46 protein-coding genes (1 of these 46 running past the window's edge) are annotated in these 57,671 nt (G+C 38.1%); 39 read left to right on the top strand and 7 right to left on the bottom strand.

Going from position 1 to position 57,671, the window contains the following annotated elements; all coding sequences use genetic code 11:
• The 34 genes from H3Z82_RS14265 to argH all read left to right on the top strand — a co-directional run.
• Nucleotides 1-943 carry the 3' portion of a beta-ketoacyl synthase N-terminal-like domain-containing protein gene (locus H3Z82_RS14265; protein ID WP_182206183.1) on the top strand. Its footprint begins 203 nt before the window's first position, so 943 of the gene's 1,146 nt are visible here — the last part of the coding sequence; the start codon falls outside the window, past its left edge; its stop codon occupies nucleotides 941-943.
• Nucleotides 944-949: 6 nt separating this feature from the next.
• Nucleotides 950-2,011, top strand: coding sequence for a methyltransferase (locus H3Z82_RS14260; RefSeq protein ID WP_182206182.1), 1,062 nt, complete (start codon nucleotides 950-952; stop codon nucleotides 2,009-2,011).
• Nucleotides 2,012-2,016: 5 nt separating this feature from the next.
• Nucleotides 2,017-2,634 carry a 3-oxoacyl-ACP synthase gene (locus H3Z82_RS14255; protein WP_182206181.1) on the top strand — a complete coding sequence of 206 codons (618 nt, stop codon included), beginning with the start codon at nucleotides 2,017-2,019 and terminating at the stop codon, nucleotides 2,632-2,634.
• The gene (locus tag H3Z82_RS14250) at nucleotides 2,631-2,888 is read left to right on the top strand and encodes a phosphopantetheine-binding protein (protein WP_182206180.1); all 258 of its coding nucleotides are present in this window, start codon (nucleotides 2,631-2,633) and stop codon (nucleotides 2,886-2,888) included. The genes H3Z82_RS14255 and H3Z82_RS14250 overlap by 4 nt, the downstream gene beginning before the upstream one ends.
• An 8-nt stretch (nucleotides 2,889-2,896) precedes the next feature.
• Nucleotides 2,897-4,087 carry a beta-ketoacyl-[acyl-carrier-protein] synthase family protein gene (locus tag H3Z82_RS14245; protein WP_182206179.1) on the top strand — a complete coding sequence of 397 codons (1,191 nt, stop codon included), beginning with the start codon at nucleotides 2,897-2,899 and terminating at the stop codon, nucleotides 4,085-4,087.
• Nucleotides 4,084-5,103: a beta-ketoacyl synthase chain length factor gene (locus H3Z82_RS14240; RefSeq protein WP_182206178.1), complete on the top strand. Its 1,020-nt coding sequence runs from the start codon at nucleotides 4,084-4,086 to the stop codon at nucleotides 5,101-5,103. The genes H3Z82_RS14245 and H3Z82_RS14240 overlap by 4 nt, the downstream gene beginning before the upstream one ends.
• The gene (locus H3Z82_RS14235; RefSeq protein ID WP_182206177.1) at nucleotides 5,100-5,867 is read left to right on the top strand and encodes a polysaccharide deacetylase family protein; all 768 of its coding nucleotides are present in this window, start codon (nucleotides 5,100-5,102) and stop codon (nucleotides 5,865-5,867) included. Before H3Z82_RS14240 ends, H3Z82_RS14235 begins: the two co-directional genes overlap by 4 nt.
• On the top strand, nucleotides 5,857-6,492 hold the full coding sequence (locus tag H3Z82_RS14230) for a LolA family protein (RefSeq protein WP_182206176.1): 636 nt from the start codon (nucleotides 5,857-5,859) through the stop codon (nucleotides 6,490-6,492). Before H3Z82_RS14235 ends, H3Z82_RS14230 begins: the two co-directional genes overlap by 11 nt.
• A gap of 137 nt (nucleotides 6,493-6,629) precedes the next feature.
• Nucleotides 6,630-7,001: a 3-hydroxyacyl-ACP dehydratase gene (locus tag H3Z82_RS14225; protein ID WP_182206175.1), complete on the top strand. Its 372-nt coding sequence runs from the start codon at nucleotides 6,630-6,632 to the stop codon at nucleotides 6,999-7,001.
• Nucleotides 7,002-7,016: 15 nt separating this feature from the next.
• The gene (locus H3Z82_RS14220) at nucleotides 7,017-8,216 is read left to right on the top strand and encodes a DUF2062 domain-containing protein (RefSeq protein WP_182206174.1); all 1,200 of its coding nucleotides are present in this window, start codon (nucleotides 7,017-7,019) and stop codon (nucleotides 8,214-8,216) included.
• Complete coding sequence (locus H3Z82_RS14215) at nucleotides 8,209-10,632, top strand: MMPL family transporter (protein WP_182206173.1); 2,424 nt, start codon at nucleotides 8,209-8,211, stop codon at nucleotides 10,630-10,632. The genes H3Z82_RS14220 and H3Z82_RS14215 overlap by 8 nt, the downstream gene beginning before the upstream one ends.
• A 138-nt stretch (nucleotides 10,633-10,770) precedes the next feature.
• Entirely contained in the window at nucleotides 10,771-11,655 is an 885-nt protein-coding gene (locus H3Z82_RS14210; RefSeq protein ID WP_182206172.1) for a cupin-like domain-containing protein, read from the top strand.
• Nucleotides 11,648-13,327: a C45 family autoproteolytic acyltransferase/hydolase gene (locus H3Z82_RS14205; protein ID WP_182206171.1), complete on the top strand. Its 1,680-nt coding sequence runs from the start codon at nucleotides 11,648-11,650 to the stop codon at nucleotides 13,325-13,327. The genes H3Z82_RS14210 and H3Z82_RS14205 overlap by 8 nt, the downstream gene beginning before the upstream one ends.
• The gene (locus H3Z82_RS14200; RefSeq protein ID WP_182206170.1) at nucleotides 13,324-14,613 is read left to right on the top strand and encodes a phenylacetate--CoA ligase family protein; all 1,290 of its coding nucleotides are present in this window, start codon (nucleotides 13,324-13,326) and stop codon (nucleotides 14,611-14,613) included. Before H3Z82_RS14205 ends, H3Z82_RS14200 begins: the two co-directional genes overlap by 4 nt.
• A gap of 21 nt (nucleotides 14,614-14,634) precedes the next feature.
• A complete protein-coding gene (locus tag H3Z82_RS14195) occupies nucleotides 14,635-15,474 on the top strand; it encodes an alpha/beta hydrolase family protein (protein ID WP_182206169.1) in 840 nt (279 codons plus the stop codon).
• Nucleotides 15,475-15,632: 158 nt separating this feature from the next.
• Nucleotides 15,633-19,340, top strand: coding sequence for a ShlB/FhaC/HecB family hemolysin secretion/activation protein (locus H3Z82_RS14190; RefSeq protein WP_182206168.1), 3,708 nt, complete (start codon nucleotides 15,633-15,635; stop codon nucleotides 19,338-19,340).
• A 22-nt stretch (nucleotides 19,341-19,362) separates the two neighbouring features.
• Nucleotides 19,363-21,186, top strand: a complete 1,824-nt coding sequence (locus H3Z82_RS14185; protein ID WP_182206167.1) for an SLC13 family permease — start codon at nucleotides 19,363-19,365, stop codon at nucleotides 21,184-21,186.
• 138 nt (nucleotides 21,187-21,324) lie between these two features.
• On the top strand, nucleotides 21,325-23,904 hold the full coding sequence (locus tag H3Z82_RS14180; protein WP_182206166.1) for a phosphoenolpyruvate carboxylase: 2,580 nt from the start codon (nucleotides 21,325-21,327) through the stop codon (nucleotides 23,902-23,904).
• Nucleotides 23,905-24,591: 687 nt separating this feature from the next.
• Complete coding sequence (locus H3Z82_RS14175) at nucleotides 24,592-25,491, top strand: branched-chain amino acid transaminase (RefSeq protein ID WP_182206165.1); 900 nt, start codon at nucleotides 24,592-24,594, stop codon at nucleotides 25,489-25,491.
• Nucleotides 25,488-27,167, top strand: a complete 1,680-nt coding sequence (ilvD, locus tag H3Z82_RS14170) for a dihydroxy-acid dehydratase (protein ID WP_182206164.1) — start codon at nucleotides 25,488-25,490, stop codon at nucleotides 27,165-27,167. The genes H3Z82_RS14175 and ilvD overlap by 4 nt, the downstream gene beginning before the upstream one ends.
• 45 nt (nucleotides 27,168-27,212) lie before the next feature.
• Nucleotides 27,213-28,949, top strand: coding sequence for a biosynthetic-type acetolactate synthase large subunit (gene ilvB, locus H3Z82_RS14165; RefSeq protein ID WP_182206163.1), 1,737 nt, complete (start codon nucleotides 27,213-27,215; stop codon nucleotides 28,947-28,949).
• Between the two features lie 128 nt (nucleotides 28,950-29,077).
• The gene (gene ilvN, locus H3Z82_RS14160; RefSeq protein WP_182206162.1) at nucleotides 29,078-29,608 is read left to right on the top strand and encodes an acetolactate synthase small subunit; all 531 of its coding nucleotides are present in this window, start codon (nucleotides 29,078-29,080) and stop codon (nucleotides 29,606-29,608) included.
• A gap of 13 nt (nucleotides 29,609-29,621) precedes the next feature.
• On the top strand, nucleotides 29,622-31,124 hold the full coding sequence (gene ilvC / locus H3Z82_RS14155; protein WP_182206161.1) for a ketol-acid reductoisomerase: 1,503 nt from the start codon (nucleotides 29,622-29,624) through the stop codon (nucleotides 31,122-31,124).
• 71 nt (nucleotides 31,125-31,195) lie between these two features.
• A complete protein-coding gene (ilvA, locus tag H3Z82_RS14150; protein ID WP_182206160.1) occupies nucleotides 31,196-32,461 on the top strand; it encodes a threonine ammonia-lyase IlvA in 1,266 nt (421 codons plus the stop codon).
• A 9-nt stretch (nucleotides 32,462-32,470) separates the two neighbouring features.
• Entirely contained in the window at nucleotides 32,471-34,051 is a 1,581-nt protein-coding gene (locus H3Z82_RS14145) for an NADP-dependent glyceraldehyde-3-phosphate dehydrogenase (protein ID WP_182206159.1), read from the top strand.
• 346 nt (nucleotides 34,052-34,397) lie between these two features.
• Nucleotides 34,398-35,015, top strand: a complete 618-nt coding sequence (locus H3Z82_RS14140; RefSeq protein ID WP_182206158.1) for a GNAT family N-acetyltransferase — start codon at nucleotides 34,398-34,400, stop codon at nucleotides 35,013-35,015.
• Entirely contained in the window at nucleotides 35,012-36,202 is a 1,191-nt protein-coding gene (locus H3Z82_RS14135) for an argininosuccinate synthase (RefSeq protein ID WP_182206157.1), read from the top strand. The genes H3Z82_RS14140 and H3Z82_RS14135 overlap by 4 nt, the downstream gene beginning before the upstream one ends.
• Nucleotides 36,199-37,176: an N-acetyl-gamma-glutamyl-phosphate reductase gene (gene argC, locus H3Z82_RS14130; protein WP_182206156.1), complete on the top strand. Its 978-nt coding sequence runs from the start codon at nucleotides 36,199-36,201 to the stop codon at nucleotides 37,174-37,176. The genes H3Z82_RS14135 and argC overlap by 4 nt, the downstream gene beginning before the upstream one ends.
• Before the next feature lie 69 nt (nucleotides 37,177-37,245).
• Nucleotides 37,246-38,046, top strand: coding sequence for a pyrroline-5-carboxylate reductase (proC, locus tag H3Z82_RS14125; RefSeq protein WP_182206155.1), 801 nt, complete (start codon nucleotides 37,246-37,248; stop codon nucleotides 38,044-38,046).
• A complete protein-coding gene (locus H3Z82_RS14120; protein WP_182206154.1) occupies nucleotides 38,043-39,191 on the top strand; it encodes an aspartate aminotransferase family protein in 1,149 nt (382 codons plus the stop codon). Before proC ends, H3Z82_RS14120 begins: the two co-directional genes overlap by 4 nt.
• A 395-nt stretch (nucleotides 39,192-39,586) precedes the next feature.
• On the top strand, nucleotides 39,587-40,522 hold the full coding sequence (locus H3Z82_RS14115) for an N-acetylornithine carbamoyltransferase (protein WP_182206153.1): 936 nt from the start codon (nucleotides 39,587-39,589) through the stop codon (nucleotides 40,520-40,522).
• Between the two features lie 86 nt (nucleotides 40,523-40,608).
• Nucleotides 40,609-41,385, top strand: coding sequence for an acetylglutamate kinase (gene argB / locus H3Z82_RS14110; protein WP_182206152.1), 777 nt, complete (start codon nucleotides 40,609-40,611; stop codon nucleotides 41,383-41,385).
• Complete coding sequence (locus H3Z82_RS14105; protein WP_182206151.1) at nucleotides 41,382-42,443, top strand: M20 family metallo-hydrolase; 1,062 nt, start codon at nucleotides 41,382-41,384, stop codon at nucleotides 42,441-42,443. Before argB ends, H3Z82_RS14105 begins: the two co-directional genes overlap by 4 nt.
• Nucleotides 42,444-42,561: 118 nt before the next feature.
• On the top strand, nucleotides 42,562-43,851 hold the full coding sequence (argH, locus tag H3Z82_RS14100) for an argininosuccinate lyase (protein ID WP_182206150.1): 1,290 nt from the start codon (nucleotides 42,562-42,564) through the stop codon (nucleotides 43,849-43,851).
• Nucleotides 43,852-43,905: 54 nt separating this feature from the next.
• Here the strand turns inward: argH and leuB are convergent, their stop codons facing one another.
• From leuB to H3Z82_RS14080, 4 genes are all read right to left on the bottom strand, one after another.
• A complete protein-coding gene (leuB, locus tag H3Z82_RS14095) occupies nucleotides 43,906-45,024 on the bottom strand; it encodes a 3-isopropylmalate dehydrogenase (protein WP_182206149.1) in 1,119 nt (372 codons plus the stop codon).
• 118 nt (nucleotides 45,025-45,142) lie between these two features.
• Nucleotides 45,143-45,736: a 3-isopropylmalate dehydratase small subunit gene (leuD, locus tag H3Z82_RS14090; protein ID WP_182206148.1), complete on the bottom strand. Its 594-nt coding sequence runs from the start codon at nucleotides 45,734-45,736 to the stop codon at nucleotides 45,143-45,145.
• Nucleotides 45,737-45,900: 164 nt separating this feature from the next.
• The gene (leuC, locus tag H3Z82_RS14085) at nucleotides 45,901-47,283 is read right to left on the bottom strand and encodes a 3-isopropylmalate dehydratase large subunit (RefSeq protein WP_182206147.1); all 1,383 of its coding nucleotides are present in this window, start codon (nucleotides 47,281-47,283) and stop codon (nucleotides 45,901-45,903) included.
• Between the two features lies 1 nt (nucleotide 47,284).
• Nucleotides 47,285-48,460, bottom strand: coding sequence for a 2-isopropylmalate synthase (locus tag H3Z82_RS14080; RefSeq protein ID WP_182206237.1), 1,176 nt, complete (start codon nucleotides 48,458-48,460; stop codon nucleotides 47,285-47,287).
• 147 nt (nucleotides 48,461-48,607) lie between these two features.
• On the opposite strand from H3Z82_RS14080, the gene H3Z82_RS14075 reads away from it, so the two are divergent.
• Together H3Z82_RS14075 and H3Z82_RS14070 are read left to right on the top strand one after the other, a co-directional pair.
• Nucleotides 48,608-50,155, top strand: coding sequence for a hypothetical protein (locus tag H3Z82_RS14075; RefSeq protein ID WP_182206146.1), 1,548 nt, complete (start codon nucleotides 48,608-48,610; stop codon nucleotides 50,153-50,155).
• A gap of 32 nt (nucleotides 50,156-50,187) precedes the next feature.
• On the top strand, nucleotides 50,188-51,090 hold the full coding sequence (locus H3Z82_RS14070) for a phospholipase A (protein ID WP_182206145.1): 903 nt from the start codon (nucleotides 50,188-50,190) through the stop codon (nucleotides 51,088-51,090).
• Nucleotides 51,091-51,136: 46 nt separating this feature from the next.
• Here H3Z82_RS14070 and H3Z82_RS14065 read toward each other — a convergent pair whose 3' ends face one another.
• Entirely contained in the window at nucleotides 51,137-52,363 is a 1,227-nt protein-coding gene (locus H3Z82_RS14065) for an exo-beta-N-acetylmuramidase NamZ family protein (RefSeq protein WP_182206144.1), read from the bottom strand.
• Nucleotides 52,364-52,927: 564 nt separating this feature from the next.
• Nucleotides 52,928-53,605 (bottom strand): SH3 domain-containing protein, encoded by a 678-nt coding sequence (locus tag H3Z82_RS14060; protein ID WP_182206143.1) that lies wholly within the window; start codon nucleotides 53,603-53,605, stop codon nucleotides 52,928-52,930.
• Nucleotides 53,606-53,980: 375 nt separating this feature from the next.
• Here H3Z82_RS14060 and H3Z82_RS14055 point away from each other — a divergent pair, with 375 nt between their 5' ends.
• Nucleotides 53,981-55,207, top strand: coding sequence for a site-specific integrase (locus H3Z82_RS14055; RefSeq protein ID WP_182206142.1), 1,227 nt, complete (start codon nucleotides 53,981-53,983; stop codon nucleotides 55,205-55,207).
• Between the two features lie 108 nt (nucleotides 55,208-55,315).
• Here the strand turns inward: H3Z82_RS14055 and H3Z82_RS14050 are convergent, their stop codons facing one another.
• Complete coding sequence (locus H3Z82_RS14050) at nucleotides 55,316-55,717, bottom strand: hypothetical protein (protein ID WP_182206141.1); 402 nt, start codon at nucleotides 55,715-55,717, stop codon at nucleotides 55,316-55,318.
• Between the two features lie 91 nt (nucleotides 55,718-55,808).
• Between H3Z82_RS14050 and xerA the strand changes: the two genes are divergently transcribed.
• A complete protein-coding gene (gene xerA / locus H3Z82_RS14045) occupies nucleotides 55,809-56,939 on the top strand; it encodes a site-specific tyrosine recombinase/integron integrase (RefSeq protein WP_182206140.1) in 1,131 nt (376 codons plus the stop codon).
• A gap of 96 nt (nucleotides 56,940-57,035) precedes the next feature.
• The gene (locus tag H3Z82_RS14040; RefSeq protein ID WP_182206139.1) at nucleotides 57,036-57,533 is read left to right on the top strand and encodes a hypothetical protein; all 498 of its coding nucleotides are present in this window, start codon (nucleotides 57,036-57,038) and stop codon (nucleotides 57,531-57,533) included.
• The last annotated feature ends 138 nt before the right edge of the window (nucleotides 57,534-57,671 follow it).

The raw sequence follows: 57,671 nt of genomic DNA, 5'->3' as shown, positions 1-57,671 counted from the left end.
ATTCACCCGTTTAGAAAAAATGTTGTTATTGTCGCTTTCAAAGACCATAAAAGCGTCTGGCATTGAAATCAATAATCGGGTCGGTCTCATTATTTCTACCACCAAGGGAAATATTGATGTTTTGGAAGATCAAAATCACTTTCCAAAAGACCGTGCCTATTTGGGTCAATTAGGGCAAATCATCAAGGATTATTTCAATTTTAAAAATGATGCCATCGTGATTTCCAATGCTTGTGTTTCTGGTATTTTATCCGTTGCCATCGCTAAACGTTACCTCCAAGAAGGTATTTATGACCACATCTTTATCGTAGCCGGAGACTTGATTTCCGATTTTGTGCTTTCAGGTTTCAACTCGTTTCACGCCATTAGTGACGCGCCTTGCCGTCCTTATGATCAAGATCGTGTAGGGATTAATTTAGGTGAAGCGGCTGTATCTGTTTTAGTAACTTCAGACAAAAATCATCTATCTGATGATGCCGTAGAAATCTTGGGAGAAGGGAGTTGCAATGATGCCAATCACATTTCCGGACCTTCGCGCACTGGCGAAGGCTTGTTCAGAAGCATCAAATCGGCATTAAAAGAAGCACATATCACACCAAATCAAATCGATTATCTATCCGCCCACGGCACCGCAACATTATTTAATGACGAAATGGAAGCCATTGCTTTTGATAGATTAGGATTAAACCATACGCCATTACATAGTTTAAAAGGCTATTTTGGACATACCTTGGGGGCATCAGGATTGTTGGAAACCATTATCGGAATGCAATCTTTATATCAAAACACCTTAATTGCTTCGGCAGGATTTAAAACTTTAGGTATTTCAAAACCGCTCCATATTATTACAGAAACAACACCAAAAAAGTTACGAACATTTTTAAAAACCGCATCTGGATTTGGAGGCTGCAATACTGCTGTTCTTTTCAGAAAAGTATCCTAATAATCTATGACAAAAAAAGCAATTAGAGCCGCAGACGCCCTATTGGAAGCACAAAAAATAGCTTTCGCACCTTTTATATTTCAATCGTCAGTAACTCTCAAAAAATTAGGAGTATTTGATCTGATTTTTGATAGTCGTGATCAAGGCGGTATTACCATTGATGACATCTCCAAAAAATTAGCCATCAGTCGCTACGGACTTGGCGTGCTTCTCGAATTTTCTGAAAGTGCGGATATCGTTTATAAATCTGAAAATGGCACCTACGAATTGACTAAAATTGGCTATTTTCTAAATTACGACAAAGCGGTCAATGTCAACCTTAACTTCACACATGATATATGTTATAAAGGGCTATTTCATTTAGATAAAGCTATTGAAACCGGCAAACCGTCGGGATTAAAAGAGTTGGGAGAATGGGACACTATTTATGAAGGGCTTTCGCAATTGACACCTCAAGAACAACAATCGTGGTTTGAATTTGATCATTATTATTCAGACGGGATTTTTCAAGAAGCCTTAAAACGCGTTTTCAAAAATCAACCGAAACTCTTGTTTGACATTGGTGGTAATACCGGAAAGTTTGCTTTGAAATGTTTTAATTATGATGAACATATCAAAGTTAAAATCATCGATCTGCCTGGTCAACTAAACAAAGCCTTAAAAAACATTCAAAATGCAGGATTTGAAAATCGCATCAGCGGACAGGAAATGAATTGGCTAAAACCCAATGCGAAAATTCCTATTGGTGCTGATGTCATTTGGATGAGTCAGTTTTTGGATTGTTTTTCAGAAGATGAAATCCTTAACATTCTGACCACCTGTGTCTCGGCTATGAATGCAGATACCGAATTGATGATCATTGAAACCTTTACGGATCGTCAAGAATTCCCCATGTCAAAATTTATTTTAGAAGCCACGTCGCTATATTTTACGGTAATGGCAAATGGCAACAGCAAAATGTATCCGTCTACGGTTTTTATAAATTTGATACAAAAAGCGGGGTTGACTATTACGGAAGATTTAAAACTTGGAGCGTATCACACCATGTTTGTTTGTAAAAAAGAATAAGGTTTTTGGATAAAACGTACCACATATCGTCCTATTGCCAGATTAAAAACAGTAGCATTTTGGTTGATGGAAAGCTGCTATTTTCGAGTCCGATTCTGGAATTTCAACCATTTATTAAAAGTGCAGCACAGCATCTGAACACCAAGTATTCGAAATTCTACAAAATGGACAATTTGAGCAAACTGGCATTTTTGGCGGCTGATATCCTATTAAAAAATGCAGAATTAGATGCCAATTCAGAGCATAATATCGCTATCGTTTTATCTAACAAAGCATCCAGTCTCGATACCGATAGAACTTACCAGACCTCTATAAATGATCCTGACAACTTCTTCCCGAGTCCCTCTGTATTTGTATATACCTTACCCAATATTTGTATTGGCGAAATAAGCATCAAACATCAACTCCATTCTGAGAATTGTTTTTTTATCTTTGACAGCTTTAATGCCGATCATTTATGGATCAATGCCCAAAGTCTTTTAAAGCTACAAAAAGCAGAAATGGTCTTGTGTGGCTGGGTTGATTTTGATGATAAAAACTACGAAGCTTTCTTATATTTGGTAGAAGAAAATGGTATTATTGCACATAGCCCAAATGAAATTAAGAGATTGTACAAAACATGACAGAATTAAGACAGGAATTAAAAGAGAAGATTATAGAGCAATTGAATTTGGAAGAATTTACCGTTGCCGATATTGCAGATGATGATGCCCTTTTTGGTGATGGATTGGGCTTGGATTCCATTGATGCATTAGAACTTATTGTGATGATGGATAAGGATTACGGCATCCAATTGACGGACCCAAAAGAAGGGAAGGAAATTTTTAAATCCATTGCTGTTCTGGCAGACTATATCACGAAGCACAGAAGCAAATAACTAAAAATATGGGCGTTGCAATTACCGGAATGGGTATTATTTCTGCGATAGGTCATTCTGTTGAAGAAAACAACACGTCTTTATTGACTTCAACAACGGGTATTGGTAATTTACAACATATCCAAACCATCCATTCCCAAGCGATTAAAGCAGGTGAAGTATCACTTTCCAACGCAGAATTAACTAGGCAACTACAACTTCCCGAGGTTCATAATTACACCAGAACTGGATTGTTAGGCCTCTTTGCTGCAACAGCTGCGCTCGAAAATGCAAACATTTCCGACCTATCAAAGTATAGAACAGGATTTATCTCTTCAACAACTGTGGGAGGAATGGATATGACCGAAAAATATATCAAGCAATTTGACAAGGATATCACAGCTCAAAAATATATAGCAACCCATCATGCCGGTGATTCTACCAGAAAAATAGCCGATGCTCTCGGAATTAAAGGATTGGTCACCACCATTAGTACGGCGTGTTCATCAGCTGCCAATGCCATAATGCTTGGCGCACGTTTAATAAAAGCAGGAAAGTTAGATCGTGTTATTGTTGGCGGCACTGATTCGCTCTCTAAATTTACCATCAACGGATTTAAAACCTTGATGATCCAATCAGACAGTATTTGTGCACCATTTGATGCCCATCGCAACGGATTGAACTTGGGAGAAGGAGCGGCATATTTGGTTTTGGAATCAGACGCGGTGATTCAAAAAGAAAAAAAAGAAGTACTCGCCTTCCTTTCTGGTTATGGCAATACCAATGATGCGTTTCATCAAACAGCATCTTCTGAAAATGGCGAAGGCGCATTTTTAGCGATGCAAAAAGCATTGGAAATAGCAAAATTGAACCCCAATCAAATCGATTATGTCAATGCCCACGGCACTGCAACACCCAACAACGACCTTTCGGAAAGTAGAGCCCTCCAACGTGTATTTGGAAAAAAGTTACCCGACTTCAGTTCCACAAAATCTTTTACAGGTCACACTTTGGCGGCTGCCGGTGCAGTAGAAGCAGTGTTTTCTATCTTAACACTTCAACAACAGTACATCTTTCCTAATCTCAACTTTAAAACACCAATGCCAGAAACGGGATTCAAACCCATAACTTCAGGAGTTAAAAAAGAGACCCAGCATGTCCTAACCAATTCTTTTGGTTTTGGTGGCAATTGCTCCACGCTTATTTTCTCGAAAGCATGAAAAAAGTCTACATCAATAGCGCCGTAACTATTTCAGCTCAGGATACTTTTGAGTCAGATCGATTTTTGAAGTCTGTTAAAAAATTATCAGGAAAAACCATCGTTGCCCGGTATCCAAATTATAAAGATTATATCGCTACAGCCAACTTAAGACGTATGGCTGAAGGTGTAAAAATGGGTGTTACTGCAGCAAGTAAAGCTTTAAAAGATGCTAAAATAACCCAACCTGACGCCATTATAACAGGAACAGGAATGGGTTGTATTGATGATACTGAAAAATTTCTGAACGCCATAATTTCCAACGACGAACAATTTTTAACACCCACTGCTTTTATCCAGTCCACTCATAATACCGTGGGCGCGCAAATTGCTTTGGGCTTGCAGTGTAAAGCCTATAACAACACGTATAGTCATGCGGCATTATCATTTGAATGGGCATTAATGGATGCACAATTACGCTTGCAACAAGAAGAAGCTGAAAACGTACTTGTTGGTGGTTACGAGGAGCTGGGCAAGGAAATCATCAATTACAGGCGCATGATGGAAGATGCTGACGGTTTCGGTATTCAAGTGCCGTATAGTGAAGGGGCATCGTTTTTTGTAGTGTCTTCGGAAAAAACAGAACATAGTGTAGAACTGATTGATATGGAGGCTCATAGCACCTTATCAACCACATCAATTCAGGACAGTTTAAAACAGTTTTTAGCAAAAAATAATGTTGATATATCTCAGATTGACGTTTTCGTAAGTGGTAGAAACGGCGATGTTTTTGACAGCTATTACGACTTAACCGCCGAACTTTTCGAAAATATTACTCAACTTCAATACAAACATCTCAGTGGCGAATTTTACACAGCTTCCGCTTTTGGACTGTGGACCGCTTATTCAATGCTTTCACGTCAAGAGATTCCAGAAGCAATGATCTTCAAAGGAGAAATCAAATTTGATAACCATATTATTTTAATTTACAATCAATTTAAAGGTCGAGATCACAGTTTTATTCTTTTGAAACGATGAAGAATTTTAGAATTCTAATAGCTTTAACCATCCTCTTATTTTTGCTTTTGGCAATTCTTGATACTTATGTTGGTATTGCATTATGGTGGTATGGTCTGTTGCTTCTATTATGGTTTTTAATGATGGCCATAGGATCATTTTCCATGAGCTGGAAATTCTATTTAAAACCAATCACTTCTAATAAAGTCCTTACGGACAAAAAAATTGCACTTACTTTCGACGACGGCCCAAATCCGGAATTTACATTAAAAGTGCTGCAGATTCTGAAAGATTACAATGCAAAAGCAACCTTTTTCTGCATCGGTCAACATATTGAAACCTATCCAGAAATTTTAAAAGCCATCGTCCAAGATGGTCACGACATTGGTAACCATTCATTTTCCCACAACTTGATGATCGATTTCAATTCCACAGAAAGATGGCTTCAAGAAATCAAACAAACCGACAATAGCATTCATAAAATCTCTGGTAAAAAAACGACCCTCTTCAGACCGCCTTTTGGCGTGACCACGCCAAAATTGGCGAGGGCATTAAAAGTTACCGAGCATAAAGTCATCGGTTGGAATATTCGGTCTTTTGATACGGTTATCAGTAATCCGCAAAAGATTCTAAAACGCATTACAAAACGCGTACATCCCGGAGCCATAATTCTCCTTCACGACAAACAATCAAATGTTTTGTTAGTTTTGGAACATTTATTGCAATTTCTCCAAGAACACAAGTATCACGCCGTGACCATAAATGAACTTCTCCATGACAACTAAAAATTACATCCTCATTTTAGCGTTTATCGTTCTAACTGTTTTCAACGGGATTTCACAAACAAAACTTTCGGAATCAGAACAAACGGAATTCAAGGCGAAAGTTCAAAAGACCGCGCAAAGGACAGAAACCATTGTCAGCGACTTTGTACAAACCAAGCATATTTCCGTTTTAGATAATGCAATCATTTCCGAAGGAAAACTGGTATTTAAAGCCCCTAATTTAGTGAAATGGGAATACATCAAACCTTATCACAACATCGCAATTTTTAAAGACGACCAACTGCTTGTCAACAACGAAGGGAAAAAACAAAACATCGATTTGGGAGCCAATAAAATGTTCAGAAGTCTAAATTCGTTGATTGTAAACAGTATTAAAGGGGATATGTTTGACGAATCGCAGTTTGATTTGGAATATTTTAAATTTGACCAGGGTTTTTTGGTGAAATTTATTCCGAAAGATAAACGGTTAAGAAAATTCATGGCTTCGTTTGAACTTAAGTTTTCAAGTACAACTGCAGAAGTTGAAGAGGTCAAATTGATTGAACCTAATGATGACTATACCTTGATTAGCTTTCAGAATAGAAAAGTAAATACGACGGTCAATGAAAGTGAATTTAAGAATTGAGTTGACAAAAAGGAGTGTTTTATTCCCGCAGAGGCGCGAAGGCGCAGAGGAAATTATCGTTTCAAAAACTCTGCGTCTCTGCGAGAGAAAAAATTCATGAAAAAGATCTCCTGAGAGAAAACCTGTGAAAAACAATTATGTTACTGACTAATTTCTACAAAATCCAAACGTCTGAAACTCTTGAGGATAATTCCTTTGAGACCATTATTGTCCTCCAAAATGAGCATCCAATCTTTAACGGTCATTTCCCTAATTTCCCAGTAACTCCAGGTGTGGCGATGTTGCAGATAATTAAAGAACTTACTGAAAATCAGCTTCAACAATCCTTGTTTTTAAAATCGGCATCCAATGTCAAATTCTTATCGTTGGTGGATCCAAATAAAAACGCCATCTTAAACTTCAGCATCACTTTAGAGGAAGATCATGAGCATGTCAAGGTGAAAAACACCACTTCTTTTACAGACGGAATGCCAGTATTGAAATGTTATATTACCTTTGACAAACGCTAATTACGTCTCAAATTTATGACGCTTTCTGAAATCCAATCTCAAATAAAATCTTTACGCTGTTGTGTGGTCTTACCTACTTACAACAACGAGAAGACTTTGGAGCGGGTTTTAAACGGTGCTCTACAATACACCACGGACATCATTGTCGTTAATGATGGATCAGATGATAGCACAGGAGAAATTTTATTAAACTACCCGCAAATAATCCAACTCCATCAGTCTCAAAACGTTGGAAAAGGAAATGCCCTAAAAATAGGATTCAAGCATGCCGTTGATTTGGGTTTTGATTATGCGATAACTTTAGACACTGACGGTCAGCATTTTCCGTCAGATATTCCTAATTTTATTGAAGCACTTGAAGCATCCGAAGACAAAAACATACTGATTATTGGGGACCGTAACATGAACACTGCCGATGTCTTGGCAAGAAGTGCCAAAGGCAATCGGGTATCTACATTTTGGATGAAAGCCGCGACAGGACTGAAACTTGAGGATTCACAATCTGGTTTTCGCTTGTATCCTATCAAGGAAATGGCCTCCATCAAATTCATGAAAGCCACTAAAAAATTTGAATTTGAAATTGAAGTCATCGTCAAGTCGTATTGGGCGGGTATTGAAATTGTACACGTTCCTATCAAAATACTTTATGACATGGACGAGCGTGTATCGCACTTCCGACCGTTTATGGATATTGCACGAATGGTCGTCCTATATACTTGGTTTTTACTTGTTAGACTGTTTTATATCACACCTCGTAATTTTTTCAGAAAACTAAAAAAAAAAGGTTTAAAACGATTTTTTTTTGAAGACTTTTTAAGAAATCAGGATTCTCCCAAAAAGAAAGCATTTTCCATCGCTCTGGGCGTTTTTCTTGGCTTGTCGCCTCTTTGGGGTTTTCATACCGTAATTGTCATATTCTTGGCCATTTTACTCAGGCTTAACAAGCTTATCGCCTTCGCTTTTTCTAATATCAGTTTTCCTCCATTTATTCCTTTTGTACTTTTATTGAGCTTACAAACCGGAAATTGGGTCTTAGGAATCGAATCGCATTACACTTTGGAAGGCATTCAAGAAAACTTTGATTTGATGGTACATTTAGAAGCCTATCTTGTTGGCAGTTTGGTGCTTTCTACTACTTCTGCTTTGATATTTGGCCTCTTGGGTTATGTGTTTTTTTTAATTATTGATACTAAAAAAGTATTGACGCATGGCTAAGTTTTTTTACACTTTATATCAAACACTTAAAAAGTACAAGCCGCTATTTGTAATAGCGTTGATTATTATCTTCGGACTGTTGATGTGGACGGCCTCTACCATTAAATTTGATGAAGACATCTCCAAATTAATCCCGAGCAATTCAGAAAACGAACACTTACAAAAAGTCTTAAAGACCGCACAATTTGCCGATAAAATCATCGTCAACATTGAAAAAGCTAAAGATGGAACTACAGATGATTTAACCGAATATGCCACTCAACTTTTAGATTCTCTTTCTACACAATCGAGTTCATTTATAAAAGATATTCAAGGCAAAATAGAAGACGAAACCATTTTTGAAACCATGGATTTCGTTTATAGCAATGTCCCTTTGTTTTTAAAAACCGAGGATTATAAGACCATTTCTAATAAATTACAACCCGATTCCATTGCTAAAATCACAGAAAACAATTATAAAACCTTGATTTCTCCTTCGGGAATTGTTTCCAAAAAAACCATTATAAAAGATCCGCTGGGCATCTCATTGATGGCTTTAAAGCATTTACAGCAATTAGGAATTTCAGATGATTTTATCCTAAAAGATGGATTTTTGGTCAGCAAAAATGAACGTCATTTGCTCCTATTCATAACGCCTGCATATCCCAGTAATAATACCACGGACAATGCGATGTTTTCCGAACAACTCTATAGATTTCAAGACGAATTAAATACCGTTTTCGAAGACAAGGCGCAAAGTTCCTATTTTGGTGGAACGCTGATTGCCGTCGCCAACGCCCAACAGATTAAAAACGACATTCAGATTACAGTATCCATTGCCATGGTTCTACTGATGACGCTTTTTATTGTGTTCTATAAAAAGTTGACCATTCCCATCATACTGTTCGTTCCTACCCTTTTTGGCGGACTTTTAGCCATCTCTGTTTTATCCGTGATTCGTTCTGAAATCTCTGCAATTTCGCTGGGGATTGGTGCCGTACTATTGGGCGTTACATTGGATTACTCGTTGCACATCCTGACCCATATCCGAAATAATGAAACGGCAAAAGAACTTTTCGATGGCGTTTCAAAACCTATTTTAATGAGTGGCTTGACAACCGCATTGGCATTTTTATGTTTAATGTTTGTAGATTCTTCTGCACTTCAAGATTTAGGCATTTTTGCAGCCATCAGTGTTATGGGTGCGTCTGTTTTTGCTTTGATTTTTATTCCGCAATTTTATAAAGGAAGTTCTACAAAGAATACAAAACGCTCTATAGTTGATAAAATAGCTTCGTACGATTTTCATAGAAATAAAATCCTAATCGGCAGTATTGTCGCGCTTCTAATTTTAAGCGGATTTAACTACCAACGTGCGACTTTTAACCATGATATTTCCAATTTGAATTTTCAACCTGAAACAATCAAATCTGCGGAAGCGAAACTGGACACATTGATCAATATTTCATCCAAATCATTATACGTTATCGCCTTTGGAAATAATGAGCAACAGGTTTTGGAAACCAACGATGAAATTTTCAATCAACTTCAAGATTTAGAAACAGAAAACAAGGTTCTAAGTTATAATTCGGTGGGTGCTTTGGTCGGCTCAGATAAGAAACAACAGGAATCTATCCGACATTGGAAGCGGTTCTGGACTTCAGAACTAAAAGCAGAAACTCAATCTGAATTAATTGAAAACGGAAGTAAATTCGGGTTTAAACCCAGCACATTTCAAGAATTCTACGCACTTTTAAATCACGAATTTCATCCTTTATCAATTGATGATTATAGAAAAATTAATGTGATCCCGATTTCCGATTTTATTGCCGAAGACGGAAATTTTATGACTATTACCTCAGTGGTCAATGTTAGAGATGAGAATATTGATGAGATTAAAAACACCTTTAAAGATTCGGAAAACACACTTGTTATTGATCGGCAAGCAATCAATGAAACGTTGTTGGGTCATCTTAAAAACGATTTTAACAAATTGTTGATCTACTGTGTTATTGTCGTTGTGCTGTTACTACTACTATTTTACAAAAACTTCAAATTGACTTTGGTAACGATCCTTCCTATTATCATAACTTGGTTTATTACTATTGGGATCATGGGACTTTTCCATTTGGAATTCAATATCTTCAACATCATCATTTCCAGCTTTATTTTTGGATTGGGAGTCGATTATAGTATTTTCATGACCAACGGAATGCGCTCAGGAAAATCATCCATGGCTACACATAAAACATCTATTATTTTGTCCGTTTTAACCACAATCTTGGGCGTTGGCGTATTGATTTTTGCCAAACATCCAGCATTGCATTCATTAGCGACCATTTCTATTATTGGAATTCTTACAGCCATGTTTATTTCGTTTGTATTGCAACCGATTTTGTATAATTTATTAATTTCAAAAAAATCTACTGAAAAATGATCTCTCGTAGATTTCGCAGATGAACGCAAACATAAATACAAGAAAATCTATCTGTGGAAATCAGCGTCATTCGCAAAAAAAAACAGTGGGAAATAATCCGAAAAACTTTAAGTAATTTGTCAAGCAAAATCCTTCATTATGGGAACCATCAAAACATCACCAATTACCAGAGTAAAATCCATCAGCAAGGAAGACTTCATCAACAACTATTTCAAGCCTCAAAAGCCGGTGTTAATCGAGGATCTTACGAAGGATTGGCCTGCATATAAAAAATGGAATTTAGATTATATCCAAAGTTTAGCCGGAGATCAAATTGTGCCTTTATATAATAATGAACCCACCAAAGGCCGTCAAAACTCTGTAGTGCCGGCAAAAAAAATGAAGCTATACGATTATATCGAAATTTTAAAAACGCAACCTACAGATTTAAGGATGTTTTTTTATAACGTGCTTCAAAAAATGCCTCAATTACTCAATGATTTCAACTATCCAGATATCGGATTACAATTTTTCAAAAAATTACCCGTCATGTTTTTTGGCGGTAAAGGCTCCAAAGTTCTGGCGCACTATGACATGGATTTGGCCGATTTGGTACATTTCCATTTCCACGGCCATAAAAAAGTCACTCTTTTTGCTCCAGACCAAGCAAAACATCTCTATAAAGTACCATTTACAGTTCACAACTTGGAAACTATTGATATGGACAACCCCGACTTTGAAAAATATCCAGCCTTACAACTGGCAAAAGGCATTTCAGTTGAAATGAAACACGGTGATGCCTTGTACATGCCAAGTGGCTATTGGCATTATATTACCTACATGGATGGTGGTTTTTCCATCACCCTACGTGCGTTTCCGAGAAAAGTGGGGCGTTTGGCAAAACTGTTTTCGAATATTGTTTTTATGCGGACTTTTGAAAATCTGATGCGACGAACCATCGGTCAAGGTTGGGTAGATTACAAAGAAAACCGAATGGTGAAACGCATGAACAAAAATTATAAAAAGAAGCATACAGATGCATAAAAGGCATCACATACTCTATTTTCTTTTCGGTGGGTTATTATTTTTAAGCCTCAGCTCCTGTGGAATTAAAAAATCACTTAACCACCTTCCGGATGTTTACGCCTATAATGCAAATATTCCCGAGCGTACAAAAATAAATGACTCTACGTTTTTTGTTGGCAATAATTTTCTGACTAAAAACAAACAGGGACTTTGGGAACTCTATGTGGAAGGCGATCCATTGGAACGCGGTCTCATTTCTGGACGTTTGTCTCAAGAGTTGATGTATGAACAAGAGGCTGTTTTTATGAATAAAATCAAAAGTTTGGTGCCATCGGAAGGCCAACAAAAATTCCTCAGAAAATTCCTGTCCTGGTACAATCGTAAAATGTACAAACACGTTCCCAACGAATATCAGTCTGAACTTTACGGAATTTCACGCTATATGTCGGACGATTATGATGCCATTGCAACGCCTTATTTGAGAGCAATGTATCTTCATGGTGCGCACGATATTGCTCACGCACTGCAAGATCTCGCCTTAGTTGGCTGCACCTCTTTTGCCGCTTGGGATGAAAAAACGGTGGACGGTGGACTCTTAATTGGTAGGAACTTTGATTTTTATGCCGGTGATGATTTTGCTGAAAATAAAGTGGTCTCATTCATCAATCCCGATGAGGGCTATAAATTCATGTCCATCTCGTGGAGCGGATTTATTGGCGTCGTTTCTGGAATGAATGAAAAAGGATTGACCGTGACCATTAACGCAGGGAAATCTAAAATTCCATGGGTTGCCAAAACACCAATTTCTATCGTAACACGAGAGATTTTGCAATATGCTTCTAACATTGAAGAAGCCATTGCTATCGCCAAAAAGCGTGAAGTATTTGTGTCAGAGGCCATCATGGTGGGTAGCGCGATCGACCATAAAGCAGTTTTGATAGAAGTTTCTCCAAAGGACTTTGGGGTTTACGATGTCGAAAATTCAGATGAGTTGATTTGTGCCAACCATTTTCAAAGTGACACCTATAAAAAAGACCGTCGCAATAAAAAAACCATCCAAAATAGCCATTCGCAATACCGATACGATCGGATGGCACAATTGCTTTTAGAAAAAGATAAAATCAATGCAGAGCGCGCCGTTTCAATATTGAGAAATACGAAAGGATTGGACGATAAAGAGATTGGTTATGGCAACGAAAAAGCTTTAAATCAACTATTGGCGCATCACGGCATTGTTTTTAAACCCGAAGAGTTAAAAGTATGGGTGTCCGCCAATCCGTACCAATTGGGTGAATTTGTGGCTTATGATTTGAGTACAGTGTTTCGTCAGAGACAAGGAAATCCTTCAGCAATGACGGTATCCAATCCAAAATTGAACATTCCTGCAGATCCCTTTTTATCTACAGAAGCTTATAAAAATTATGAAGCCTATCGGACATTGGAAGCTAAAGTAGAACATGCTTTGAACACTAAAGAAAAACTCGACGACGGGATTGTTGAGAATTTGTCCGAATTGAACCCGAAGTATTGGAAAGCCTATTATCTTGCAGGACTTTCTTTTTACAATCAAAAAGACTATCAGAAGGCATACAAAAATTTTGAAACAGCGTCCAATCTGGAAATAACCACCCGGCCTGACGCAGAAAAAGTGGCCAAATATCTTAAAAAATCCAAAAGAAAATCACGATGATTCCTGACATAGAAACCAAGTCTGCAGCAGAAATAAAATCGTTTCAGGAAGCTAAGCTCAAAATCGCCCTGAACTATCTTTCAGAGCATTCTCCGTTTTACAAACGGCATTTTGATGAGCATCAGATTACGGTATCAGAAATTAAAACGCTTGAGGATCTGACAAAAATTCCCGTGACCACTAAAGACGACCTCCAACAATTTAATGATGATTTTATCTGCGTACCAAAATCTAAAATCATTGATTATGTAACGACTTCCGGAACTTTGGGAGATCCCGTGACCTTCGCCCTTACCGACGCCGATTTGGAGCGTTTGGCTTATAACGAAGCCATGTCTTTTGCTTGTGCAGGGGTCACTTCAAGTGATGTAATACAGCTAATGACCACTATGGACCGTCGTTTTATGGCAGGTTTAGCTTACTTTTTAGGCGTCAGAAAATTGGGAGCCAGCATTATTAGAGTCGGTGCGGGGGTGCCAGAATTGCAATGGGATTCCATCATCAAATTTAAACCCACCTACCTCATCGTTGTGCCATCGTTTTTGTTGAAACTGATCGAATATGCCCAACAGCATGACATCGATTTAAATGCTTCAGGTATAAAAGGCGCTATTTGCATTGGGGAATCTTTCAGGAATGATGATTTCACCCTAAATACTTTAGGCGAAAAAATCACAGAACATTGGCAAATCGATTTGTTTTCAACTTACGCCTCCACTGAAATGAGCACGGCCTTTACCGAATGCAAAGCACAGCAAGGCGGCCACCTCCATCCAGAACTCATTATTGTTGAACTTTTAGATGACAACGACCAATCTGTAAAGAATGGTGAAATTGGTGAACTTACCATCACCACTTTAGGTATTGAAGCCATGCCTTTATTGCGTTTTAAAACGGGCGATATGATGAAAGCTCATACCCAACCTTGTTCTTGCGGAAGAACGACGTTGCGACTGGGGCCAATTGCAGGCCGTAAGAAACAAATGATTAAATATAAGGGCACCACATTATATCCGCCAGCTATGGAAAACATTCTCAATAACTTCACCGCTTTAGAGTGTTTTGTTATTGAAATCAGCCACAACGCCATTGGAACAGATGAAATTTTAATTAAAATTGCCTCAGCCACGCCATCAAACCAGTTATTAGGGCAAATAAAAGATCATTTTAGGGCCAAATTGAGGGTCACTCCGATGATAGAATGGTCGGATAAAAATGTGATCGACGCCTTGCGTTTTCCTAAATTAAGTCGAAAACCCATTCTTGTCATTGATAAACGAAAATAATGGCCTATTTTTATAGATACCATGACAGAAAAAAATATCATTTTAAAAAGATCACATAAAAAGCCCATCCTTTGGGACGCTTTCTTTAACGCAACGAACGCTCAAAAACCATTGGTCATCTTTTGTCATGGTTACAAAGGATTTAAAGATTGGGGCGCTTGGGATTTAGTGGCAGAGGCCTTTGCCAAAGCGAATTTATTTTTTGTGAAATTTAATTTTTCGCATAATGGTGGGACTATGGAACAGCCCATTGATTTTCCTGATCTGGAAGCCTTTGCAGAAAATAATTATTCAAAGGAACTTGAAGATTTGGATGACCTTATTAAGTTTTTGCAATCAACATCCAACCCTTTTCAAGCAGAAATTAATCCTAACCAGCTTATTATTATCGGACATTCTCGCGGCGGTGGTATTGCAACTATTAAAGCTTCTGAAGACTCAAGAATCACTCAGTTGATTACATGGGCAAGTGTGAGCGATTTCGGTAAAAGAACTGCAACTTCTGGTGAACTCGAGCAATGGAAAAAAGACGGTGTTAAATACGTGCTTAACGGTAGGACAAAACAGCAATTACCGCACAATTATCAGTTTTATGAGGATTTCAAAGCGAATGAAACGCGATTAAACATCAAGCGGGCGGTAAAAAAGCTAAGCATTCCTCATCTGATCATCCATGCCAAAGACGATCCTTCAGTTAAATATAGTGAAGCAGAAGCATTACACGCTTGGAATCCTAAAAGCATCCTATTTCCTATAAAAAACAGTGATCATGTTTTTGGAGCATCACATCCTTGGCTAGACAGCACGCTTCCAAAGCCATTAAAAATGGTCGTTCAAAAAAGTATTGGATTTATCAATTAATTTGGATTGACTCGTACGTAAAATTTGTTTCTAAACTATGCAGTCAACAATTATGTCAAATGGGTACGCTCATGATTGAAACAATTTATAATATGCACATCTATGAATCTTTATGAATTTTCAGTAAGGATTCTATAATTTAGAACCCACTATTTTCTATGATAACTACTATTTTTAAGCGTCCTATGACTAAGATTTTGATGTTCTTGTCTGTTTTTGTACTGGTATCCTGTGCCACTTACAAACCACAATCAAAAATTTCTGCTCAGGATACCAATTCCACAACAAATCCCACCCATTCATTCTATGTTGTTGGCGGATTGGGAACTGTAGATGTTGACGCCAATCCTCAACTTCAATCACTCCTAAAGTCCTATTTAGATAAAGCTGATAAGAAAAGCACCTTACTTTATACTGGTGATTATCTTCCTGAAAAAGCAACCAAGCATGAAAGAGAAGCTTATATAAAAGCACAAGTTGATCTGGCCAAGGATTTCAAGGGTAAAACTGTTTTTGTTCCTGGACATCATGAATGGAGCAGTGGCAATACTAAGGAAATTGAATGGGTTGAAGATTATTTAAAAGACAATAATATCAAAAATTTTGAAGTGCAGCCTACCAATGTCTGTCCGTTAGAATACGTTGAAGTTGATGAAACCCTCGATATTCTATATGTAGATTCAAATTGGCTAGAAACCAATTGGGATTACGTGGAAGGCATGAACAGAAAGTGTACGGATATTAACACCAAACGCCGGTTTAATGAAGAGTTTGAAGGCTATGTTAAGGACTCTAGAGGAAAAAACCTTTTGATTGTAATGCACCACCCTATTTTTAGCAATGGGAAATATGCGGGTAAAAAAACCTTTCTAGAAAGCATCATACCTTTGCCAATACTGGGCAACATTGTCAATGAGGTCATTGACCTGGGAGGTTTTTCAAAACAAAAACTTACCTCGCTTCGCTATTATTACTTACGTAACGTTATCAGCTCCTTAGTGCAGGACAATGATCGTGTGACCATTGTTTCAGGACATGAAGAAAGTTTACAATATCTGGCAAGTGATAATATTCGTCAAGTCATAAGTGGATCCATAGGGTCCCGTACAGGAACAAAACTATCTAAAGGAACCATTGCTAATATAGGTGGGTCTTTAGATTTTGAGGGTAAATTCACCTATGGTGAAAAGGGTTTTGCAATTGTTAACTACTACGCTGATGGGTCCTCGGATGTGCGCTTTATTACTGAAAATGACACCTATGCATTTGATCTCAATGCGAAGTTACCAGAAAAAAAAGAAGAGTATCCAATCCCATCCTTTACTGAAACTCAGAAAACACTTCCCATAACTACAGATAAGGATAAACTGGACAAATCAGGGTTTTATAAGTTTGTTTGGGGAGATCGTTATCGCTCCTACTTAGGAACACCGGTTACCGCAAAAATTGCAATTCTAGACACCCTATATTCAGGTTTGAAAGTCACTCAGAAAGGTGGTGGCCACCAATCCTTTTCTGCACGTCTTGAAGATATTGATGGAAAGGAATATGCCATGAGGGGACTTGAAAAAGACGCTTTAAAATTCTTAAGATTCAAAGTACCAGGCATTGCCTACGTAGAAGAAGACTTTAAAGACACCTTTGCTGAAGATGTGGTTTATGACTTCTTTAGCACCGCGCATCCTTACATGCAATTGGTGGTAGAGCCCTTGGCAAAATCGGCAGGCATCAACCATGCCAACACCCAATTGTACTATGTGCCAAAACAACCGGGTTTTAAATTCTTGGGACCTGATTATGGCGACCAATTGTATTTTATTGAAGAACGTCCCATGATGGCGCAAAGAGACTATGAAGGCTATACACGTGCAAACCCTAAAGAAAAAGGAGAAGCCGTAAATTTTGAAAGCACCACAGATGTTCTTGAAAAATTAAATAGAGACGAAAAGTACACCATTGACCAACGTGCTTACATCCGTGCCCGATTGTTTGATATGTTGCTTGGTGATTGGGACCGGCATGCAGATCAGTGGCGCTGGGTACAATATGAAATCAATGATGATGACGTCCGCTTCATTCCCATCCCTCGAGACAGAGATGCCGTTTTTTCTAAATTTGACGGTGTCGCCATTCCCCTAATCAAAATGTTGATGCCTGACCTCAGATTTTGGCAGTCTTACGATACGGATATCAAGAATGTAAAATGGTTTAACGCTGAACCCAATAATCTGGATGTTGCATTTTTGAATAAATATGATGCTTCGGTTTGGGTGGAGGAAGCCAAAATAATCCAATCCAATATAACTGATGAAGTTATTGAGCAAGCTTTTAATAGATTACCAACCGAGATCCAAGATGAAACTTCTGAAGATATCAAGCGTAAACTTAAGGGCCGATTGAAAAATCTGGATGACATTGCCAAACGTTATGGTGATATAATGCAAAAAACTGTAGTCATCCACGGCACCAATAAAGATGATAAAATAGAAATTACACGATTGCCACAAGGGAAAACCAAAGTTGTTTTAAAACGATTAAAAACCGATGCGCCAAATCCGATATTTTTTGAACGTACATTTGACCGAAAAGCGACAAAAGAACTCTGGATTTATGGTTTAAATGACGACGACATCTTTGAAGTTTCTGGAGAAGGGGATCACGAAATCATGGTACGTTTAATTGGTGGCCACGGCGATGACGTATTTGGAGTCAGTAATCGTAAAAAACTAAAAGTGTACGATTGGAAACACGAAAAAGCAGAGTTTACAGATAAAACGCCAAGAAAACATTTTACGCCACTTTACGAAACCAACACCTTTATTTATAGAGAATTTATTGAGAATAGTAATGTTCTTTTTCCAAGTGCAGGTTACAAATCAGACAATGGTATCTTTTTAGGTTTGAAAGATACTTACACCAATCATGGATTTAATGGTGAGGATTTTAGATATAAGCACTCACTTTCTGCCAATTACTTTTTTAACTTTGGTGCTATCGAAGCAGAATACGTAGGTCTGTTTGCCAACATTATCCCCAACTGGGATTTTGAAACTATAGCTTATTTTACGAGTTCAAGGTTTGTTAACAACTATTTTGGTCTCGGTAATGATACAGAATATGATAAAGATGCGGTGAGCAAAGATTTTAATAGAGCCCGAATCCGACAATTTAAATTTAGAAGTGGCATTAGCTACCGAAGTATTCATTTTCATGCGCTTTTCGAGAATTTTAAGGTAGAGGAAAATTCAAACCGTTTCTTTACCTCCGATAATTTTGGCGAAGATATTTTTAAAAGTCAGAGTTATGTAGGAGCTGAGGCCGATATCTTGTACGAAAACGCCGATGCCATGGATTTTCCAACCCGTGGACTTTATTTCAAAGCAGTACTCGGATTTAAGAAAAACTTAAAATTAGAGAATAACCAATTTGGTTATGCCGCCTTGAAATTAGGCTTTGATAAGCGATTAATTCCTTCAGGAGATTTGGTGTTGGGATCAAAAGCGGAAATCAGAACCAACTTTGGGGATAATTATTTATTTTACCATGCTCAATCCATCGGTGGAAATTCTGGATTGAGAGGCTATAGAAATGATCGTTTTTCAGGAAAATCATCCTTCTATCACAGTACCGATCTAAAATGGCGGATAAAAGAATACATTACTGCCGTAACGCCAATAACCATTGGGCTGTACGGTGGATTTGATTACGGAAGGGTGTGGCTGGCCGATGACGCCTCCAACACTTGGCATAATTCTTATGGGGGCGGCTTCTGGATAGGAAGTTTAAACGCTTTTTCAGTCAATGCCGGATATTTCCGATCTGAAGAAGATGCCATAATTCAAATAGGTTTTGGCTTTGCTTTTTAATAGAGTTTAAAAAAGTGTTGCAATGAGTTTTGAGATCATCCTTGTATTTATCATTCTTGGAGTAACCATCCTACTCTTTGCAACAGAAGCTCTGCCCATTGATAAGATTGCATTCCTTATCATTGTGGCCCTTGTTTTATCTGGCTTGACAACCCCTGAAGAGGCTATCAGTGGTTTTTCAAGTTCTGCCACCATTACCATCCTTATGCTCATGATTTTGGCCATAGGATTAGAAGATAATGGTGTGATTGATCTTTTGACCCAATCCATTAAAAAATTGAAAATCCTGCCGATGGTTTTAATGGTTCCGGCCTTCATGCTGATTTCGGCGTCTATTTCATCATTTATTAGTACTACTGCAGTAGTAGTTATTTTTATTAAGATTATTGCCCAGCTTTCAGAAAAGTATAATTTTTCAGCCCCAAAATTATTGATGCCCATTTCCTTTGCAGGCATCTTAGGCGGCAGCTGTACCTTAATGGGAACCTCCACTAACCTCTTAGTGAATTCAGTTGCACAAAAATTAGGTGCAGAACAGTTCTCATTCTTTGAATTTACGCTTTACGGCCTTATTCTATTAGCTACCGGCATCGTATATATGACTTTTGCAAGCCGATGGTTACCAAAATCCAATAATAATGATCTTACTGAAACGTTAGTTGATAACACTTTTATGTTTTCGTTGACCTTAAAACCTGAATCAAAGCTTATTGGGACGCCAATTTCGGATGCTAAATTTTATAAAAATCCTGATATCCGCGTTCTAAAATTGATTCGTAATGATATTGTCAATGACAACCCTGGCCCAAATACCACCCTAAGAGTTAATGATAAATTGGTAGTTTTAAGTGATGTCAAAGCCTATGCGTCCATATCAAAAGAGGATTTTAGACTAACTGCCGAGAAAGAATTGTCGTTTCCTGAAAATATAAATGAGGATGAAGAGAATGATACTGATAAAACAACCTATAGCTATGTAGAGTTATTGATACTTCCTGGATCAGAATTTATAGACAAATCTTTTTCGGAAATTAAAAACTTGCTCTATAATGTGGCCCGACCATTGGGCATTCAGAACAGAAGACAGTTTCAAAAAGGAATGCGCTTAAATCTTCCTAAAATCATAAAAAACACTAATTTACAGGCTGGAGACAAATTACTTTTAAAAGCAAAAGAAGAAGAAATCAATCATCTTTACTCCATAGACAATACCATTGTTCTACTGCATCATGAGGAAGATTATAATATCAACCCCACTAAAAGAACTTTAAGTTTAATAGCGTTAATTATGGTGGTGGGTTTAGCTGCAAGTGGTGTGCTATCTATACTTTCTAGTGCATTGGCCGGTGTAGGTTTGCTTCTCATTACCAATTGCATTAACTTATCAAAGATTTACAAAAAAGTGAACTGGCAGATCATCTTTTTATTGGCAGGTATGATTCCGTTAGGGGTTGCCATGCACAATTCCAAAACGGATATTTGGATTTCTGAAGTGCTTCTGAATGCTCTTACAGGTCAGGACAACCTCATCGTTTTAGGGGTTCTTTTTGGCATCACCATGATTTTAAGCGGCTTCATATCCAATAATGCCACTGCGGTTATCATAACCCCCATAGCCATCACCCTTGCTGCTGGATTAAATTTACCGGCAAAGCCATTTATTCTTGCCGTCATGTTTGCGGCCAATTTTAGTTTTTTCACCCCTATGGGTTACCAAACCAATACTCTGATTTATGGAACCGGCATTTATAAGTTCAGGCACTTTTTTATCATTGGAGGATTATTATCTATTCTCTTATTAATTGTAGGCACACTTCTACTATCAACCATGCTGCCCGACCTATAAATTCAATATTATAGTTCCGTTTAATTGCGATATCCTAAAATGAGCCCCCTATTATATCGTTATTCGGTAAAAATTTCAAATTTCGCAGGTGTTACGCTTAGCTTTAGTAATTTTAAGGTTTCAAACAAATTTTTAAAAATGTCAAAACAACCAAAATTAACACGCTTTAATCAAAGTGTTTTATCAAAATATCAAATCTATAACGGAATTTTCATGACCTTGCCATTTGATGCCGTCACGAAAACCGGTGTCCTATTGCCATTATTTCATGAGACTTGCCAAAAAGGCTTTAATGCCGGCGATGACCCTACCACGATAGTCAATTCCTTTTTCAAAAAATACCAAGCCCGACGTAGTCCAGAAAGCCAAATCAACTTGCTGTTTCGTTTCATCCAATACATTGAGCGACAAGTCGTATTGTTTGATGCCATAGAAGATGCCGCATTCCCAGTTGTTAATAATATGGATGGAATTGGCACCCTAAGAAGTTTGAAGGAAAGTGTTTCTGCCGACAATAAATTGGATCTCCTAAAAAAATATTTGGAAGAGTTTAAGGTGCGAATCGTTCTAACCGCTCACCCTACACAATTTTATCCAGGTTCAGTTTTGGGAATTATTACAGACCTCACTGAAGCCATTCGAGAAAACGATTTACTGCGCATCAACGATTTATTGGCACAATTAGGAAAAACACCCTTCTTTAAGCGTGAAAAACCAACCCCTTACGATGAAGCGGTCAGTTTAATCTGGTATTTAGAGAACGTTTTCTACAAATCATTTGGCGAAATCTTTGACTACATCCAAGAAAATGTATTTGACGGCAAACAAATTGACAATAACATCATCAATATCGGATTTTGGCCAGGCGGCGACAGAGATGGCAATCCTTTTGTAACCCCTGAAATTACACTCAAAGTAGCTGCACGTTTAAAGGAAACTATCATTAAGAATTACTATAGAGATGTGAGAAGTCTAAAACGAAAACTCACTTTTAGAGGCATAGAAGATAGTATGTCATTCCTTGAAAAAGAGCTCTATGAACTTATGATTGGGAATGCTTCTGAATTGACTTTAGAATCTTTTAGAGCAGAACTGATTTCTATTAAGGAGGTTATTGTCAAAAAACATCAGTCGCTATATATTTCTGAAATTAACAGCTTGCTCAACAAGATCCATCTCTTCGGATTCCATTTTTCAACTTTGGATATCCGTCAGGACAGTCGCGCACACGACAAAGTATTTACAAATTTAGTGCAAACCCTATTGGACAATGGCAGTACTATTTTTCCGAAAAACTATTTAGAACTCTCAGAAAAGGAACAGGTAGAGGTGTTATCAAAAGTTAATGGAGAAATTGATTTTTCAATAATTAAAGATGCTGAAACGCTCAAAACCTTAGAGATTATTGAGGCGATCAAAACCATTCAGGAGCGTAATGGCGAACAAGCTTGCAACAGATACATCATAAGTAACAACCAAAGCACACTGCATGTCATGCAACTGTTTGCCATGTTAAAACTCGTTGCCTTCCAAGATGAAATGCCAATTGATATCGGTCCGCTTTTTGAAACCATTACCGATTTGGAAAATGCGCATCTCGTCATGGAAGAGTTGTATACCAATCCGGCCTATAGCGCCCATTTAAAATCGAGAAACAATAAACAAACCATTATGCTTGGGTTTAGTGACGGCACCAAAGACGGGGGTTATTTAATGGCCAATTGGGCTATCTATAAAGCAAAAGAACGTCTCACCGAAGTATCGCGTAAGTATGATGTAACCGTAATTTTCTTTGATGGCCGAGGTGGACCACCTGCTCGTGGCGGCGGAAAAACTCATAATTTTTATGCCTCATTAGGCCCAACCATTGAAGATAAAGAAGTACAATTGACCATACAGGGACAGACCATTAGCTCCAATTTTGGAACATTGGATTCATCACAATATAACTTGGAACAGTTGATCAGTTCTGGTATTCACAACAGTTTAAGTGATACCGATTTACGCATGGTACCAGAAAACAGAGAGGTCATGGGCAATTTGGCAACCTTAAGCCATAAAGCATACGTCGATTTTAAAGCGCATCCTAAGTTCATTTCGTACTTAGAGAATATGAGTACCCTGAAATATTATTCAAAAACGAATATTGGAAGCAGACCGACCAAACGCGGCAAATCTGAAGGACTTGTTTTTGAAGATTTGAGAGCTATCCCTTTCGTTGGATCTTGGAGCCAGCTCAAGCAAAATGTTCCTGGTTTTTTTGGCGTGGGCACGGCTTTAAAACATTATGAAGATGCCAATGAATTTGAAAAGGTACAGCACCTCTTCAAAACCTCAAGCTTCTTTAAAACCTTGATCGAAAACAGTATGATGTCTCTTTCAAAATCCTTCTTTGATTTGACCAAATACATGTCTGACGATCCTGAATACGGCGAATTCTGGAATATTATCCACGATGAATACTTGACCACAAAACGATTGATTCTAAAACTAACAGGCTACACTGAATTGATGCAGGAAGAACCTTCTGGAAAAGCCTCAATTAGAATACGTGAGTCTATTGTACTACCACTCTTGACCATCCAACAGTATGCCTTAAAGAAAATTCAGGAATTGGAGAAAGAATCACCAAGGGACGAAGCACAAATAAAAATTTACGAGAAAATCGTAACGCGTTCTTTATTTGGAAATATTAATGCGAGTAGAAATTCGGCTTAAAATTAAGTACATCCTCTAAAGCCTTGCTATTGAAAAATAATTAAGTAACTCATAACCACATGTTTGTTGCTGATTTTTTATCAGAAAACGATGAGTATAAAAAACATATTTAAATATTCTTCGTAAAAACATTAGGTTTTAAGATAATAAATTTTGATTTTTGACAGACAAATGAAAAAACAAAACTTAAATATTATTTCTATTATTAGCGCTGTGATTATTTCACAACGGTGAGGAATGGTACATTAAGTTTAACTATATAACTAAAGCCTTCCTCTTAATTGGAAGGCTTTTTTAGTACAATTCTGTTTTGAAGAATTACGAAGTAATAAGTTCAAAACAGATAGTTGAACTAATCCCACTCCCGATAACTATCGGGATGGCGGGATCTCAATTATAAATAAAGATTATTAAAATTATGAATCAAAATATTATCATTATTAGCGTGATTATTATTAACTCCAGTTAGTTGATACAGAATGCTATTTCCATAAAAAGCCTGTATCAATTATGATACAGGCTTTTTTAATGCGAAAGTTTAGCATTTTGAACGTCATAAATAAATCGACCTAAATAACTGATCATCAACATCATGAACATCAAACTCAAACACTGAGTTTAGTCTTAAACAGTAAATCCAAAACCTTGAAACCATTCGATATTGTATTTTTAAAACTTTAAATGATTATGAACGCGTATTCCAACAACCAAACGGTTATTTTCCACAACGGTGAATTTTTAAAACCTGAAACAGCCAAGAGTAATTTATATAGCCAAACATTACACTATGGCAATGGAGTTTTTGAAGGCATTAGATCTTATAAAACTCCTGAAGGCACCAAGATTTTCAAAGCTAAAGAGCACTACGAGCGTCTCAAATATGGCGCTGAGGTTATGGGCATCCCTTTCCATTATACTGTTGAAGAACTGACGGCTATTACCTATGATTTATTAGAACGCAACAATCTGGCAGATGCCTACATCCGTCCGTTAATCACAACCGGTGCCAATATGGGGTTATATACTTCAAAAGAATCTGTTTTGACCATGCAGTGCTGGGAATGGGGAAAATTGATGGGCGATAAATTATTGCGTGTGATGACCTCTTCGTTTGAACGTCCAAATCCAAAATCCTGTTTTGTTGAAGCTAAAGTAACCGGACATTATACCAACTCTATTTTATCAACCAATGAAGCTAAAGATGCCGGTTATGATGAAGCATTGTTATTGGATATGCACGGCAACGTTGCTGAATGTTCAGGTGCCAACATCTTTATGGAAAAAGACGGGAAATTATATACCCCTAAAAAAGGGAACATTATGGCAGGAATTACACGTTCTACCATCTTAGAAATTTGTAAGGAGGAAGGCATCCCAGTTGAAGAAAAGCATTTTAAATTGGATGAACTCAAGCAAGCAGATAGTTCGTTTTTTACAGGAACGGCAGCTGAAGTTGTTGGTCTCAAATCTTTGGATGATTATGAGTTCCCTCTAAAATGGGCCGATTCACTAGGTTTTAAATTAATGCAGTTGTACCAACAAGAAGTTTTAGGGCAACGAAACAATAAATTATCACAAGTATTATGAGTAATCTAAATAAATACAGCAAAACAGTCACCCAAGACCCTACGCAACCTGCTGCACAAGCCATGTTGCATGCCATTGGATTAACGACGGAGGATTTTTTCAAACCCATGATTGGGATTGCCAGTACAGGTTATGAAGGCAACCCGTGCAACATGCACCTGAATGATTTGGCTAAATTGGTGAAGGAAGGCACAAAGAATGAAGATGTCATCGGATTAATTTTTAATACCATTGGCGTCAGCGACGGTATTTCAATGGGAACTCCAGGAATGCGATACTCATTGCCTTCTCGGGATATTATTGCCGATTCTATGGAAACTGTCGTACAAGCCATGAGTTATGATGGTTTGGTCACTGTAGTAGGATGCGATAAAAATATGCCAGGGGCCTTGATGGCGATGATTCGATTGAATCGTCCGAGCATCTTAGTATATGGCGGCACTATAGACTCTGGATGTCACAACGGAAAAAAATTGGATATCGTTTCGGCATTTGAAGCATGGGGCGGCAAGGTTGCGGGCACCATGTCAGAAACCGAATACCAAAATATAGTTGAGAAAGCGTGTCCGGGTGCTGGTGCATGTGGTGGAATGTACACTGCAAACACAATGGCTTCCGCAATCGAAGCCTTAGGAATGACCTTACCTTTTAATTCATCAAATCCTGCCTTAAGCAAAGACAAACAACAAGAATCGGTTAAGGCTGGTGAGGCCATGCGACTCTTATTGGAAAAAGATATCAAACCTTCGGACATCATTACCAGAAAATCTTTGGAGAATGCCGTTAGACTGGTCACCATCCTTGGCGGTTCCACGAATGCAATTCTTCATTTCTTAGCCATTGCGAGAGCGGCACAAATAGACTTTACACTTAAAGACTTTCAAAATATAAGTGATAACACACCATTTTTGGCCGATTTGAAACCAAGCGGTAAATATCTTATGGAAGATGTACATGCTGTTGGTGGTATCCCTGCTGTTTTAAAATATCTCCTGAAAAAAGGAATGCTCCACGGCGATTGTATGACCGTTACCGGGAAAACAATGGCAGAAAACCTACTGGAGGTTGACGATTTAAAAGAAGACCAAGATGTGATCATGCCCATAGAAAAGCCAATTAAGATTTCTGGACATTTACGTATGCTCTATGGCAATTTAGCTCCAGAAGGAAGTGTGGCCAAAATAACCGGAAAAGAAGGCTTGAGATTTATTGGAAAAGCTAAAGTATTTGAAGGTGAATACGCAGCAAACGATGGCATCAGAGATGGGAAGGTAGAAAAAGGAGATGTTGTTGTTATTCGCTATGAAGGACCAAAAGGTGGTCCGGGAATGCCTGAAATGTTAAAACCAACTGCGGCCATCATTGGCGCAGGATTAGGTCAAGATGTCGCATTGATTACCGATGGACGATTTTCAGGAGGGACCCATGGTTTTGTGGTGGGGCATATTACACCTGAAGCACAAGAGGGTGGGCCGATTGCCTTAGTCAAGGACGGTGATATGATTATCATTGACGCCGAAACCAACACCATAACCTTAGAAGTATCAGAAGAAGAGCTGCAAGACAGACACTCAAAATGGGAGGCACCTGCGTTAAAATTTGATCGAGGGGTGCTATATAAATATGCAAGAACAGTATCATCGGCATCAAAAGGATGTGTTACCGATGAATTCTAAACAAATTCCTGCACAGTCAGGGATCTTATTAATTGAAGTAAGATTATGAAAGACACACAAACATTGAATAAAGAAGAAAAATCAGTAACTACTACCGAACGTATCTCAGGTAGCGAAGCCATCATCAGATGTCTTCTAGCTGAAGGCGTGGACCTGCTTTATGGATATCCAGGCGGAGCCATCATGCCAGTTTATGATGAGCTTTATAAATTTAGAGATCAAATTCACCACGTTTTGGCGCGTCATGAACAAGGCGCTGCCCATGCTGCCCAAGGCTATGCACGCATTTCAGGAAAAGTTGGTGTGGCCATTGCCACTTCCGGACCTGGAGCTACAAACCTCATTACGGGCATTGCCGATGCACAAATAGATTCTACACCATTGGTGTGCATTACTGGTCAAGTAGCCTCACATTTATTGGGTAGCGATGCGTTTCAGGAAACAGATATCATTGGTATCTCCACCCCAGTTACCAAATGGAATCATCAAATAACCAAGGCCTCGCAAATTCCTGAAGTCATTGCCAAGGCATTTTATATTGCGAGAAGCGGACGTCCAGGACCAGTACTGATTGACATTACAAAAGATGCCCAATTTGAAGAGTTCGATTTTTCCTATGAAAAATGCAAAGGCGTTAGAAGTTATAATCCTGTTCCAGAAACGGATATTGACGATGTGAAAGCCGCAGCACTTTTAATAAACTCAGCTAAAAAACCATTAATTGTCTGGGGACAAGGTGTTATTTTAAGTGAAGCCGAAAAGGAATTGATGGCAGTTATTGAAAAAGCCGGCATCCCATCGGCGTGGACCATTCTTGGTGCTTCTGCCGTTCCAACAACACACCCACTAAATGTAGGTATGGTGGGAATGCACGGTAATTATGCTCCTAATGTGTTGACCAATGAGTGTGATGTTCTGATCGCTATTGGAATGCGATTTGACGATCGCGTGACCGGAAATCTGGATACCTATGCCAAACAAGCAAAAATTATTCACTTTGAAATTGATCCGGCTGAGATTGACAAAAACGTAAAAACCGACGTAGCTGTTTTGGGTGATGCCAAAGACAGTCTTTCAAAACTATTGCCATTGCTAAATCCAAATTCCCATTCAGAATGGCACCAACAATTTAAAGATCTCTATGCTATAGAATACAATAAAGTAATCAAGGACGATTTGCATCCTACAAAGGAAGGTCTGACTATGGGCGAAGTGCTCAAGGAGATCAATGTCCAGTCTCAAGGAAACGCAGCCATTGTAACTGACGTTGGGCAACACCAAATGATTGCCTGCCGTTATGCTGAATTTACCACTACCAGAAGTAATATTACATCTGGCGGATTGGGAACAATGGGCTTTGCCCTTCCGGCAGCCATCGGTGCAAAAATGTCGGCGCCAGAGCGCGATGTTGTTGCAATTATTGGCGATGGTGGGTTTCAAATGAACATTCAGGAACTGGGCACCATATTTCAACAAAAAGTACCGGTTAAGATTGTGGTTTTAAACAACGAGTTTTTAGGGATGGTACGCCAATGGCAACAATTGTTTTTTGACAAGCGCTATGCATCGACAGAAATGATCAATCCCGATTTTATTGCCATTGCTAAGGGCTATTATATTGATGCTCAAAAAGTGACCAAAAGAACCGATTTGAAAAAAGCTGTTGAAGAAATGATGACTTCCGAAGGCCCTTACTTTTTAGAGGTAGCCGTAGAAAAAGAAGATAATGTCTTTCCTATGATTCCGAGTGGCGCTAGTGTTTCTGATGTGCGATTGGAATAATTGGAAGTGTAAAACATAACGTTTGAAAAACATATTTAACAGAGAAAAGAGCCTAAGAATACAGATTAAAACGTGAATAAAAAACGCAAATCTATTTTCTGTGCGCTAACATCAAATATTCAAAAATAATGAGTGAAGAAAAAAAACTATATACCGTTTCTGTTTACACCGAAAATAACATCGGTTTACTAAATCGTATCTCGGCTATTTTTCAAAGACGCCATCTCAATCTGGACAGCATTAACATTTCCACCTCAGAGATTGAAAACGTTTCAAAGTGGACCATTGTATTACAACTTTCGGAAGAACGCGTAAAGAAAGTCATTGGTCAAATCGAGAAACAAATTGAGGTTATCAAAGCGTATTACCATACCGAGGAAGAGACCATCTATCAAGAGTCTTGCTTGTTTAAAATCAAATCGCATTTACTTTTTGACGAACGTCAAATTCAAAACATCATTAAAGAAAGCAATGCGCGGATTGTTACCGTGAACAAAGAGTTTTTTGTCATTGAAAAATCTGGTCGAAAAGAAGAAATAGAATTATTACATCGTGAATTAAGTGTTTTTGGAATCATGCAATTTACCCGTTCGGGACGCATTGCTGTGACCAAGGACGAAATGAAAATATCAAAAATGCTCGAAGCATTTCAACATTAAAAATCAAAATAAAATGTCAAATTATTTCAACACATTACCGTTAAGATTACAATTGGAGCAATTAGGAAAATGCCGATTTATGGAGGCTTCAGAATTTGAAGATGGCATCAATGCACTCAAAGGAAAGAAAATAGTAATTGTAGGCTGTGGCGCACAAGGATTAAACCAAGGTTTAAACATGCGCGATTCCGGTCTGGATATTTCTTATGCTTTGCGCGACGCTGCCATTAAAGAGCAACGTGCGTCGTATAAAAACGCAACGTCCAACGGATTTACCGCTGGCACTTATGAAGAGTTGATCCCGACCGCAGATTTAGTCTTAAATCTTACACCAGACAAGCAGCATACCGATGTTGTGAAAACAGTTATGCCATTCATGAAAAAAGGCGCTACCCTAAGCTATTCACATGGTTTTAATATTGTAGAAGAAGGCACGAAAATTCGTGAGGATCTTACGGTTATCATGGTAGCGCCAAAGTGTCCGGGCACAGAGGTTCGCGAAGAGTATAAGCGCGGTTTTGGTGTGCCTACCTTAATTGCAGTACATCCTGAAAACGACCCAGAACAAAAAGGTCTGGAACAGGCAAAAGCCTATGCCGTTGCTACTGGAGGCGATAGAGCGGGTGTTTTGGAATCCTCATTCATAGCTGAAGTAAAGAGTGACTTAATGGGTGAACAGACCATTCTTTGTGGTGTGCTTCAAACGGGCTCTATCCTTGCATTCGACAAAATGGTTGAAGAAGGTGTCGATGCCAATTACGCGGCTAAATTGATTCAATTGGGTTGGGAGACCATCACTGAAGCCTTGAAACATGGCGGGATTACCAATATGATGGACCGTTTATCAAACCCTGCAAAGATCAAAGCCTTTAAAATGGCTGAGGAATTAAAGACCATTATGAAACCCCTGTTTGAAAAACACATGGACGATATCATTTCCGGTCACTTCTCACAAACCATGATGGAGGATTGGGCCAATGATGATGTCAATCTTTTAAAATGGCGTGCTGCAACTGGCGAAACTGCATTTGAGAAAACAGAATTGACCACCGATCATATTTCAGAGCAAACCTATTTTGATCACGGTGTACTCATGGTAGCTTTCGTGAAATCGGGAGTAGAATTAGCGTTTGATACTATGGTAAGTGCTGGTATTATTGAAGATTCAGCTTATTACGAATCCTTACATGAACTACCATTGATTGCCAATACCATCGCAAGAAAAAAACTATTCGAGATGAACCGTGTTATTTCTGACACGGCAGAATACGGCTGTTATTTATTTGATCATGCCGCCAAACCTCTGTTGGTAGATTTCATGAAGAGTGTCGATCCAAAAACGATTGGAACGTCGTTTTCAACCTCAAATGCAGTTGACAATCAAGAGCTAATTGCCGTTAATGATGCCATCAGAAACCATCCAATTGAAACGGTTGGGAAGCGATTAAGAGCAGCAATGACCGCAATGAAAGTTATAAAAACTGATGCTGAAGTTGAAGATTCAGTTTTAGCATAAAAGAATTTAGCATCCCATGGATGTGTTTAACATAAAAGGCAGGAGAAATCTCCTGCCTCTAAAGAACTGTGATGAAGATTGAAACCAAAATATATTACCCAACTATGGCGGCGGTTGAAGAAGCCGCCAGAAAACTACAAGATGTTGCTGAGGTCACACCGTTGACCACTAGCAAGCGCTATTCAAAGGAATTTGAATCTAACATATTATTTAAACGCGAGGATTTACAGCAGGTGCGTTCTTATAAAGTGAGAGGTGCTTACAACAAAATGGCATCCTTGAGCCCTACGCAAATAGAAAATGGCATCGTGTGCGCCAGTGCTGGCAACCATGCCCAAGGTGTGGCTCTATCTTGTAAGTTATTGAAAATTAAAGGCACTATTTTCATGCCCGCTCCCACGCCTAAACAAAAAATTGAGCAAGTCAATATGTTTGGTGAGGATTATACCGAAGTGGTTTTGGTTGGCGACACGTTTGACGATGCCAACGCTGCCGCAATGGAGGAATGCAAGCGCTTAGACAAAACTTTTATCCATCCGTTTAACGATGAAAAAGTAATTGAAGGCCAAGCTACCATGGCTCTCGAAATTATTGACCAAGCCCAACATCCCATCCATTATGTCTTTGTTCCTGTTGGCGGCGGCGGATTATCGGCTGGATTGTCATCTGTGTTCAAGGAATTTTCCCCAAACACTAAAATTATAGGTGTAGAACCTAAAGGCGCACCGTCCATGTCTACCTCAATTCAGAATCAACGAAATACTGAGTTAAACAAAATTGAGAATTTTGTTGATGGGGCTTCAGTAAAACGCGTTGGCGACCTAAATTTTGCAATTTGTCAACGGAATTTAGATGCCATGATCACCGTAGATGAAGGTAAAGTCTGTGAAGTTATGCTCGATCTGTATAATAAAGATGCGATTATTGTTGAACCGGCAGGTGCTTTAAGTATTGCGGCTTTAGATCAGTACGCCGATGAAATCAAGGGGAAAAACGTCATCTGCATTGTAAGCGGCAGCAATAATGATATTACCAGAACTGCCGAAATAAAAGAGCGTGCCCTATTATACGCCAATCTCAAACATTATTTTATCATCAAGTTTCCGCAACGTGCCGGTGCACTCCGTGAGTTTGTGGTAGATATTTTAGGCCCAGATGATGATATCACTTATTTTGAATACACCAAAAAAACAAATCGTGACAATGGTGCCGCCGTTGTGGGATTAGAATTAAAATCAGCCGATGATTTAGAGCCTTTGATCTCCAAAATGAAACGTCGAAATTTCTATGGCGATTACCTAAACGATAAACCAGATTTATTTCAATTTTTAGTATAAAACAATCTTATGAACAATATTCCAGAACAGTATCAAATTAAATCACTAATCCATCAAAACAGCTATTTAGTAGACGGCGAACTAAAATCCTGGTCTGGAGAAAGCTCAGAAGTTTATTCTACTATTTCGTCAACAGAAACCTATAAGCCTACATTGTTGGGCTCCATACCAACCTTAGGCGAAAAAGAAGCCTTAGAAGCTTTGGATGCTGCGGTAAATGCCTATGACAAAGGTCAAGGGTTATGGCCAACCATGAAGGTCAAAGACCGAATTGACTGTATGGAGAAGTTTGTCACCCAAATGAAAACCAAACGTGAGGAAATTGTAAAATTACTCATGTGGGAAATTGGCAAGACCCTTCCTGATTCAGAAAAAGAATTTGATAGAACGGTAGATTATATTTATGATACCATTGAAGAGTACAAGCAATTGGACCGGGATAATGCCAAATTTGAAAAAAATGATGGTGTTTACGCACATATTAGAAGAGGACCACTTGGGGTTGTCTTGTGTTTAGGCCCCTACAACTATCCTTTAAATGAAACTTTTGCACTGTTGATTCCTGCATTGATCATGGGCAATACCGTCATTTTTAAACCTGCAAAATATGGAGTTTTATTGATTTCGCCATTATTGGAGGCCTTCCAAAGCAGCTTTCCAAAAGGTGCCGTTAATATTCTTTACGGACGTGGAAGAACCGTTGCAACTCCAATTATGCAGTCTGGAAAAGTTGATGTTCTAGCACTTATCGGGAATAGTAAATCGGCCAATGCCTTACAAAACCAACATCCAAAAAGCAATAGGTTACGATTGGTTTTGGGCTTGGAAGCTAAAAACCCGGCCATTGTATTACCAGATGCTGATTTGGACTTGGCCATCGATGAGTGTATCGCTGGTACAACGTCATTCAACGGACAACGCTGTACGGCGCTTAAAATAGTTTATGTCCATGAAGATATCGTTGACGAATTCAATAAGCGGTTCTCAGCAAGAGTTGACGCTTTAAAATTTGGCAATCCTTGGGATCCTGGTGCTAAATTAACCCCATTACCTGAATCAGATAAACCACAATACATACAAGAGTTAATTGATGATGCACTTGAAAAAGGTGCGAAAATATTAAATGAGAAAGGGGGTGAAACCACTGAAAACTATATTTTCCCAGCTGTCTTGTATCCCGTCAACAAAGAGATGCGCGTTTTTCAAGAGGAGCAATTTGGCCCTGTAATTCCAGTACTTTCATTTAAAGACATCAATGAACCTTTAGACGATATGGCAGAATCCAATTACGGACAGCAGGTGAGTTTGTTTGGAAGTGATGTCAAAACCTTGGCGCCGTTGATTGATACTTTAGTGAACTTGGTATGTCGGGTCAATTTAAATAGTTCTTGTCAACGCGGACCGGATGTCTATCCGTTTACCGGCAGAAAAGATTCAGCTGTGGCGACTTTAAGTGTGCATGACGCTTTACGTTCCTTTTCCATTCGGACTTTTGTAGCCTCTAAAGACAATACATATAACAATGCCATTTTAAAGAACTTATTAGATAGTAAAGGCTCAAATTTTGTGAGTACGGACTATATTCTTTAAAAAAGGTTAAAAATTATTTGAAATATTAAATTAATTGTTACATTTGATCTATGCTTATAATGAAAAATAAAATACGTCCATCAAGTCCCGCAATGGTATTGCGCAGACGCTGTGCATTCTAACCTAAAAAGAAGTCGCTAACGTATATTTATTTTTTCACCTTGATCACATCACCACACATAATTTACTTTTCAAATTCAGTTGTTACAATTAACAGCCGTTTTAGGATATGTCCTGTTTTGTTCCGTCGCCCTTAAGGGTGCGTACTATTTATGGAACCTAGGTGAGTCCGGTTCTTCTTTTCGACAACTTAATCTTAATTATTTTTAATCAAAACTTCAAAACAATGGACATTGTTATTGCTAATAAATCTCATGTTATTTATGCTCAGATCATTTGCGACACCATTGCAGAATCAGCAAAAGTAAGAGGCACAGGCATTGCAAAACGTACCCCGGAGTATATCATTTCTAAATTAGAGAATGGAAATGCTGTAATCGCTTTAGATGGCGATACCTTTGCAGGCTTTTGCTACATTGAAGCTTGGGGCCATGGCAAATTTGTTGCCAATTCCGGATTGATAGTACATCCTGACTATAGAGAACAAGGCTTAGCCAAGAAAATAAAAGCACGTATTTTTCAGCATTCCAGAGAAAAATTTCCGGATTCTAAAATATTCAGTATCACAACTGGATTGGCGGTTATGAAAATGAATAGTGAATTGGGCTATAAGCCTGTAACTTTTTCTGAATTGACAGATGATCAGAGTTTCTGGAAAGGCTGTCAGACCTGTAAAAACTACGACATTCTTCAGCGTATGGAGCAGCGTATGTGTTTGTGCACCGGAATGCTTTACGACCCGAAGGCCATAGATAGAGATGAGCCAAAAACAGTAAAAACAAAGACCTTTCAAAGATTAAAACAGATTAAACAGAATTTGTTTTTAAAAAAAGATAAATCATGAGCAAAAAATTAGTTTTAGCCTATAGCGGCGGATTGGATACGTCTTACTGTGCCGTCCATTTGAGTAAAGACTTAGGCTATGAAGTACATGCGGTAAGTGTCAATACTGGCGGATTTACTTCTGAAGAAATCAAAAACATAGAATCCAATGCCTATAAAATGGGCGTTGCCACTTATAAAAACCTTGATGCCGTGGCTTCTTATTACGAGAAAGTCGTCAAATATTTGATCTATGGAAATGTGTTAAAAAACAATACCTATCCCTTATCTGTAAGTGCGGAACGTATCATTCAAGCCATTGAAATTGTTGAATATGCCAAAAGTATCAACGCCGGATTTATTGCCCATGGTAGCACGGGTGCGGGTAACGATCAAGTACGATTTGATATGATTTTTCAAACCTTGGCACCACATATTGAAATCATCACGCCAATTAGAGATCTGAAATTGTCCAGACAGGAAGAAATCGATTATCTAAAAAGTAATGGTGTAGATATGTCTTGGGATAAAGCCAAATATTCCGTTAACAAAGGACTTTGGGGCACAAGCGTTGGCGGTGAAGAAACATTGACTTCAGAAAAACCTTTGCCAGAACATGCTTATCCGTCTCAATTGGAGAAACAAGGTTCAGAAAAAGCAACCTTGACTTTCAAAAAAGGACAATTTGTAGCACTCAATGGGCAGGCCAATTCACCAGAGAAGAATATTGAAGCACTACATACCTTGGCATCAGCTTATGCTATCGGACGCGATATTCATGTTGGTGATACCATAGTTGGTATTAAAGGCCGTGTTGGTTTTGAAGCCGCAGCAGCACTCATTACGATAAAAGCACATCACTTATTGGAAAAACATACACTTACAAAATGGCAATTGCAGCATAAGGAATACCTCTCAAGTTTTTATGGCATGCATTTGCACGAAGGCCAATATTTGGACCCAGTGATGCGCAACATAGAAGCGTTTTTAGAGAGCAGCCAACAAAACGTATCAGGAGATGTTGTGGTCACCTTAAAACCTTACCATTTTATGTTAGATGGCATCACTTCTGAACATGATTTGATGAACGCCAAGTTTGGTAGCTATGGCGAAATGAATAAAGGATGGACCTCAGATGAAGCCAAAGGCTTTATTAAAATAATTGGCAATCAGAATAAAATATATCACCAAGTAAATTCGGAATCATGATTGACGTAGGGATTATTGGAGGTGCCGGTTATACGGCAGGCGAGCTGATCCGCCTACTCTTGAACCATCCAAAAACAAAACTCAATTTTATTTATAGCACTTCCAATGCCGGAAATAAGGTGCACAAAGTACATCAGGATTTGGTGGGCAGCACCGATTTGGAGTTTTCAAGTACTATCAATCCAGAGGTAGATGTTTTGTTCCTGTGCCTGGGGCATGGCAATTCAAAAGCATTTTTGGAAAGTCACAAGTTTTCGTCCAAAACTAAAATCATCGATTTAAGCAATGATTTCAGATTGGAAAAAGATCGTGATTTTCAAGACATGCATTTTGTTTACGGCTTGCCGGAATTGAACAAAGAGACCATTAAAAAAGCTGACTATATTGCAAACCCTGGATGCTTTGCTACGGGAATTCAATTGGCACTTTTACCCTTGGCTGCACATCATCTTTTAAATAACGATGTCCACGTCAACGCCGTTACAGGTGCAACGGGCGCAGGAACCTCATTGTCTGATACGACCCATTTTTCATGGCGAGACAATAACTTCTCGCATTATAAGGCCTTTTCGCATCAACATTTGGGAGAAATCAATGAAAGCATTTTTGCACTGCAAAAAGATGCGACTTCCGAAATCATTCTTGTGCCCAATCGCGGAAACTTTTCACGAGGAATATTTACGACGGCTTACACCCATTTTGACGGAAGTTTGGAGGATGCCAAAAGTTTGTATAAAACCTATTATAAAGATGCAGTATTTACGATTGTTTCTGACGAAGAAATTCATTTAAAACAAGTGGTCAATACCAATAAATGCCTCCTTCATTTATACAAGTACGACAACAAATTGTTAATCACGAGTATTGTGGATAACCTATTGAAAGGGGCTTCGGGACAAGCCATTCAAAACATGAATTTGATGTTTGGTTATGAAGAATCGCAAGGATTAAAATTAAAAGCGAACTTTTTTTAATATTACCTAAACCTGTCAGTCCCGAAAATTTTAGGGATGAAACCTGACCGGTCTTAACACATTTCAAGTATGAAAATAGCAATAATAGGAACAGGAAATTTAGGAAAATCAATCGCAAAAGGTTTGATTAATACTAATGCGATCACAACGCTCTATCTCACGAAAAGAAACACGGACAGCATCGCTGAATTTGACGGATACAAAAACGTAAACCTCACCACGGACAACGCATTGGCCGTTAAAAACTCCGATATCATCATTTTAGCCGTTCAGCCATCACATTTAGAAGGTGTTTTAAAAGGAATCTCTTCTCTTCTTACTGAAAATCATGTACTGATTTCAACCGTCACCGGATTTAGTATTGATAAAATCGAGACTATTGTTGGTGCTGATCAATTTATTATCAGAGCCATGCCAAATACGGCGATAGCGGTAGGCAAATCAATGACCTGTATTTGTAGCAACCTTAAAGGGACCAAACGGATTAAAGTTGCAGAGGCTATTTTTAATCGCTTAGGACATTCATTGGTCATTCCAGAATCCCAAATGCAAGCTGCAACAGTAGTGTGTGCCAGTGGGATTGCATTTTGGATGCGATTGATTCGCGCCACCACGCAAGCCGCCATTCAATTAGGTTTTGACGCCAAGGAAGCTCAAGAATTGGCCATGCATACCAGTGAAGGTGCCGCAAGTTTATTGATTGCCAATGGTCATCATCCAGAAGAGGAAATTGATCGGGTGACCACGCCAAAAGGCTGTACCATTGAGGGCTTAAATGAAATGGAGCACAAGGGTTTAAGTTCGTCGTTGATACAAGGAATGATAGCTTCTTACAACAAAATCAGTAATATTAGAAAAGAACAAGTATGAGTTTATTTAATGTCTATCCGCTTTTTGATATCACGCCGGTACGAGCCAAAGACCTTGCTGTTTTTGATGATCAAGGCGTCGAATATTTAGATTTATACGGTGGCCATGCCGTAATTTCCATAGGCCATTCACACCCAGAATATGTATCGGCTATTTCGAATCAAGTAAAGAATCTGGGGTTCTATAGCAATGCCATTCAAAATCCGCTGCAAGAATCCTTAGCCAAAGAACTTGGGCGCATTTCAGAATGCCAAGACTACCAATTGTTTTTATGTAACTCTGGTGCTGAAGCCAATGAAAACGCGCTCAAATTAGCGTCTTTTCACACAGGAAAGAAGAATATCCTTGCGTTTAAGAACTCCTTTCACGGACGTACCTCAGCAGCCGTTGCCGCCACTGATGATCCAAAGATTGTTGCCCCATTAAACGCACAACAACACGTGGATTTTGTGGCTTTGGGCGATTTGCAAGCCGTAGAAAACATTTTGAAAAAAGAGGAAACATGTGCCGTTATTATTGAATGCATCCAAGGTGTGGGTGGATTGGATGAAAGTACAGAGGCGTTTCACCAAGGTTTGGAAAAGTTATGCAGAACGTACAACGTCATGTTAATTGCAGATGAGGTCCAATCTGGCTTTGGAAGAACCGGCGATTTCTTTGCATTTCAAAAATACGGGTGGACACCAGATATTATTTCCATGGCCAAAGGTATGGGCAACGGATTTCCAATTGGTGGCATCTTGATCCACCCAGATATTAAAGCCTCGTTTGGATTGTTAGGAACTACATTTGGTGGCAATCACTTGGCTTGTGCAGCTTCTTTAGCCGTACTAAAAGTTTTGGAATCCGAAAATTTGATGGAAAATGCTGAGGAGATGTCGGCGTATTTTATTCAGAAAGCCCAAAACCTACCCCATTTAAAAAGCATTAAGGGACGCGGATTAATGCTGGGATTGGAATTTGATTTTGCAGTGGCAGAATTGCGAAAAAAACTCATCCACACCCATAAGATATTTACCGGAAGTGCTAAAAATCCTAATTTAATCAGAATTCTTCCACCATTGACGATTCAGAAAAAACATATCGATTTGTTTTTTGAAGCCTTGAAACAGGAGTTAATGGTAATGAATGGGAGTCAGCAATAACGAACCGAACCTCTCAGGTTTTTGAAACTTGAGAGGTTTAAACAACGCACCAACCTGCAAGTAGGTTTGAATAGAAAATTAATAAATACCTTCCCGATAGCAATCGGGATCGCAGATATAATGAGATCACCTCCCGATAACTATTTGAATCGCGAGGTTAGAGAACAGCCCCGAAGGGGTGGAATATCAATAGAAAACGAATTGATAAACCATAAAAGCCCTGAAGGGGCGAAATATATTAGAAAACGCATAAACAAATACCCAAAGTCCTGTAAGGACGACATATCAATCTCCAAGGTTTCAAAAACTTGGTGGTTTATAGAAGAGATTAAGTCGAATTAAAAAGATTCTCGCTGGAGTTTATCTTGAGCGGAGTCGAAAGACGGGAAATAAAGATGAAAAAATACACCGAAATAAATGATATTTCCAACCTCTCAGAGATGATAAAGGAAGCTATTTTACTCAAAATGCAACCTTCTGAATTTTCGGATTTGGGAAAGCACAAAACTTTAGTCATGTTGTTTTTCAACTCAAGTTTAAGAACTCGATTGAGCACAGAAAAAGCAGCGCGACATTTAGGAATGCACGTGAGTATTCTCAATATCAATGACGCTTGGAATATTGAATTTGAAGATGGAAGCATCATGAATGCAGGCAGCTCTGAACACATCAAGGAAGCCGCCCAAGTGATCTCACAATATGCCGATATTATCGCGGTCCGTGCGTTTCCAACGCTTACCGATAAAGCTAAGGACGCTTCCGAGTATATTGTAAATAGTTTTATAAAATATGCCACGGTACCAATTGTGAATATGGAAAGTGCTACGGCGCATCCCTTGCAAGCTTTGGCTGATGCAATTACCATAACTGAGCTTTCTGAAAAGCACAAACCAAAAGTTGTGTTGTCATGGGCGCCACATCCAAAAGCATTGCCACAAGCTGTGGCCAATTCGTTTGTTGAAATGATGCAAAAGATGGACGTCGATTTGACCATCACCCATCCGGAAGGCTATGAACTTGATGAGAACATCACCAAAAACACACCAATTAATCACAATCAAGAAGAAGCTTTAAAAAACGCCGATTTTGTTTATGTGAAAAACTGGAGCAATTATAAAGACTACGGAAAAGTCTTAAATCAAGACCCCAATTGGATGATGACCAAAGAAAAATTGGGCAATGCCAAATTCATGCATTGCTTACCGGTTAGACGGAATGTGGTGGTGGAAGATGCGGTTTTAGATGGTGACAATTCCGTAGTGATCAAACAGGCCAACAATAGAACTTTTGCGGCGCAGGTGGTTTTGAAACAAATATTAGAAAGACTATAGAGACCAGACAGGTTTCAAATATAGGATGAAAAATTAAAAAAAACCGTTGAAGTCTATCTTGAGCGGAGTCGAAAGACTGGCATAAAATGAAAACATTAAAAATTATTAAAATAGGTGGTAATATCATTGATAATGAAGCGGCATTGTCTTCTTTTTTGGAGGTATTCGCAACTATCAACTCGCCTAAGATCCTGATTCACGGTGGTGGTAAATTAGCCACACAATTGGCCAATCAACTGGGTCTTGAAGTGAAAATGATTGATGGTAGACGTATTACCGACAAGGCCACTTTAGACCTCATTACCATGGTTTATGCTGGAAAAATCAACAAAAATATAGTGGCAGAACTGCAATCAAAAAATTGTAACGCTATCGGATTTTCCGGTGCAGACGGCAACACCATTATTTCCAAAAAGCGTCCCGTAAAACCCATCGATTTCGGATTTGTAGGCGATGTCAAAAAAGTGAATATCGAAACACTGCAAGTTTTATTGGAACACAAGGTGACCCCAGTATTTTGCGCATTGACCCACGACAAAAAAGGACAACTTTTAAACACTAATGCCGACACCATCGCTTCTGAACTGGCCATTGGATTTGCCAAATACTATCAAACGGAGTTATATTATTGCTTTGAGAAAAACGGAGTCTTGAGAGATGTGTCTGATGAAAATTCGGTAATCAGAGAGATCACTACCCAATCCTATCAAAATTTAATTGATGATAAAGTCATCGTTGACGGCATGCTTCCAAAACTGAACAATTGTGTTCATGCCATTGAGAAAAATGTTTATAAAGTCTGCATCGGAAAACCAGAAATGCTCTATGACGATAAGGCTAATTTTACAACCATTACCAAATGATACAAAAACTGACCACAGATGCCATTGCATTGCTGAAAAACTTGATTGAAATCCCTTCCTTTTCATCTGAAGAGGACAATACCGCTAAGTTGATAGAGCAATGGTTTCAAAAATTTAATATCAAATATAATCGGACCGTCAACAACGTTTGGGCAATAAACAAACATTTTGACGACTCAAAACCCACCTTATTGCTCAACTCCCATCACGATACTGTCAAACCGAATAGTGCATACACCAAAGATCCTTTTAAGGCTATTGTTGAAGACAGCAAATTATATGGTTTGGGAAGTAATGACGCGGGTGGCTGCTTGGTTTCTTTAATCGCCACATTTACGTATTTTTATGAGCAACCAAACCTAAACTACAATTTGGTCATTGTCGCTTCCGCTGAGGAAGAAAGCAGCGGTCCGAATGGGCTGAACAGCATGTTGAATGTTATCCCAAAAATTGATGTGGCCATTGTAGGTGAACCTACCTTGATGCAACTGGCCATTGCCGAAAAAGGCCTTGTGGTTTTTGATGCCAAGGTAAAAGGAACGCCAAGTCATTCGGCGCATCCAAATGATGATAATGCCATTTACAATTGTATTGAGGTGTTGCAATGGTTTAAAGATTATAAATTTGAGAAGGTGTCAGATGCCTTAGGTGAGGTTAAATTGACCGTATCGCAAATAAAAGCCGGAAAACAACATAATGCCGTACCTGCCGAAGTGGATTTGGTGGTGGATGTGCGTGTAAATGATTGTTATACAAATGCTGAAATTGTGGAAATCCTCCAAAAGGAAGCGCCATGCGACAGCATTGTTCCACGAAGTTTACGATTAAACTCATCGTCCATTCCAAAAGAACATGCTTTGGTACAGGCGGGTATCGCTTTGGGTCGTGGAACTTACGGGTCGCCAACCCTTTCAGATCAAGCGGTTTTAACCTGTCCGTCGTTAAAATTAGGGCCTGGTGACAGCACCCGATCGCATTCCGCTGATGAATTTATTTATATTAGTGAGATTGAGGAAGGGATTGAAATTTATATCAAATTATTAAATAAGATATTGTAAAGAACAAAGGATAGAGACAAAAGAACAAAGATTTTCGCGCTTTAAGTGCAGTCTTTATTCTAACAGCGAAGCGGTCTTTATTCTTTATTCTGAAATTTTAAGAATTAAAATTTTTTGTATGAAACTCTGGGATAAAGGTATTAGTATTGATAAAAAAATAGAGCAATTTACTGTTGGAAACGACCGAGAAATTGACTTACACATTGCCAAATATGATATTCAGGCGTCTTTGGCTCATGCCAAAATGCTTCAATCCATCGGGATTTTATCGAAGGACGAATTAGTGCAATTAGAAGGTGGATTAGAAATCTTAGCACAACAAATTGAAGAGGGGACGTTCACCATCGATTCACAATTTGAAGATGTGCACTCTAAAATAGAATTTGAACTCACCAAAACCTTGGGAGAAGTCGGAAAAAAAATCCATACGGCGCGTTCAAGAAATGATCAGGTTTTGGTGGCGCTACAGCTTTATTACAAGGAAAATATCGGTATCATCTACGATAAAACAGAAGTGTTTTTCAACACATTGCTAGACTTGGCTGAAACCCACAAGAAAGCCTTACTGCCAGGATACACACATTTGCAGGTGGCCATGCCCTCGTCTTTTGGTTTATGGTTTTCTGCTTACGCAGAATTACTGATTGACGATGTGTATCTACTTAATGCAGCTCTAAAAACCGTGGATCAAAATCCATTAGGCTCAGCGGCGGGTTATGGGAGTTCTTTCGGAATTGATCGGGAATTGACGACCAAAAAATTGCAATTTTCCACTCTCAAGTACAATGTGGTTGCCGCCCAAATGGCTCGCGGTAAAAGTGAACGTACCATTGCTCTAACTTTGGGCAGCCTGTGCAACACTATGGCGCGTTTTGCAATGGATATCTGTCTGTATATGAGCCAGAATTTCAGTTTTATCACCTTTCCTGATGAATTGACTACGGGAAGCAGCATCATGCCCCATAAAAAGAATCCTGATGTCTTTGAACTGATTCGTGGTAAGTGTAATAAAATTCAAGCCTTACAGACGGAAATGATACTGATCACCAATAACCTTCCAAGTGGCTATCATCGCGATTATCAGTTGTTGAAAGAAAATATGATTCTTGCCATCAATGACGTCAAGGATATCTTAGATATCTTTAACTATGCCATTCAGCAAATAGAAGTCAAGAACATTGATTTGAACGATGCAAAATATCAGTATCTATTTACGGTAGATAATATGAATACCTTGGTAGAAGGTGGAATGAGTTTCCGAGAAGCCTATCAAGTTATTGGGCAACAAGTCCAGGAAGGGACTTATAAACCGGATACGTCAAAAGAACACACGCATAAAGGCAGTATGGGGAATTTATGCTTAGATGAAATAAAAACAAAGTTTCCAAAATGCGAAAAGCATCCGTGATGGATGCTTTTCTGAAGATCTACTATTTAATAATTCTGACTAACTAAATTAACTTTAAATAATAGTAGATTGTCCTAAATGAATGTTTGTAAAATTCATATTAGTGTCTTTCGGATTATTTATAAAATCTTCAATAAAATCGCCCACTTTAGTGGTCGAGATATGATTGAATTTGGTATTTAGATCTGGTGTTGTAATGTTTAATTTTAACGAACGTTCCACTCCTTCCCTAATCAATTCGGCTTCTTCATATAACTCAAAATGATCCAACAACATGGCTGCAGATAAAATTGAGGCAATCGGATTGGCGATGCCCAAGTCTTTTGCCTGCGGATAAGAGCCGTGAATAGGTTCAAACATGGCAAAGTAATCTCCAACCGACGCAGAGGCCAACAAGCCAATAGAGCCGCCAATAACACTTGCCTCGTCACTAATTATATCGCCGAACATGTTTTCCGTCAAGATGACATCAAATTGTTTCGGATTTAAAATAATCTGCATGGCAGCATTATCAACAAATAAGTAGTCGAGTTTTACGTCTTTGTATTCTTGTGAAATTTCGGTCACTACTTTTCGCCATAAACGCGATGATTCCAAAACGTTGGCTTTATCTACCAAGGTCACTTTACGCTTTCTGGATTGAGCCGATTTAAAGGCCAAATGCGTGATGCGTTCAATCTCTGAACGTGAATACACACATAGGTCAGAAGCGGTATTACCGTCTTCGCTTAATGTTTTTTCACCAAAATATATGCCTCCGGTCAACTCTCTATAAATACAAATATCAGTGCCTTTTATGAATTGCTTTTTTAAAGGCGATTTGTCCAAAAGCGTATCATAAGCCTTAACCGGCCTGATATTGGCATATAAACCCAACTCCTTGCGCAATTTAAGTAACCCTTGTTCTGGACGCACTTGAGCATCCGGATTATTATCATATTTTGGATCGCCAATGGCACCAAACAAAATGGCATCAGTGGCTTTACACACATCGAGCGTTTCTTTTGGTAACGGGTCTCCAGTTTCATCAATGGCAACAGCACCTGCTGATGCGTATTTGAATTGAAACGAATGATCAAATTCTTGGGCAATCGCTTTCAATACTTTCACAGCTTGTGCGGTTACTTCAGGTCCTATGCCATCTCCTGGCAATACAGCTATTTTTAATTTCATAAATTCCTGCGAAGGGAGGAATCCCCTACCTTCATTATTTTAATGTTTGTGTTTTTCTTTTTACTCAATTTTTGTCAATACATCAAAGCTATTTTTCAAACCTACTTGCAGGTTGTTCTTAATACTCTTGCAACGTTTTTTCAAACGCTTCAATGGAATCTTTTTTGCTCAATAAATAATCAATATCGTCATAACCATTGATCATACAGGTTTTTTTGTAGGCATCAATTTCAAAATCTTCTGAATGGTTTGAGCCATCAATACCAATGGTTTGCGCTTCTAAATCTACAGTGATTTTGGTCTTTGGATCTGCTGTAATCGTGGTCATCAATTCCTTTAAAAATTCAGGAGATACCTGAACCGGTAGTAATCCGTTGTTAAGTGCATTCCCTTTAAAAATATCAGCAAAGAAACTTGATACGATCACTTTAAATCCATAATCGGTCAATGCCCATGCCGCATGTTCTCTACTGCTGCCACATCCAAAATTATCTCCAGCCACCAAAATAGGTCCTTCAAATTGCGGCTGGTTCAACACGAAATTGGTGTTGACCGAGCCATCTTTTTGAAATCGCCAATCCCTAAATACATTTTTGCCAAAACCATCGCGATTGGTAGCTTTCAAAAAACGCGCAGGAATAATTTGATCCGTATCGACGTTTTCGATATCTAAGGGAATTGCTGTTGCTGTTAAGGTTTTAAATTTTTCCATGTTTACTTCACGTCTTTCGACTCCGCTCAAGATAAACTCCAGCGGGTATTTCTTAAATTATTCTTTTATATTTTAGCTACGTCCCGATTGCTTTCGGGAACACCATTGTTTTTCGGTAGCTTTATTATAAGTTTCTGTCCTTTTCAAAACTGACAGATTGGTATTTAATTCAACTGTTTCGTAATATCAATAATCTTTCCTTCCACGGCCGTTGCGGCGGCCATCAATGGGCTTGCTAAAATGGTTCGCGCGCCTTGACCTTGTCTGCCTTCAAAATTTCTATTGGAGGTAGAGACGCAATATTCGCCTTGAGGAATTTTATCATCGTTCATCGCCAAACATGCGGAACATCCTGGTTGACGCAATTCAAAACCGGCATCATCAAAAATAGATTTTAAACCTTCTTCTATAATTTGGGCTTCCACTTGTTTACTACCAGGAACTAACCATGCCGTCACATTATCTGCTTTTTGTTTGCCCTTAATATAATTGGCCGCAATTCGGAAATCTTCAATTCTCGAATTGGTACAACTGCCTATAAAAACGAAATTGATCGGTTTGCCAATTAAGGTCTCTCCCTTCTTAAAGTCCATATATTCCAAAGCTTTATCAAAAGAAGCGTCACTGGTTTCAGGAATAAATTCGGAAATCTTAATACCCATCCCAGGATTGGTACCATAGGTAAGCATCGGCTCTATATCTGCGGCATCAAAGTGATATTCTTTATCAAAAACCGCATCTTCATCAGTTGGCAAGGTTTTCCAATAGGCCACTTTTTGATCGAACTCCTCTCCTTTTGGAGCAAATTTTCGGCCTTTTACATATTCAAAAGTGGTTTCATCTGGAGCAATCATGCCGCCACGTGCGCCCATTTCAATACTCATATTACAAACGGTCATACGACCTTCCATCGACATGTTTTCAAACACATCACCAGCATATTCACAAAAATAACCAGTACCTGCATTGGTACCGATTTTTGAAATGATATATAAAATGACATCTTTAGGAAGCACGCCATTTTTCAACGTCCCGTTTACCGTTACTCTTAAGCTTTTCGGTTTTGTAAGCAGTAAGCACTGGCTTGCAAAAACCTGCGCCACTTGACTGGTCCCAATCCCAAAGGCGATGGTTCCAAAAGCCCCGTGGGTTGAAGTATGGCTATCACCACAAACAATGGTCATCCCCGGTTGGGTGATGCCCAATTCTGGTGCCATAACGTGTACAATGCCGTTATATTTATGCCCTAATTCATAAAGGGTAATATTGTTTTTTATACAATTTTCAGAAAGTTGCTCCAGCTGTTTTCGTGAAAGCGCATCTTTAATTGGCAAATGCTGATTGATGGTTGGCGTATTATGATCGGCAGTTGCCACAATTTGATCAGGTCTGAAGATTGGAATATTGCGTTGCTCGAGCTCATTAAAAGCTTGCGGACTCGTTACTTCATGAATCAGGTGTTTATCGATATACAATATTTGTGGACCGTTGTCTATAGTGTCCACTACATGTGCATCCCAAACTTTATCAAACAAAGTTTTTCCCATCTTAAGCTGAAATTATTTGTTGGTACACTTTACTGGTTTCAATAATTTGATGAATATCAGTGTCGTTAATTTCTTTATTAACATCGGCAAAATCCAAGAAATTGGCATAAACGGCATCCAGCTGTAATTTTGTCAACTCATAACCCACATTTTTAGCGCGATAAGCCAATGCTGCACGACCACTTCTCGCAGTCAATACAATGGCAGACTCTGTAACCCCAACATCTTTAGGGTTAATGATTTCATAAGTTTCCCGATTTTTTATCACCCCGTCCTGATGGATTCCAGAACTATGTGCAAAAGCATTAGCGCCAACTATAGCTTTGTTTGGCTGCGTATAAATGCCCATGTTTTCAGAAACAAGTTGGCTAATACCGTACAAATGTTCTGTTTTTATATTGGTATCCAAATTAAGATATGGATGCTGTTTTAAAACCATGACCACTTCCTCAAGGGCCGTGTTTCCAGCGCGTTCCCCAATTCCGTTGATGGTACATTCAATTTGTCTTGCACCGTTGATCACGCCTTCAATGGAGTTGGCAGTTGCAAGTCCTAAATCGTTATGGCAATGACATGATAAAATAGCTTTTTCAATGCCCTTAACATTTTCTTTTAAGTATTTTATTTTGGCTCCGTATTCACTCGGCAAACAGTATCCTGTAGTATCTGGAATATTTAAGACGGTTGCTCCAGCCTTAATGGCCATTTCACAAACACGTGCTAAAAATTCATTATCGGTCCGTCCGGCATCTTCCGCGTAGAATTCTACATCTTCCACAAACCTCTTTGCAAATTTGACCGCCTCAAAAGCACGTTCCAAAATGGCATCTTGATTGGAGTTGAATTTATATTTAATGTGCGATGCTGAAGTGCCAATACCCGTATGAATTCTTGGGTGTTTAGCATATTTCAGGGCCTCTGCGGCAACTTTGATATCGTTTTCAACCGCACGTGTCAATCCACAAACAATGGTGTTTTTTACTAATTTTGAAATCTCCTCAACAGATTTAAAATCGCCAGGGCTTGAAACCGGAAATCCAGCTTCAATGACGTCAACGCCTAACTGCTCGAGTTGCTCTGCAATAATCAATTTTTGATCAGTATTGAGCTTACATCCAGGTACTTGCTCGCCATCTCTTAAAGTTGTGTCGAAAATTTGAACATTATTATCAGACATTTGTTGCATATTATTTTTGTATTGACAAGCTAATTTATACTTTGTATTTAATTTCAATGATGCAATGCTTTGACTTTTACGACGTTCAGTCGATTTTAAATATTTTACATACTTGATTATCATAAACTTAAGTGCCATTTTAACGTGATGACTAAAGAACAAAAAGATAATTTATTTCAACTGGTGAAATCATTAACCAAGTCCGAAAAACGTCAATTTAAACTGTATGTTGGTCGGCTTGACGTTAATGCCGATTCCAAGTTTTTAAATCTTTTTAATTATATGGACAAAGCCAAGCGCTATGATGAACCGGCCATCATAAAAACGGGCATTGTCAAAAAACAACAATTGGCGAATGTGAAGGCGCATTTGTATAAACAGATTTTAATTAGTTTAAAGCTCAATCCGTCCCATCAAAACATTCGATCTCAAATACGAGAACAGCTTGATTTTGCCTCTATTTTATATCACAAAGGTCTTTATAAACAAAGCTTGAGAATTCTGGACAAGGCCAAGGAACTTGCCATGCAACATGAGGAGAAAAATCTTGCTTATGAGATTGTAGAACTCGAAAAAATTATTGAGTCGCAGTATATAACACGCAGCATCAGCACAAGGGCCGATGAGCTCACCCTTCAAGCCAAAGAGTTGAGTGAATTGAATGTGATTGCAAGTAAACTCTCTAATTTATCGTTACAATTGTACAGTATTATCTTAAAAACAGGTTATGTAAAAAATGCAGAAGAAGGTCGAAAAATAAAGACCTATTTCAACGATCGATTGCCAAAGTTTAAAATTTCAGAGGTTGGTTTCAGAGAAAAATTATGGCTTTATAACACCTATTTGTGGTACAGTTTCTTACTGCAGGATTTTTTAAACTGTTTTAAATACGCCTCAAAATGGGTGGATTTATTTTATGACAATCGCCATATGATCAGTTTAAATCCGGTGTCCTTTTTAAAAGGTAACAACTATCTTTTGGAAGCCCTATTTTTTATCCGAGATAAGCCGAGATTTTTACAACAACTTCAAATTTTAGAAGATCAAATAGAAGCACCTGATTTTCCTAAGGACGAAAATGTAGATGCCCTCGTTTTCTTGTATTTGAATTTCCATAGAATCAATCAACATTTTATTGATGGCAGTTTTGATGAAGGCCTGAACCTCATCCCGAGAATTGAAAATAAACTAAAAAAGTACAACAATCGTCTGGATGAGCACCATAAAATGATTTTTTACTATAAATTTGCAAGCTTACAATTTGGGGCAGGAAATAACAAAGCTTGTATTTTCTATTTGGATAAGATTATTTCTAATAAATCACTGTCCATGCGGGAAGATTTGCAGACTTTTGCCCGTGTTTTGAATTTGGTGGCACATTATGAGGCTGGAGTGGATTATCATATGGATAGTCTGTTGAAAAGCACGTATAAGTTCCTTATCAAAATTAATGATCTGTACGAAGTTCAAAAGGAGATGATAAAGTTTATTAAAGGCTTGCAGGATATTTATCCGCATGATCTGAAAAACGCATTTATTGAACTTCACAAAACTTTAAAAACTTATGAGGATCATCCTTATGAGCGCCGCGCATTTTTGTATTTGGACATCATTTCATGGTTAGAAAGCAAAATTGAGAACAAACCTGTTGGACAAATAATAAGAGATAAATATTTGGCGGAGTTTGTGAAATAGCGACATATTAATATAAACATCAGCACTATTTTATGCCATTTATAAGACTTTCTTTTTTTATCATTTTCGCAACAGTTACTACCAATATCAAAGCTCAAGGCTTATTCCGGAAAAAAGACTCTATTATTACCCAGACTCTATCGCAAGCTTGGGAGCTTGACCGCAAAGATAAGAATGGTACCTTCAGGTTAAACTCTTACCAACCCTTTTATGTGATGCCTGTACATTGGAGCAATCGTATCAATACACAGCCTCAAAGTGTGGGACAAGAGCCAGCCTTTGACGAACCAATTCGACTTCACTCCACTGAAGTTAAATTTCAGATCAGTTTTAAGACAAAAGTATTACAATCGTTTCTATTTGGAACAGGTGATCTTTGGGTGGGCTATACCCAGATTGCCCATTGGCAAGTTTATAATAAACAACTATCACGGCCTTTTAGAGAGCTTAATTATGAACCCGAACTTATTGCTAATTTTCCATTAAATTTCAATCTGTTGGGTTTTAATGCGAAAATGGCGGGCGTGGCTTTCAATCATCAATCCAACGGAAGACCAGATCCAATTTCAAGAAGTTGGAACCGTGTAATCTTGCACCTTGCCTTAGAACGTGACAATTATCAAATCTATCTCAAACCTTGGATGCGGATTGGTGGGGGCTCAGAGGATGATGATAATCCAAAAATTGAAGATTACGTTGGGCGTGCTGAAGCCAACATCATATATAGAAAAAATGGCCACAGTATGAATCTTTTGTTACGCAACTCACTGTCGTTTAAAGACAATCATGGGAGCGTTCAATTCAATTACATGTACCCGATCAGAAATAACCTAAGAGGCCATTTACAGATATTTAGCGGTTATGGCGAAAATCTGATCGACTATAACCACTATCAAACCACCGTGGGACTGGGGATTTCTTTTGTGGAATGGTAAATACCTTGATGCATATAGCCATCACCCATTCTAATATATTAAATAGCTAATAAAGTAGGTAAGGTTTTCCTTTTTGTTTAAAACTATCAACCGCCATGGCCCAATCTTCAATTATAGTTTTTGGGGATTCGCCAGACTCCAATTTCAAACGAACTTCTGGTGTACCGAGCAAACCATCTAACCTTGGCTGCCTTAGTTCAAGTCGTTCATGATACAGTGTTCTTAACGCGTGTAAGATATAAATGCCCGCTTGGGCCGATTTAAACGAATTCCTATCCGTTACTACCATTTCAATCCCTTTCACTTCTTCACCCAGAAATTTAGGAGGGTAAAATTTTATGCCATCCACAATACTATCTGGTACAAAACGGATTGGTTTAAATTCTATACCACGCAATTGGTAACTATTTAATTGTTCTGCCAACTTATTACCATCTATCCATGGAGCGCCAATTTGTTCAAATGGACGCATCGTCCCTCGACCATCTGATATATTGGTGCCTTCAATTAAACAGGTGGCTGGATACATTGTTGCGGTTTTAAGCGTAAGCATATTTGGGGAAGGTTTTATCCATGGCAGCCCAGTGTCGTCATACCATTGCTGTCTGCCATAGTTTTTCATAGGAATGACTGTTAAGTCCGCTTCCACAAGTCCATTAACTTTTCGATTTCCATTGAACATACGGGCAAGCTCACCAACCGTCATTCCATGAGTTATCGGAATTGCACCATTTTCGGCAATTGGCTCTACGGGTCCATCTACATATTCCCCACCTATAGGGTTTGGGCGATCCAACACGAGAAAGGGTACTTCATTTTCTGCCGCTGCCTCTTGAGCCCACAACATGGTTTTTATATAGGTGTAATACCGTGCGCCTATGTCTTGAATGTCAAAAATCAGAACATCTACTTGGGCTAACATCTCAGCGGTCGGTTTACGAGTTTTGCCATAAAGTGAAATAATCTTTAAACCTGTCTCAGCGTCCATTCCATGCTCCACGTGATTGTCTTCTTCCCCTCGTAGTCCGTGCTCAGGCCCAAAGAGCAAGGTCAGTTCAACTTCTGGATGCTTATAAAGTACATCTATGATATGTTGACCGTCGGGTAACAAGCCTGTATGATTTGTAATTAAGCCAATGCGTTTATTCTGAATTTTGGAAAAGAATTCTGATGAAAATAATTGTTCTGCTCCGACTATAACACGTGAGAATTCGGTCCTCTTTTCTAAACTGCTATTTTGATCTTTTTTGATCTGTTGACAGGAAAATGACATGGAAATAAGCAGAAGGAAATAAAAGGGTCTTGAAAATTGCATAAATGTGGTTACAACAGTTTAAAAATAGCGATAGTTTAAAAATTGGAATGGAAATTAAGTATCCCAAGCGTAATTTTAAATGAACTGCATCCCGAATAAAATCTTCAATTTGCATCTGGTTAATTAAAAAATAGCGAAAGACCATAATATACTATTCGTTCTTAATCCATTCAAATTATTAATTAAATATATACTTTTTTAGTAGAAGATTTATACTCTTAACAATCATAATCTGAAATAGATAGAATTGAATGTTTAGATTTTCTGAACATTATTTTCAAACCAATAGATCATTTATAACCTGTTCTTTTATTGTTTACTAAAAATCAAGAACCTCGGGGGTCCATCCGATCCTCACGGGCGGGCAAGTCCACGAGATATGAATAAAGAATTGTCTTTTCGATCGCGGCAAGCCTCGGAGTATGAAAACCCACTGGTGGGAATAAAATTTCCAATCTATAACTAACAAAAAGTGCTGCTTCAAAATTGAAACAGCACTTTTTTGCCATAGGTCAATTGATTTTAATTCTCACACTCTGGAGCGTAGACATATTGAAAAGCCTCGTCTTTTACTTCCGTTGAACTCGTTAACGAAGTCATTTTTTGAAAGCTGTTGTCTTTAAAAACTACATACATTGGACTGTCAATCACATTAAAATTGCCATCTTCATTTGAACTTAAGCTAATGATGTCCTGATTCTGATTTTTAAGCAGTTCTATTCCAGAATACGTCAAGGTATTTGATTTGAGCAAAATTTTATCCAATTCAACGCCATTCTTGATGGCTCTAATTTGGAATTGCTGTTGCGAATTACTGTCCAGACCTGCTTCACCAAATACGAATCTAATTTCAGGATTCGTGTTACTCACCATTGTTTTTTGAGAAATCAAACCACCCCAAATCCATCCTATCTGCGGCCCCATTTTTACTTTGTACCATCTGCTGGTAACGCCATCAATGGTTTGTGGTCTTTCACTTTTTTCCAATAACCGCACATAGGTCCCAATGGCAATGGTGGTCAACTGTTGGCACTGTGCTGCAGGACAATCTCTAAGTGACACGTGATCTACCAAAAGGTAACGGGAAGCCTTGGAGGCTGATGTGGTGTAAATGTCAAATTCTACTTCTTTGCTTTGTGAAAATACGGAAGTTGCCAAGATAAGCAATCCGATGAGCATAATGTTTTTTAAGGTTTTCATACTGTTATATTTTAAAGGTTTATATTTTATTTACCTCTAAAGTAGTATGATATTTCGCTTGAATTGGTGGTGTTTTAGTATTCGTCAGAGATGATTTAGTATTTGTGGAAAGGTTGGGGATTGGAGATTAATCTAAACAACAAAACCCTTCGTCATGAAGGGTTTTGAATGTGGTCCCACCTGGGCTCGAACCAGGGACCACTTGATTATGAGTCATAAATTTTCAATTTTCATGTACTTTCATTAACTTTCTTATGCTCTCATAATCAATATATTAACACATAATATTTTTCATTTAGCCATATATAATTTACTTTTATACCTGCAATTGTTGTACTTATGTTGTACTATGGTTCGAATAAAATCAACTCCGATATGGCTACTATTAAAACAGTTCTTCGAAAGACAAAACTAGATAATAATAAATTTCCAATCTATTTGCGAGTTACGCATTTAAGAAAATCAAAGTTTTTCAGAACACCGTTTAATTCAACATTGAAAGAATGGAATGAAAAAACAGGTGAGTTCAATTCCAAAAATGACAATGCGATACAAAACAACAGAGTTCTTAATAAATTTAAAAGCAGAGTATTAAAAATTATAAACGATTTTGAAATTGAAAACAAAGATTTCAGTTTTAAAGTTCTGGAACACGAGCTTAGATTGATCTATAATCCTCTTCAGAACAATTTTTTCAATTTTTTCAATTCGATTACTCAGGAAATGCTCGATAGTAACAGAATTGGAAGCGCTGATGTCAACAAATACACATCCCTATCGTTATTAATGTTCAATAATAATTCGTCAGACTTAAATTTTGAGGAAGTAGATGCCGATTTCTTATATAGATATGAAGTATTCTTAAGAAGTAGAGGAGGTACAGATGGCGGAATTGGAGTAAAAATGAGAGCTATCAGGGCCGTATATAATTTGGCAATAGCGCGAAACTTCACAAAAGAAAGTAATTACCCTTTCAAAAAATATAAAGTATCAAAACTTAAAAGTAAAGGACAGAAAAGGGCTCTTTCAGCTGCAGACCTTTCTAAAATTACGAAGCTGGATTACGCCAAACACCCTCACCTGATCTATGCCCGTGATTACTTCTTATTTAGCTATTACACAAGAGGTATGAACTTTGCTGATATGCTAAAACTGAAATGGTCAGACATTTCGGATGGTAGAATATTTTATACGAGATCTAAAACTCAAGCTAATTTTTCAATAAAGATATTAGAGCCAGTAAAGCTGATTTTAGAATCCTATAAAGCTCAAAATTTACCAACACCATATGTTTTTCCGATACTTTTAAAGGAAAAACTTACTCCCATGCAGATAAAGTATAGAAAACATAAGGTTTTAAGGAGATTCAATAAAGACCTAAAAGAAATCGGAGAATTATGTGGTATAAATCAAAACCTAACCAGTTACGTAGCAAGACATACCTTCGCAAATACCATGAGGAAAAATGGTAGTTCAACCGAAATTATTAGCGCTAGTTTAGGACATAAGGAATTGAGCACTACTAAGGCATATTTAAAGGAATTGGAATCCCCTGAGCTTGATGAAGCTTGCGAATTATTAGTTCAACAAATAACAGAATAGATTTCTTCCTTCGTCAGGTTAAATCTATCACATACTGTAATGTAACAAAGAAGCCATTGTACACATTTTTAAATTTAAGATTTACTATTGGATGTCTATAGAAATTTTTCAAAATAATCTCTTTTTAATGTCTACTCCCATATAGTCCTGCCAAATGACCAATACGTATTTCTCCTTTCCATATTCTGTTCTTTTTATGAAGCCGAATTCATAGACAAATAAATACACCTCACCTTTCTGGTTTTTCCAATAATGTGTAAAGAAATTGGGGTCAAATCCCTGATCCAATAAAACTTGGGCCCTGATGGTGACCTTACCGCCCTTGTTATATTCCTTGAGTAACCTACGGTTTAATTTGAGCTGATTATCCACCTTATTATAAAAACGTTCCGGATTCTGCTTTTCTTTTTGATATTGATATGCACTTTTGCACTGCGGATCACAAAATTTCTTATCTGATCTCCCCACCAATTCCTTACTGCAATGAAGACATTTATTATTAATTCTCATTTTAAAACGATTTATTAGAAGATTATACGTATCCTATTCGTATAAGGTACGGTTAAATCATTTACATCCATTAGATTGCATAAAAAAAGTCATGGAGAAAGGTAGAAGTGTCACGCTAAAACATCTTTTAATTAAGGAGAAGCGCTATATCGGGTTACAATTCAACACAGATAAAGTCATTCACGCCCTTGTTAAGCAATTGCCAGAGGTGAAATGGAGCAACACCTATAATATGGCTTACATTGTGAACAACAAAAACAATCTCAATAAGATCTTCCAGATCTTCAATGGTGTTGCCTGGGTCAATTGTAACCACTTTTTTGATAAAAAGATTATCAAACAGAATAACGAAGACATCGATATTACTTGGTTTAGAAAAAGGCAGCTCCCAACCACATACCGGGTTTGTCCTACCAATTATTTGGATAAATTAGAGTTGAAAAAATACGCCAACAACACTGTTAAATCTTATGTATCCACTTTTGAAGCTTTTATCAACTATTACAACACCAAGGAATTAATCGAAATCAACGAGCTTGATGTCAGAACTTATGTATTAAAGTTAGTTCAAGAAGACAAGTCAAACTCCTATATAAATTCTGCCATAAACAGCATTAAATTTTATTACGAATCTGTCCTTGGAATGCCCAATAGGTTTTACGAAATAGAAAGACCAAGAAAAGAAAAAAAATTACCTAAAGTGCTTTCTAAGGAAGATGTCTTAAGTATTATAGCCAATACGAACAACCTAAAACACAAATGTATTGTGAGCCTTCTATATTCATCTGGAATAAGAAGGAATGAATTGATAAATTTAAAAATCACGGACATTGATAGTAAACGGATGCTGATACGAATCGAAGCAGCCAAAGGAAACAAAGATCGGTACACCCTTCTTTCGCATTCACTGTTAATAGATCTTCGCGAATACTATAAACAATACAAACCAAAAAAATATATTGTTGAGGGTCTATATGGGAAGCAATATTCAGGACAAAGTATTGGTAAAGTAGTATTAAATGCGGCATTAAAAGCAGGTATCCAGATTCCTGTAACACCCCATATGCTCAGGCATAGTTTTGCCACCCACCTACTGGAGGCAGGCGTAGATTTGAGGCAGATCCAAGTATTATTGGGCCATAGTTCAAGTAAAACAACCGAAATTTACACACATGTTGCCACTACTACATTTCAAAAAATAAAAAACCCACTTGATTTTTAATAAAATATATAAGGATATATAGAACATAATGTTGAATATATCTTAAATTGGCAGTATAATGAACATAATGTTCATTATACAATTGTTAGCAAACATATGAGAAACGCAATCGGATTGATGACATCAATAGTTTTAGTTTTTACAATTTCTTGTAATAAAGAACCGATTGAACCATTTGAATTATCAGTTGCGGATTACAATTATTCTCTTGCATACTCTGTCCTTTATAATCTTACGAATGAAAAATTGACCATTACTTATCGTGGCGATTTAGAAAATGAAAAGGATAGTGTTCTCTACTCTACGTTGGATTTACCGAAACGACAACTTAAAAAAATATCTGAAATTAATATTGATAGCTTAAAAACAAATTATAGGAACGACTGTATTGATGATGGCGATGTGAAGTCATTTACTATCAAAAAAGATTCCTTGTCTAAAACTGTTCATTTATCAAATTATTATCATCCCGAATTAAGTCCTCTAATTGAAATGATAAACGGAATTGTCCCAGAAAAATATCAGATGAATTATGACAAAGACGACTTGATTCAGGAAATGAAAAATTGCGAAAAATATAAAAACGCTGATTAAATAAATACGTTTGCTAACAATGTGTATAAGCAATGGCTTGTCCTCGCTTACTTGGAAAATCCTGCGGATTTTCCAATGGTAAGTACCTGTTTGCAATTGTCCGTGACGAACCACGCCACTGCTCATACACGAAACGTT

The sequence above is a fragment of the Gelidibacter maritimus genome, assembly GCF_014062315.1.
Classification (GTDB): domain Bacteria; phylum Bacteroidota; class Bacteroidia; order Flavobacteriales; family Flavobacteriaceae; genus Gelidibacter; species Gelidibacter maritimus.
This window is presented reverse-complemented; position numbering and strand designations above follow the sequence as displayed.

Excerpts from the sequence above, each read along its gene's own strand:
- H3Z82_RS14260 (WP_182206182.1), top strand. The coding sequence starts at position 950 with ATGACAAAAAAAGCAATTAGAGCCGCAGACGCCCTATTGGAAGCACAA.
- H3Z82_RS14250 (WP_182206180.1), top strand. The coding sequence starts at position 2,631 with ATGACAGAATTAAGACAGGAATTAAAAGAGAAGATTATAGAGCAATTG.
- H3Z82_RS14245 (WP_182206179.1), top strand. The coding sequence starts at position 2,897 with ATGGGCGTTGCAATTACCGGAATGGGTATTATTTCTGCGATAGGTCAT.
- H3Z82_RS14240 (WP_182206178.1), top strand. The coding sequence starts at position 4,084 with ATGAAAAAAGTCTACATCAATAGCGCCGTAACTATTTCAGCTCAGGAT.
- H3Z82_RS14235 (WP_182206177.1), top strand. The coding sequence starts at position 5,100 with ATGAAGAATTTTAGAATTCTAATAGCTTTAACCATCCTCTTATTTTTG.
- H3Z82_RS14230 (WP_182206176.1), top strand. The coding sequence starts at position 5,857 with ATGACAACTAAAAATTACATCCTCATTTTAGCGTTTATCGTTCTAACT.
- H3Z82_RS14225 (WP_182206175.1), top strand. The coding sequence starts at position 6,630 with ATGTTACTGACTAATTTCTACAAAATCCAAACGTCTGAAACTCTTGAG.
- H3Z82_RS14220 (WP_182206174.1), top strand. The coding sequence starts at position 7,017 with ATGACGCTTTCTGAAATCCAATCTCAAATAAAATCTTTACGCTGTTGT.
- H3Z82_RS14215 (WP_182206173.1), top strand. The coding sequence starts at position 8,209 with ATGGCTAAGTTTTTTTACACTTTATATCAAACACTTAAAAAGTACAAG.
- H3Z82_RS14210 (WP_182206172.1), top strand. The coding sequence starts at position 10,771 with ATGGGAACCATCAAAACATCACCAATTACCAGAGTAAAATCCATCAGC.
- H3Z82_RS14205 (WP_182206171.1), top strand. The coding sequence starts at position 11,648 with ATGCATAAAAGGCATCACATACTCTATTTTCTTTTCGGTGGGTTATTA.
- H3Z82_RS14200 (WP_182206170.1), top strand. The coding sequence starts at position 13,324 with ATGATTCCTGACATAGAAACCAAGTCTGCAGCAGAAATAAAATCGTTT.
- H3Z82_RS14195 (WP_182206169.1), top strand. The coding sequence starts at position 14,635 with ATGACAGAAAAAAATATCATTTTAAAAAGATCACATAAAAAGCCCATC.
- H3Z82_RS14190 (WP_182206168.1), top strand. The coding sequence starts at position 15,633 with ATGATAACTACTATTTTTAAGCGTCCTATGACTAAGATTTTGATGTTC.
- H3Z82_RS14185 (WP_182206167.1), top strand. The coding sequence starts at position 19,363 with ATGAGTTTTGAGATCATCCTTGTATTTATCATTCTTGGAGTAACCATC.
- H3Z82_RS14180 (WP_182206166.1), top strand. The coding sequence starts at position 21,325 with ATGTCAAAACAACCAAAATTAACACGCTTTAATCAAAGTGTTTTATCA.
- H3Z82_RS14175 (WP_182206165.1), top strand. The coding sequence starts at position 24,592 with ATGAACGCGTATTCCAACAACCAAACGGTTATTTTCCACAACGGTGAA.
- ilvD (WP_182206164.1), top strand. The coding sequence starts at position 25,488 with ATGAGTAATCTAAATAAATACAGCAAAACAGTCACCCAAGACCCTACG.
- ilvB (WP_182206163.1), top strand. The coding sequence starts at position 27,213 with ATGAAAGACACACAAACATTGAATAAAGAAGAAAAATCAGTAACTACT.
- ilvN (WP_182206162.1), top strand. The coding sequence starts at position 29,078 with ATGAGTGAAGAAAAAAAACTATATACCGTTTCTGTTTACACCGAAAAT.
- ilvC (WP_182206161.1), top strand. The coding sequence starts at position 29,622 with ATGTCAAATTATTTCAACACATTACCGTTAAGATTACAATTGGAGCAA.
- ilvA (WP_182206160.1), top strand. The coding sequence starts at position 31,196 with ATGAAGATTGAAACCAAAATATATTACCCAACTATGGCGGCGGTTGAA.
- H3Z82_RS14145 (WP_182206159.1), top strand. The coding sequence starts at position 32,471 with ATGAACAATATTCCAGAACAGTATCAAATTAAATCACTAATCCATCAA.
- H3Z82_RS14140 (WP_182206158.1), top strand. The coding sequence starts at position 34,398 with ATGGACATTGTTATTGCTAATAAATCTCATGTTATTTATGCTCAGATC.
- H3Z82_RS14135 (WP_182206157.1), top strand. The coding sequence starts at position 35,012 with ATGAGCAAAAAATTAGTTTTAGCCTATAGCGGCGGATTGGATACGTCT.
- argC (WP_182206156.1), top strand. The coding sequence starts at position 36,199 with ATGATTGACGTAGGGATTATTGGAGGTGCCGGTTATACGGCAGGCGAG.
- proC (WP_182206155.1), top strand. The coding sequence starts at position 37,246 with ATGAAAATAGCAATAATAGGAACAGGAAATTTAGGAAAATCAATCGCA.
- H3Z82_RS14120 (WP_182206154.1), top strand. The coding sequence starts at position 38,043 with ATGAGTTTATTTAATGTCTATCCGCTTTTTGATATCACGCCGGTACGA.
- H3Z82_RS14115 (WP_182206153.1), top strand. The coding sequence starts at position 39,587 with ATGAAAAAATACACCGAAATAAATGATATTTCCAACCTCTCAGAGATG.
- argB (WP_182206152.1), top strand. The coding sequence starts at position 40,609 with ATGAAAACATTAAAAATTATTAAAATAGGTGGTAATATCATTGATAAT.
- H3Z82_RS14105 (WP_182206151.1), top strand. The coding sequence starts at position 41,382 with ATGATACAAAAACTGACCACAGATGCCATTGCATTGCTGAAAAACTTG.
- argH (WP_182206150.1), top strand. The coding sequence starts at position 42,562 with ATGAAACTCTGGGATAAAGGTATTAGTATTGATAAAAAAATAGAGCAA.
- leuB (WP_182206149.1), bottom strand. The coding sequence starts at position 45,024 with ATGAAATTAAAAATAGCTGTATTGCCAGGAGATGGCATAGGACCTGAA.
- leuD (WP_182206148.1), bottom strand. The coding sequence starts at position 45,736 with ATGGAAAAATTTAAAACCTTAACAGCAACAGCAATTCCCTTAGATATC.
- leuC (WP_182206147.1), bottom strand. The coding sequence starts at position 47,283 with ATGGGAAAAACTTTGTTTGATAAAGTTTGGGATGCACATGTAGTGGAC.
- H3Z82_RS14080 (WP_182206237.1), bottom strand. The coding sequence starts at position 48,460 with ATGTCTGATAATAATGTTCAAATTTTCGACACAACTTTAAGAGATGGC.
- H3Z82_RS14075 (WP_182206146.1), top strand. The coding sequence starts at position 48,608 with ATGACTAAAGAACAAAAAGATAATTTATTTCAACTGGTGAAATCATTA.
- H3Z82_RS14070 (WP_182206145.1), top strand. The coding sequence starts at position 50,188 with ATGCCATTTATAAGACTTTCTTTTTTTATCATTTTCGCAACAGTTACT.
- H3Z82_RS14065 (WP_182206144.1), bottom strand. The coding sequence starts at position 52,363 with ATGTCATTTTCCTGTCAACAGATCAAAAAAGATCAAAATAGCAGTTTA.
- H3Z82_RS14060 (WP_182206143.1), bottom strand. The coding sequence starts at position 53,605 with ATGAAAACCTTAAAAAACATTATGCTCATCGGATTGCTTATCTTGGCA.
- H3Z82_RS14055 (WP_182206142.1), top strand. The coding sequence starts at position 53,981 with ATGGCTACTATTAAAACAGTTCTTCGAAAGACAAAACTAGATAATAAT.
- H3Z82_RS14050 (WP_182206141.1), bottom strand. The coding sequence starts at position 55,717 with ATGAGAATTAATAATAAATGTCTTCATTGCAGTAAGGAATTGGTGGGG.
- xerA (WP_182206140.1), top strand. The coding sequence starts at position 55,809 with ATGGAGAAAGGTAGAAGTGTCACGCTAAAACATCTTTTAATTAAGGAG.
- H3Z82_RS14040 (WP_182206139.1), top strand. The coding sequence starts at position 57,036 with ATGAGAAACGCAATCGGATTGATGACATCAATAGTTTTAGTTTTTACA.